44 protein-coding genes and 2 pseudogenes (1 of these 46 running past the window's edge) are annotated in these 57,671 nt (G+C 49.1%); 16 read left to right on the top strand and 30 right to left on the bottom strand.

Annotated features, from left to right (window positions below; genetic code table 11):
• The 3 genes and pseudogenes from ACYVIC_RS04475 to ACYVIC_RS04465 form a co-directional block, all read left to right on the top strand.
• Nucleotides 1-1,175, top strand: partial view of an Lnb N-terminal periplasmic domain-containing protein gene (locus ACYVIC_RS04475; protein ID WP_460857656.1) — the 3' portion only. The gene continues 673 nt to the left of window position 1, outside the view; only the last 1,175 of its 1,848 coding nucleotides appear in the window; its start codon lies beyond the left edge, outside the window; it ends in the stop codon at nt 1,173-1,175.
• A gap of 19 nt (nt 1,176-1,194) precedes the next feature.
• Entirely contained in the window at nt 1,195-1,821 is a 627-nt protein-coding gene (locus ACYVIC_RS04470) for an START domain-containing protein (RefSeq protein WP_460857654.1), read from the top strand.
• A gap of 81 nt (nt 1,822-1,902) precedes the next feature.
• Nucleotides 1,903-2,124 (top strand): annotated as a pseudogene (locus tag ACYVIC_RS04465) (GlsB/YeaQ/YmgE family stress response membrane protein); the annotation flags it as partial.
• Between the two features lie 25 nt (nt 2,125-2,149).
• Here ACYVIC_RS04465 and ACYVIC_RS04460 read toward each other — a convergent pair.
• Nucleotides 2,150-2,392: a DUF1289 domain-containing protein gene (locus ACYVIC_RS04460; RefSeq protein WP_460857653.1), complete on the bottom strand. Its 243-nt coding sequence runs from the start codon at nt 2,390-2,392 to the stop codon at nt 2,150-2,152.
• Between the two features lie 540 nt (nt 2,393-2,932).
• Here ACYVIC_RS04460 and ilvG point away from each other — a divergent pair.
• The 6 genes from ilvG to ACYVIC_RS04430 all read left to right on the top strand — a co-directional run bounded on the left by ilvG (nt 2,933) and on the right by ACYVIC_RS04430 (nt 8,993).
• Nucleotides 2,933-4,588 carry an acetolactate synthase 2 catalytic subunit gene (ilvG, locus tag ACYVIC_RS04455; protein ID WP_460857652.1) on the top strand — a complete coding sequence of 552 codons (1,656 nt, stop codon included), beginning with the start codon at nt 2,933-2,935 and terminating at the stop codon, nt 4,586-4,588.
• A complete protein-coding gene (gene ilvM / locus ACYVIC_RS04450) occupies nt 4,585-4,839 on the top strand; it encodes an acetolactate synthase 2 small subunit (protein WP_460857650.1) in 255 nt (84 codons plus the stop codon). The genes ilvG and ilvM overlap by 4 nt, the downstream gene beginning before the upstream one ends.
• Before the next feature lie 50 nt (nt 4,840-4,889).
• Nucleotides 4,890-6,740, top strand: a complete 1,851-nt coding sequence (gene ilvD, locus ACYVIC_RS04445; protein WP_460857648.1) for a dihydroxy-acid dehydratase — start codon at nt 4,890-4,892, stop codon at nt 6,738-6,740.
• Entirely contained in the window at nt 6,740-8,308 is a 1,569-nt protein-coding gene (gene ilvA / locus ACYVIC_RS04440) for a threonine ammonia-lyase, biosynthetic (protein WP_460857646.1), read from the top strand. The genes ilvD and ilvA overlap by 1 nt, the downstream gene beginning before the upstream one ends.
• Before the next feature lie 79 nt (nt 8,309-8,387).
• Nucleotides 8,388-8,573: a ribosome alternative rescue factor ArfA gene (locus ACYVIC_RS04435; RefSeq protein WP_460857644.1), complete on the top strand. Its 186-nt coding sequence runs from the start codon at nt 8,388-8,390 to the stop codon at nt 8,571-8,573.
• A 78-nt stretch (nt 8,574-8,651) separates the two neighbouring features.
• Nucleotides 8,652-8,993, top strand: coding sequence for an FKBP-type peptidyl-prolyl cis-trans isomerase (locus tag ACYVIC_RS04430; protein WP_460857643.1), 342 nt, complete (start codon nt 8,652-8,654; stop codon nt 8,991-8,993).
• A 44-nt stretch (nt 8,994-9,037) separates the two neighbouring features.
• Here the strand turns inward: ACYVIC_RS04430 and ACYVIC_RS04425 are convergent, their stop codons facing one another.
• The 11 genes and pseudogenes from ACYVIC_RS04425 to ACYVIC_RS04375 all read right to left on the bottom strand — a co-directional run bounded on the left by ACYVIC_RS04425 (nt 9,038) and on the right by ACYVIC_RS04375 (nt 25,554).
• A complete protein-coding gene (locus ACYVIC_RS04425) occupies nt 9,038-9,799 on the bottom strand; it encodes a type 1 glutamine amidotransferase domain-containing protein (RefSeq protein ID WP_460857641.1) in 762 nt (253 codons plus the stop codon).
• A 169-nt stretch (nt 9,800-9,968) separates the two neighbouring features.
• Entirely contained in the window at nt 9,969-10,823 is an 855-nt protein-coding gene (locus ACYVIC_RS04420) for a nucleotidyl transferase AbiEii/AbiGii toxin family protein (protein WP_460857639.1), read from the bottom strand.
• The gene (locus ACYVIC_RS04415; protein WP_460857637.1) at nt 10,807-11,826 is read right to left on the bottom strand and encodes a type IV toxin-antitoxin system AbiEi family antitoxin; all 1,020 of its coding nucleotides are present in this window, start codon (nt 11,824-11,826) and stop codon (nt 10,807-10,809) included. The genes ACYVIC_RS04420 and ACYVIC_RS04415 overlap by 17 nt, the downstream gene beginning before the upstream one ends.
• Before the next feature lie 456 nt (nt 11,827-12,282).
• A pseudogene (locus ACYVIC_RS04410) lies at nt 12,283-12,453 on the bottom strand (transposase); the annotation flags it as partial.
• A gap of 172 nt (nt 12,454-12,625) precedes the next feature.
• Nucleotides 12,626-14,455, bottom strand: a complete 1,830-nt coding sequence (glmS, locus tag ACYVIC_RS04405; RefSeq protein ID WP_460857635.1) for a glutamine--fructose-6-phosphate transaminase (isomerizing) — start codon at nt 14,453-14,455, stop codon at nt 12,626-12,628.
• A 55-nt stretch (nt 14,456-14,510) separates the two neighbouring features.
• The gene (locus ACYVIC_RS04400) at nt 14,511-15,278 is read right to left on the bottom strand and encodes a DeoR/GlpR family DNA-binding transcription regulator (protein ID WP_460857633.1); all 768 of its coding nucleotides are present in this window, start codon (nt 15,276-15,278) and stop codon (nt 14,511-14,513) included.
• Between the two features lie 59 nt (nt 15,279-15,337).
• On the bottom strand, nt 15,338-18,655 hold the full coding sequence (locus ACYVIC_RS04395) for a sensor histidine kinase (protein WP_460857631.1): 3,318 nt from the start codon (nt 18,653-18,655) through the stop codon (nt 15,338-15,340).
• A gap of 100 nt (nt 18,656-18,755) precedes the next feature.
• Nucleotides 18,756-19,598 carry a DUF4434 domain-containing protein gene (locus ACYVIC_RS04390; protein ID WP_460857629.1) on the bottom strand — a complete coding sequence of 281 codons (843 nt, stop codon included), beginning with the start codon at nt 19,596-19,598 and terminating at the stop codon, nt 18,756-18,758.
• Complete coding sequence (locus ACYVIC_RS04385) at nt 19,592-22,522, bottom strand: NfrA family protein (RefSeq protein ID WP_460857627.1); 2,931 nt, start codon at nt 22,520-22,522, stop codon at nt 19,592-19,594. Before ACYVIC_RS04385 ends, ACYVIC_RS04390 begins: the two co-directional genes overlap by 7 nt.
• A 2-nt stretch (nt 22,523-22,524) precedes the next feature.
• Nucleotides 22,525-24,744: a glycosyl transferase family protein gene (locus ACYVIC_RS04380; protein WP_460857625.1), complete on the bottom strand. Its 2,220-nt coding sequence runs from the start codon at nt 24,742-24,744 to the stop codon at nt 22,525-22,527.
• A gap of 78 nt (nt 24,745-24,822) precedes the next feature.
• Nucleotides 24,823-25,554: a hypothetical protein gene (locus tag ACYVIC_RS04375; protein WP_460857623.1), complete on the bottom strand. Its 732-nt coding sequence runs from the start codon at nt 25,552-25,554 to the stop codon at nt 24,823-24,825.
• A 287-nt stretch (nt 25,555-25,841) separates the two neighbouring features.
• Here ACYVIC_RS04375 and ACYVIC_RS04370 point away from each other — a divergent pair, with 287 nt between their 5' ends.
• Nucleotides 25,842-27,629 carry a sulfite reductase subunit alpha gene (locus tag ACYVIC_RS04370; RefSeq protein WP_460857622.1) on the top strand — a complete coding sequence of 596 codons (1,788 nt, stop codon included), beginning with the start codon at nt 25,842-25,844 and terminating at the stop codon, nt 27,627-27,629.
• Here the strand turns inward: ACYVIC_RS04370 and ACYVIC_RS04365 are convergent.
• On the bottom strand, nt 27,626-28,186 hold the full coding sequence (locus tag ACYVIC_RS04365; RefSeq protein ID WP_460857620.1) for a DUF1439 domain-containing protein: 561 nt from the start codon (nt 28,184-28,186) through the stop codon (nt 27,626-27,628). The two genes, ACYVIC_RS04370 and ACYVIC_RS04365, sit on opposite strands and share 4 nt — an antisense overlap.
• Nucleotides 28,187-28,409: 223 nt before the next feature.
• Here ACYVIC_RS04365 and ACYVIC_RS04360 point away from each other — a divergent pair, with 223 nt between their 5' ends.
• The 6 genes from ACYVIC_RS04360 to ACYVIC_RS04335 all read left to right on the top strand — a co-directional run bounded on the left by ACYVIC_RS04360 (nt 28,410) and on the right by ACYVIC_RS04335 (nt 36,690).
• On the top strand, nt 28,410-29,549 hold the full coding sequence (locus ACYVIC_RS04360; protein ID WP_460857619.1) for a dicarboxylate/amino acid:cation symporter: 1,140 nt from the start codon (nt 28,410-28,412) through the stop codon (nt 29,547-29,549).
• A gap of 147 nt (nt 29,550-29,696) precedes the next feature.
• Entirely contained in the window at nt 29,697-30,932 is a 1,236-nt protein-coding gene (locus ACYVIC_RS04355; RefSeq protein ID WP_460857617.1) for an efflux RND transporter periplasmic adaptor subunit, read from the top strand.
• Between the two features lie 17 nt (nt 30,933-30,949).
• Nucleotides 30,950-31,651: an ABC transporter ATP-binding protein gene (locus ACYVIC_RS04350; RefSeq protein WP_460857615.1), complete on the top strand. Its 702-nt coding sequence runs from the start codon at nt 30,950-30,952 to the stop codon at nt 31,649-31,651.
• Nucleotides 31,651-34,080 (top strand): FtsX-like permease family protein, encoded by a 2,430-nt coding sequence (locus ACYVIC_RS04345; RefSeq protein ID WP_460857613.1) that lies wholly within the window; start codon nt 31,651-31,653, stop codon nt 34,078-34,080. The genes ACYVIC_RS04350 and ACYVIC_RS04345 overlap by 1 nt, the downstream gene beginning before the upstream one ends.
• Nucleotides 34,081-34,108: 28 nt before the next feature.
• Nucleotides 34,109-35,452 (top strand): sigma-54-dependent transcriptional regulator, encoded by a 1,344-nt coding sequence (locus ACYVIC_RS04340; protein WP_460857611.1) that lies wholly within the window; start codon nt 34,109-34,111, stop codon nt 35,450-35,452.
• The gene (locus tag ACYVIC_RS04335) at nt 35,452-36,690 is read left to right on the top strand and encodes a sensor histidine kinase (protein ID WP_460857609.1); all 1,239 of its coding nucleotides are present in this window, start codon (nt 35,452-35,454) and stop codon (nt 36,688-36,690) included. Before ACYVIC_RS04340 ends, ACYVIC_RS04335 begins: the two co-directional genes overlap by 1 nt.
• A gap of 62 nt (nt 36,691-36,752) precedes the next feature.
• Here the strand turns inward: ACYVIC_RS04335 and ACYVIC_RS04330 are convergent, their stop codons facing one another.
• The 17 genes from ACYVIC_RS04330 to ACYVIC_RS04250 all read right to left on the bottom strand — a co-directional run.
• Nucleotides 36,753-37,319 (bottom strand): cysteine peptidase family C39 domain-containing protein, encoded by a 567-nt coding sequence (locus ACYVIC_RS04330; RefSeq protein ID WP_460857607.1) that lies wholly within the window; start codon nt 37,317-37,319, stop codon nt 36,753-36,755.
• The gene (locus ACYVIC_RS04325) at nt 37,319-38,026 is read right to left on the bottom strand and encodes a hypothetical protein (protein ID WP_460857605.1); all 708 of its coding nucleotides are present in this window, start codon (nt 38,024-38,026) and stop codon (nt 37,319-37,321) included. Before ACYVIC_RS04325 ends, ACYVIC_RS04330 begins: the two co-directional genes overlap by 1 nt.
• A 107-nt stretch (nt 38,027-38,133) precedes the next feature.
• The gene (locus tag ACYVIC_RS04320; protein WP_460857603.1) at nt 38,134-38,295 is read right to left on the bottom strand and encodes a hypothetical protein; all 162 of its coding nucleotides are present in this window, start codon (nt 38,293-38,295) and stop codon (nt 38,134-38,136) included.
• 111 nt (nt 38,296-38,406) lie between these two features.
• A complete protein-coding gene (locus ACYVIC_RS04315) occupies nt 38,407-39,045 on the bottom strand; it encodes a helix-turn-helix transcriptional regulator (protein ID WP_460857601.1) in 639 nt (212 codons plus the stop codon).
• A 4-nt stretch (nt 39,046-39,049) separates the two neighbouring features.
• Nucleotides 39,050-39,208: a hypothetical protein gene (locus ACYVIC_RS04310; protein WP_460857599.1), complete on the bottom strand. Its 159-nt coding sequence runs from the start codon at nt 39,206-39,208 to the stop codon at nt 39,050-39,052.
• A gap of 383 nt (nt 39,209-39,591) precedes the next feature.
• Nucleotides 39,592-41,727, bottom strand: coding sequence for a winged helix-turn-helix domain-containing protein (locus ACYVIC_RS04305; RefSeq protein WP_460857597.1), 2,136 nt, complete (start codon nt 41,725-41,727; stop codon nt 39,592-39,594).
• Between the two features lie 196 nt (nt 41,728-41,923).
• Nucleotides 41,924-42,724 carry a thioesterase II family protein gene (locus ACYVIC_RS04300; protein ID WP_460857595.1) on the bottom strand — a complete coding sequence of 267 codons (801 nt, stop codon included), beginning with the start codon at nt 42,722-42,724 and terminating at the stop codon, nt 41,924-41,926.
• The gene (locus ACYVIC_RS04295; protein ID WP_460857593.1) at nt 42,724-43,962 is read right to left on the bottom strand and encodes an ABC transporter permease; all 1,239 of its coding nucleotides are present in this window, start codon (nt 43,960-43,962) and stop codon (nt 42,724-42,726) included. The genes ACYVIC_RS04300 and ACYVIC_RS04295 overlap by 1 nt, the downstream gene beginning before the upstream one ends.
• Nucleotides 43,955-44,674, bottom strand: a complete 720-nt coding sequence (locus tag ACYVIC_RS04290) for an ABC transporter ATP-binding protein (protein ID WP_460857591.1) — start codon at nt 44,672-44,674, stop codon at nt 43,955-43,957. Before ACYVIC_RS04290 ends, ACYVIC_RS04295 begins: the two co-directional genes overlap by 8 nt.
• A gap of 2 nt (nt 44,675-44,676) precedes the next feature.
• Nucleotides 44,677-45,843 (bottom strand): efflux RND transporter periplasmic adaptor subunit, encoded by a 1,167-nt coding sequence (locus ACYVIC_RS04285; RefSeq protein ID WP_460857590.1) that lies wholly within the window; start codon nt 45,841-45,843, stop codon nt 44,677-44,679.
• 2 nt (nt 45,844-45,845) lie between these two features.
• Complete coding sequence (locus ACYVIC_RS04280) at nt 45,846-46,532, bottom strand: YIP1 family protein (RefSeq protein ID WP_460857588.1); 687 nt, start codon at nt 46,530-46,532, stop codon at nt 45,846-45,848.
• 23 nt (nt 46,533-46,555) lie between these two features.
• Nucleotides 46,556-46,813 (bottom strand): superinfection immunity protein, encoded by a 258-nt coding sequence (locus ACYVIC_RS04275; protein ID WP_460857587.1) that lies wholly within the window; start codon nt 46,811-46,813, stop codon nt 46,556-46,558.
• Nucleotides 46,814-46,858: 45 nt separating this feature from the next.
• Entirely contained in the window at nt 46,859-51,658 is a 4,800-nt protein-coding gene (locus ACYVIC_RS04270; protein WP_460857585.1) for an FkbM family methyltransferase, read from the bottom strand.
• A 17-nt stretch (nt 51,659-51,675) separates the two neighbouring features.
• Nucleotides 51,676-52,449 (bottom strand): hypothetical protein, encoded by a 774-nt coding sequence (locus ACYVIC_RS04265; protein WP_460857584.1) that lies wholly within the window; start codon nt 52,447-52,449, stop codon nt 51,676-51,678.
• Nucleotides 52,443-53,342: an ABC transporter ATP-binding protein gene (locus ACYVIC_RS04260; protein WP_460857582.1), complete on the bottom strand. Its 900-nt coding sequence runs from the start codon at nt 53,340-53,342 to the stop codon at nt 52,443-52,445. Before ACYVIC_RS04260 ends, ACYVIC_RS04265 begins: the two co-directional genes overlap by 7 nt.
• 2 nt (nt 53,343-53,344) lie before the next feature.
• Nucleotides 53,345-54,955: an MBL fold metallo-hydrolase gene (locus tag ACYVIC_RS04255; protein WP_460857580.1), complete on the bottom strand. Its 1,611-nt coding sequence runs from the start codon at nt 54,953-54,955 to the stop codon at nt 53,345-53,347.
• Nucleotides 54,952-57,671, bottom strand: a 2,720-nt coding sequence (locus tag ACYVIC_RS04250; RefSeq protein ID WP_460857578.1) for a non-ribosomal peptide synthetase, incomplete at its 5' end; no start/stop codon positions are given. The genes ACYVIC_RS04255 and ACYVIC_RS04250, both read right to left, overlap by 4 nt.

Raw genomic sequence — 57,671 nt, 5'->3', positions numbered from 1 at the left:
TAACACCTGAGCAGGTGCAGCAGTTGGTTTTTCATGCCTGGGAATTAATTGGCCGTCACTATCAATACTTTTTTTTGCAGCAAAACTGCGCCTATCGTATGGCAGAGCTGCTCGAACTGGTCATTGATGCCGAGCTGATTAGTAAGCAGCAGCCCTGGGCTATGCCAATAGCAGTGTTTCAGCGTTTGGCTGACGCAAGGCAGGATGGTGATGCAGTGGTTGAACAGGTGATCCATCACCCGTCGCGCCAGCAACGTTTTCAGCAACGTTACAATGAACTTAATGCCGTACAACGACTGGCTGTTCAGGCGATGATTCAGGCTGATTTTTCTGTGCAGCCAGATAGCTATAACAAACTCAACACAGCACAACAAAGCGCCGTACTAGAGATGCTATTCGACTATCTTGAGTTTTTGCGGATTAACAAACAGCCTTTGTTTTCTCCGCAGGCAAAAAACCGCATGCTACAAGCCAGATTAAAGCTGCCCGCCACGCTAAACAGCACAGCGGAAACGGCGCACTTTACACCACCACACCAGGCCACCCGACCATCGATGCTGCAGCTAAGCGCTGTGCAGGCGCAGGACAATGCTGGCCAATTGCGCTTCAGAGCAACCTATTATGACTTGCTAACAGCTGGCACCGGTGGCGCCCCCTACAGTGCCTTATCGATGCTTGATTTAACATTGCGATATGACGATAAACTCAAGTTGCAACGTTTTGATTTGCTAAATATTGAAAATATGAACCTGAGCAGCACCGGACTGCCGGGTGATGGTGACTACGCCTGGAAACTTAACCTGGCTTATGCGCCGCTGCATCTGGCCTGTGATAGTTGTAAGACGCTGCAACTCAATAGCGGTATTGGTAAAGCAGCTTTGTGGTCAAACCGTGTACTGACTTATGCATTATTGGATGGCAGCTTGCACAGCAACACGGCAGGTAGTGGCATTGCCTCATTGCAGCCAAGGTTGGGACTCGTGACAGACATTACACCCTGGTGGCGTATGCAATTGGAAACAGGCAGGCGTTATTATATTGACAGCAGCAGTAACGATTTCAATTGGTACCAATGGCAACACCGTTTCGGGGCGCAACCAAACTGGGATATTCGTTTTGGTGTACGGCGGCAAAAAGCGACAGAGTTAACCTTGGCGTATAGTTACTACTGGTAAAACCAGCATAAGGCAGATAATGCGGGTATATTTCATCATTCTGTGCTGTTTGTTGCCCCGGCAAGTAGGGGCTGAAGATTGGCACCTATATCAATCAAATGACTTCACTGTTGTTAGCTACCACTACAATAACGCAAAGCTGCTACAGATCCGCGCTGTAACCGACGTTAATTCCCAACCCGGTGCATTTCTGCACTTGTTGGAAGATTTAAACAATATATCCAGCTGGGCTGCCAACACAGAAAAAGCTGAATTAATCCACCAGCCGGATGCAAACACCCACATAGTGCATACCTATTTTTCGGCCATGTGGCCAGTATCAAAACGCGATATGGTAACACTATCTGTTTGGCAGCAAGATGTTGTCAGTGGTGAAGTGACTTTGCGGGTTAGCGATGTGGGACAAAACTATCCAACGGTAAAGGGCTATGTGCGGATGCAAAGTGTGCAGGGAGTGTGGACCTTAACGCCAATACCTGATGGGGTATTGCGGATCGAATATCAAGGACAGGCCGATCCTGGCGGCAAGTTGCCACAGTTTATTGCCGACAAGGTCGCATTAAAGGCAATCTTTTCTACTTTTAACCGCTTATCGCAGGTATTAACGCAATATCAGCAGCCCTATCCCGGCATATTAACACCTTGACTGGCAGTTTTCGCTGTAAACGCTAGGCTTTAGTTGGTCTGCAAATTTGGGTATACAACAAAAAAACGACGGGGAATTGCGATGAATTTTATTCTGTTTTTAATCATTGGTGCCATTGCTGGCTGGCTGGCCGGTAAAATAATGAAAGGCCGAGGTTTTGGCTTGTTGGGTAATATGGTAGTGGGCATCGTCGGTGCTTTCGTTGGTGGCTTGTTGTTCCGGGCAATTGGTTTAGCATCCTATGGCTTTATCGGTTCTTTAGTTACGGCTACCGTAGGCGCGGTGGTGCTGTTGTTTTTAATCGGCTTGGTTAAAAGCCTAGTTTGGCTTAAAACAACTCCAGCGACTCGCCGCTTTGCGGTGCGTCGTTTTCTTTTTTTGCTTTGGCGTTTAACCTGGCACGGCGCTGGGTTAGCAGTTTTAAAATATGCGCGCGTTCGGCAACGGGTTTGGCATGCCAGTTAAAGCGCTCATCACGCGAGCGCAAACAGCCAATGCAGTAGCCGCGGCTGTTGCTCTGGCACACACCGATGCAGGGATTAGGCAGTTCAAACAGCTCTAACTGATCCACGCTGCTACCACGCTGGTTGATGAATAACTTAAGTGTACGTTGTGAACACTATGTCGCGCAAATGGCCCTCTTCACCGGCTTTACAGCGTAAACCGGCTTGCCCTAAGACAACCGTTGCAGGCCTGGATGGCCGAATCGAGCCTACATGGACGTATTTACGGCGTGTTGTCGTGGGCAATCCGGTTTTAAGCCTACACTGATGGTCGCTTGACTGACTATTTTTTAGCAAATCACAAAAATCTGTTGACTTCAGACTGGTAGACGGCTATTTCTAATAGCAATTCAGTCTGCTTTGCAGGCTATATAACTAAAATAGTTTTTAACCAAGTTAATAAGTAAGAATCATATTATGCGTTTAGCTGCTGTTCTGAACATTATTGTCCTCGTGGTCGTGGTGATTATTAATCTCCGCGGGGGCGGTGTTTTGGAAAAAAAGTAGCGTAAAAAGCGAATTCCAACAAAACCCCCGCTCCGCAAGGACCGGGGGTTTTGTTGTTTCCGGGCCTGGCAAAAAGCGGTTTAGCATACAGAGGATACAACATGAAAGGCGCAGAATTGGTGCTTAAGGTGCTGCAACAACACGGGGTCGATACCATTTTCGGCTACCCCGGTGGCGCTATTATGCCGATTTACGATGCACTGTATCAAAGTGACATAAAACACTACCTGTGCCGTCATGAGCAAGGTGGCGCTTTCTCGGCCATCGGCTATGCCCGCGCCTCCGGCAAGGTTGGTGTTTGTATGGCCACCTCTGGCCCGGGTGCAACTAACCTGATCACCTCGCTGGCCGATGCGATGCTGGATTCAGTGCCGGTAGTGGCCATTACCGGGCAGGTATCACAAGCGGTAATGGGCACCGATGCGTTTCAGGAGATAGATGTGCTAGGGTTAAGCTTGGCGGTAACCAAACACAGCTTTATGGTGCGCAGCGTGGAAGAGCTGGCAGCAACACTACACCAGGCCTTTGCTATTGCAAAAAGTGGCCGGCCCGGCCCGGTACTGGTCGATATCCCTAAAGATGTGCAACTGGCAGAAATTGTTTATCACAGCGAGTCTTTTACTACTGAAAAGGCAGCACCAATCTATACCTCACTGGCCAATGCCGGCAAGGCGCGCTCGTTAATAGAAGCAGCGAAAAAGCCGATGGCTTATATCGGTGGCGGCGTACATATGGCTGGCGCCATGGCGCAGCTACAACAGTTTTTAGCTGCCAACCCTATGCCGTCGGTTACCACCTTAAAAGCGATGGGCTCGGTAGCCAAAGACAACGTGCACTATTTGGGCATGCTGGGCATGCATGGTACCCAAGCGGCGAATTTGGCGGTTCAGCAGTGTGATTTGCTAATTTGTTTAGGCGCCCGCTTTGATGACCGGGTAACCGGCAACCTGCAAAAGTTTGCGCCGCATGCCAAGGTAATCCATGTCGATATCGACCCTGCTGAAATTAACAAGGTGCGCTTTGCCAACGTAGCGTTGCTGGGCGATATGCAGCAAATATTACCGGCAATATCAGCCAGCACCGACTGCGCAGAGTGGCTTAGCCACTGTGCGCAGTTAAAGCAACAACATGGCTGGCGTTATGATCACCCGGGCGAGCGTATTTATGCGCCGTTGATGTTAAAGCAGTTAAGCGAGCGCATGCCGGATAACAGCGTAGTGTGCTGTGATGTCGGTCAGCACCAGATGTGGGTAGCGCAGCATATGCGCTTTAGCAGCCCGCGTAATCATTTATCCAGCGGTGGTCTGGGCACTATGGGTTTTGGTTTGCCGGCGGCAATAGGCGCTAAGTTAGCGCGGCCGCAGGATACGGTAATTACGGTATCAGGTGACGGCTCTTTTATGATGAACGTACAAGAGCTGACCACCATTAAGCGTTTTAGGTTGCCGGTAAAAATTGTCATAGTCGACAATCAGAGGCTGGGCATGGTGAAACAGTGGCAGCAGCTATTTTTTAACGAGCGCTACAGCGAAACCGATTTATCCGACAACCCGGATTTTGTTGCGCTGGCAGCAGCCTTTGCTATACCAGGCCACTGTATTACGCGTAAAGACGAGGTAGAAAGCGCACTGGAAGCCATGTTTACCTGGCCCGGGCCTTATTTACTGCATGTATGTATTGACGATAAAGACAACGTCTGGCCATTAGTACCGCCGGGTGCTGCTAATGAAGAGATGATCACGGAGCTAAAGGCATGAACCACGTACTGAATATCACCGCCACTAACACCCCGGCTGTAGTAGAGCGCTTGTTGCAGGTTACCCGCTATCGCGGCTATGAATTAGCCGGCTTACAGCTGACACCGCGCAGCGACGCCAAAATCCTTAATATTACACTGACCGTTAGTAGTGATAAGCCAATTCAATTATTAACCAGCCAGTTGCATAAGCTGTATGACGTGCAGCAACTGGAACTGGTATCAGCCGACCTGGCTGTACTAAGCGCATAACATTAAATTAAACCTATACTTTTTATTTACCGAATTTACGGAGTACAGCAATGCCAAAGTTAAGATCTGCCACCGTTACCGAAGGCCGCAATATGGCAGGTGCTCGCGCCCTGTGGCGAGCTACCGGCGTAAAAGACACCGATTTTGGTAAGCCGATTATTGCGGTAGTAAACTCATTTTGTGAGTTTGTACCCGGCCATGTGCACCTGCGCGATTTAGGCAAGCTGGTAGCAAAAAGCATTGAAGATGCCGGCGGTATTGCTAAAGAATTTAATACCATAGCGGTGGACGATGGTATTGCCATGGGCCATGGCGGCATGTTGTACAGCCTGCCGTCGCGCGAGCTGATCGCCGACTCGGTAGAATATATGGTCAATGCCCACTGTGCCGATGCCATGGTGTGTATTTCTAACTGCGACAAAATTACCCCCGGCATGTTAATGGCGGCGATGCGCTTAAACGTACCAGCCATTTTTGTCTCTGGCGGGCCAATGGAAGCGGGTAAAACCAAATTATCTGATCAGATCATCAAGCTGGATTTAGTCGATGCCATGGTATCGGCGGCCGATCCCAACGTAAGCGACAGCGACAGCGAGCAAATTGAGCGCAGCGCCTGCCCGACCTGCGGTAGCTGCTCTGGCATGTTTACCGCTAACTCAATGAACTGTTTGGTTGAAGCCTTAGGCTTAGGCCAGCCCGGTAACGGCTCGTTGCTGGCCACTCATGCGGATCGTAAAGAGTTATTTGTGCAGGCCGGTTTCAGAATAATGGAGCTGTGCAACCGCTGGTATAAACATGATGATGCCAGCGCCCTGCCGCGCAATATCGCCAACAAAACCGCCTTTGAAAACGCCATGATGCTGGATATCGCCATGGGCGGCTCGACCAATACCGTATTGCATTTACTGGCTGCGGCGATTGAAGCTGAAGTTGATTTTGGCATGGCCGATATCGACCGGTTATCGCGGATAGTGCCGCATTTGTGCAAAGTAGCGCCCTCAACACAGAAGTACCATATGGAAGATGTACACCGCGCCGGCGGCGTTATCGGCATTTTGGCCGAGCTAAACCGCGCCGGTTTATTAAACCCGAATGTGCCGCATGTGGCAGGCAGCAGCTTAGCCGAGGTGCTGGAGCAATGGGATATTAAAACCAGCGGCAATGAAGAGGCAAAACAAATGTACCTGGCCGGCCCGGCGGGTATTCGGACCACGCAGGCCTTTTCGCAAAATTGCCGTTACCCAAGCCTGGACGACGACCGGATAGAAGGCTGCATTCGCAGCAAAGAGCATGCTTATTCACAAGATGGTGGCTTAGCGGTGTTGTTTGGCAATCTGGCGCCGCAGGGTTGTATTGTTAAAACCGCCGGCGTAGAGCCGGAAAACTTAGTATTTACCGGCCGCGCCCGTATTTTTGAAAGCCAGGACGATGCGGTAGACGCCATTTTAAAAGGCAAGGTAGTGGCCGGTGATGCGGTAATTATCCGCTATGAAGGTCCCAAAGGTGGGCCGGGTATGCAGGAAATGCTGTACCCGACCAGTTACTTAAAGTCGATGGGCTTAGGTAAAGCCTGTGCCTTGATCACCGATGGTCGCTTTTCCGGCGGTACCTCGGGTTTGTCGATTGGCCATGTGTCACCTGAAGCCGCCAGTGGCGGTGCTATCGCCCTGGTGCAGGAAGGCGACACCATAGAAATTGATATTCCGCAGCGCAAAATTGGCATTGCTATCAGCGATGACGAGCTGGCGCAGCGCCGTGCCGCAATGGATGCCAAAGGCAAGCAAGGCTGGAAGCCAGAGAACCGCCAAAGGGTGGTGAGTGCCGCGTTGAAAGCCTATGCGCTGCTGGCCAGCAGTGCGGATAAAGGTGCAGTAAGAGATTTGTCGAAGTTGGAGGAGTAATGAGTAACCTGGCAACAGTACAACAAGCGCAGACAGATACCGATTTGATGCAGCAGTATCTGCGCGAAATTCTGCTGTCGCCGGTATATCAGGCTGCGGTAGAAACCCCGCTGGATGCCATGGCTAAACTCAGCCAACGGTTGGGCCATAATGTGCTGCTAAAGCGCGAAGACAAGCAGCCGGTGTACTCATTTAAACTGCGCGGCGCTTTTCATAAACTGCATAAAGTAAAACAGCACAGCCCCGACGCCAGTGTGGTGTGCGCCTCTGCCGGTAACCATGCCCAGGGCGTGGCGTTATCGGCCAGTAAACTGGGCATTAAAGCCACTATCGTGATGCCGATCACCACGCCGGAAATCAAAGTTGCGGCAGTAAAAGCACTGGGCGGCAATGTGGTGTTGCATGGCACAGCGTTTGACGAAGCCAACAGCTACGCCATTAACCTGGCCAACACCGAAGGCGCGCTGTATATCCCACCGTTTGACGACAGCGACGTTATTGCCGGCCAGGGCACGGTGGCCAAAGAGCTGTTAAGCCAGCATAACCAGTTAAATGCGGTGTTTATTCCGGTTGGTGGTGGTGGCTTGCTGGCCGGTATGGCGGTATATATCAAGGCAATTCAGCCAAATGTCAAAGTAATAGGCGTAGAGCCGGAAGACGCCGCCTGTTTAAAAGCAGCGATGGCCGCCGGTACGCCGGTAACGCTGGACCGGGTGGGCTTATTTGCCGATGGTGTTGCGGTAAAGCGCATCGGCACAGAGAACTTCAATCTGGCCAAACGTTTTTGTGATGAGGTGGTTACCGTCACTAGCGATGAGATATGCGCGGCAATAAAAGATATTTTTGATGACTTACGCGCCGTAGCAGAGCCGGCCGGTGCTTTAGCGCTGGCGGGGTTAAAAAAGTACAGCCAGCAGCTGAAAAACAGCATCTTAAGCAAGCCGCAGCAGTTTGCTGCCGTGTTAAGCGGCGCCAATTTAAACTTTGATACGCTGCGTTATGTCTCCGAGCGCTGCGAGCTGGGTGAGAAAAAAGAAGCGGTGTTTGCAGTCACCATACCGGAAGAAAAAGGCAGCTTCCGCCGCTTTTGCCAAACCCTGGGCGGGCGGGCGATTACCGAGTTCAATTACCGCTACGCCAGCGATAATAAAGCGCATATCTTTGTTGGTATTAAACTGCGCCATGGTCAGCAAGAATTAAATACCGTCACCAAGCTACTGAGCGATGCCGGTTATGACTTTCAGGACTTGTCTGACGACGAGCTGGCCAAATTGCATGTACGGCATATGGTCGGCGGTATGCCGCCACGGCAGTTACAGGAGCAGGTATATCAGTTTAACTTTCCGGAATACCCCGGTGCGTTAATGAATTTCTTAAACACCCTGGGCGAGCACTGGAATATCACCCTGTTTCACTATCGTAACCACGGCGCCGCCACCGGTGATGTACTGGCCGGTTTTGAAGCGGCCAGCCACAACGATATTGCGGCTTATCTGGATAAGCTGGGCTACCAGTATCAGCAAGTTAGCCATAACCGCAGCTACCAGACATTTTTAACGGCAGGATAGGTGTCACGGAACTTATTGCCGTTGCTCAGGCCAAAGCATGCGGTTACACTGTGCACGTTTTTTAAACAGGAGTAAAAACATGAACAAACCAGCGGCATCAGAGCATGGCCGCGGCGAGATCCGCGATAATGCGATTAAGGCCTTAGTCACCAGTAAGTTGTTTCAAACCAAGGTGGTAAATGCGAAAAAGGGCAAAGGCTCATACAACCGAAAAGGGCGTAATTCAAAAGATTACGCCCTTGTTGTTTCTGCCACAGTACACTGATAATACCCACTTTTTTACTAACAAACCGCCCTACCTACACGTTATACTGCGGCAAAACAAATAAACGTCGTAAGCATTATGACTGCTGAAGTAAAAATTGAAGATATCATCGAAGGCACCGGCAAAGCGGCCGAGCGCGGCGCGCTGATTACGGCCCATTACCGCGGCTGGTTAGAAGACGGCACCGAGTTTGATTCCTCTTACAAACGCGGCCAGCCGTTTCAAATAGTGCTAAGCAACAACCGCGTCATTCAAGGCTGGATTTTAGGCCTAAAAGGCATGAAAACCGGCGGTAAGCGCAAACTCTGGGTACCGGCAGAACTGGCCTATGGCGAGCGACAGATTGGCAGCGTGATCCCGCCTAACAGTAACCTTATTTTTGAAATTGAACTGCTGGAAGTATTAACGCGGGATGACTAACAGCGCCCACAGGCGCCGTTTTCGTCAATGGTATAGCCAAAAAGCTAGTTGGCCTGCTGGTGCAAAATAATCATTTCTTTAGCTACCAGTGCCGCCGACGGTAAAAACATCGTTGATACTATACGCCGATCAATTACCACATCGTGCTTATCGGCCAGTGTCTCTTTGTTCTGTGCAATAGCGCCATTGTCCCGTAACCTGGTTTCAATCAAAAAAGGTAGCAAGGTACCGTTTTTGGCCCAGGGTTTGTCCAATTCCGTCGAATTGGGAAAACCCGCCACCTTTTTGCCTTGCACTAAATGCTCACCGCCAGACAGCTTAACATTGGCGATACTGGCCGCACCGTGGCCGCCAACACCCACAATGCCACCCGCTTGGTATATGTTGGCAATAATGGCCTGAATGTCGGTGTTTTGTGCTACATCAAACATCACGCCATAGCCACCACCGCTAAAAACGGCCCAATACTGCTCCGGTTTCACCTCTGCGGGTGACAGCGTGTTGTTCGCTTTATCCAAAAAGTTTTCGTACTTGATGGTATAGCTGGCAATGCCCAAAGGTTCACGCATAAAGGGCACTGCGCCGCCTTGTGGCGAGACAAAATCAACCTCATAGCCATGGCTTACAAACACATGGTACGGCGGGGCAAATTCAAACAAATCGTTACGTGCCTCATGCCGTTCAGCATCGCCCATATCGACCCTGTTCGACGCTACAATCAGCACCTTTTTAACCGGCGCTGCCGCAGCTGCTGAATGAGCAGAGAAAACCAACAGTAAGCACAAAAACGCAGTGAACAATCGCATAACCTTTCCCTAGTAAGTAACAACACAACCAGGTTTGTCGCGGTTAAGGTGCAAAAGGTTTAAAAGCTAAGACGACTTTTTCCATCACCATGCAAGCAGTGCCGGTAATTTTGTGGCTGGCAGTGTCGAAGCAAGTGCTTTAGTGAGGCTGGCTCGCCTTGCGCTAGTTTTAAAGTTTCGACAAACCTTCGCAAACAATTTTTATCAAAGAGTCAGCATATTCGTACTCAATGCGAGAGTACTTTGCGATATCTGCTACTAACCTTTCACGTTTTACGGCATCGTCTAAAAGCTTAATGCGAAGGTACCCGAGTGTTAAGGGATGAGTCATAGCTCGCACCTCATCAGCTAGCTTCATGGCACTGGCTTTTATATCTTCGTAATCCTGAGCAGCCATATAACCTTCGTCATGCAACAAGTCATAAACCGATGGGATTTTGCTGTAATGTCTGATTAAGTAATAAATATCTGACGCATCTTTGCCTTGAAACTCCTGCCCACGTTCAGTCCAGGCAATTAATTTGAGTAATAAGATCCCTGCTGGCGAAGCAACCTTTACTCCAAAGCGCGGATCTCCAGTCAGCATGATGTTCCATCCGGTTGCATAAGCCTCAGCGAAACCAAGCACCGTCATCGCAATATCATTAGCAGGAGGCCATAATATTTGCCCTTTCGGGTTACTCACGTTGCCAAATGGAATCAAGTCTACTTCCCAGGGCATACCTGCACTATCATGAGTGCTAAAGCGATGTGCTTTTTGTGGATCTGCGGCAAACCCCGCTTGTTGCAGCGCCTGTTGCAATGTCTGATAGTGCTGCCAGCTTTGTACTTCAATACCAAAGTCAATGTCTCGGGTACCGCGTTCAATGGCGGCACCAAATCCATGCACAAGAATAATATCTCGCGCCGTTGCACCAACAATTAAAATGGGAATATCTAATGCCACCGCTATCTGGTTTATCTGGCTATATACCTCAACGAGCCCAGCAGGGAGTTTATTGGTTAAATCAAGAGAGATAGTCATGATATAGCCTTTGTGCTGTCTCAAGATTGCGTGGATCATTGCTAGCTAATAACTCTGCGTAAACCAGTAACGGGTTTACCATGCCAGGCTTTATGCCACTTAGTTTCTCAATAGCAATAGGAGGTTCCACCATTTCTATGGCGTTGTCCTCACTCTCATTCGGCCTTAACCTTCTTAACCTGAAAGCTTTTAACAAGGCTTTCTGCGCAATCTGGTCGGCATAGAGCAAGTGTTTTTTGGGTTTTAGATAGTGGGTATATGCCTCTGCGGCTACTTCCCCTCCCCACAGCGCATTGTACTGCGCTAAATTGCTGTTTCTGATTAGGCTTAGGTCATCAGCGGTATACAATGCATGCTTTAGCTTAGCTGCCAGATTATGTGGATAAGCGTCCAGCCAACGCGTGAGCATTAGCTCTGTTTCTGCCAACACTTTTCCGCCTTTGCCTTTATCGACGATAAAACCGAGCAGTTTAAGATCATCAAGCACTTGCTTCACAGTGCCCAAGGCTATCTCGGCTTGATTGGCTATAGCCCGCATCGGTTCATTAACCAATTCAGGCTTTAACAAAAGCAACATAACCAACTTCGCACCTTTTGGCTGAAACGCCTTGCCTGTTGACTGGCGGTTTAGTTGTACCTGGTGTTCTGGCATAGGCTTGCGGCCACGAATATCGATATATAATGGTGGGCGGCAAAGATAAACATTACCGGCAAGATCGGCAAAGCTTAGCTGCTTTTCCCGACACAGTTCCGCAAGGTTTTCATTGATGTAAGGTGCAACTAGTACACTTTCACCATTTCCCAGTATTTGGTCTTGAAAAATCAGCTTTGCCAGCACTGGCCGGGTTAGCCGATTTTTAGCCTCCACTTGCCAGCTATATTTGTATTCAGCGCAGTGAACTGTTAGCCAACCATCAACGTCATCACGCCCGAGATTGGCTTCAACCTTCAAATGCGTGTTTCTCTGTAAAAGATCGGCTACCTGAAGCAGTAAATCGTCCATTTGTTCATTTTTACTAGGGGTTCAATAATAATGAACAATAGAACAAATTGAACACGCCAGCAAGCTTAGCGTTCATTTATCTTAATTGTTCATGAAAAATGAACACTGCAAAAAATTGAACGAAAATCAAACAAAAAAGCCTAGAATCGCCGCTGCCAACACAGCACCAGCAGGCACTGGTGCAGTTTTACCATAAAGGCTTTACCAATCTGGTACTTGTTCCACTACCAGCAACCATGCTAGTAATTATGTGGTTGGCAGTGTGGAAACAAACGCTTTGGTAATTTGGAACTGAACTACCCCATACATTTGTTGATTTTTTCAGCGTGAAATTTGGAGACTTAAAAACATGATTAACTGGGCCTATTTCCCTCAATCTAATCAGATTCCGCCACCTCTTAGAACAGTTGTTGACGCCTTTATCGCACATTCACAGGATATCGACTCAGATTTATGCACATTAAGCTCTACTACTGTGCAACGCTTCATCGAACAGTACACATAAATACTTCGGTACAGCTCTTTGCCAAGATTTCCTGTCAGAATCTTGTATCTGTACTTCGGCGTCCAAACGATGTGATACTGGCACCGATAGAAGACGTGTGATGCGGATTCATATCTACTCATGTTATTTACTTCCTCATTTGCTGGTTACAAACGAGCGAAGTATCTAACATGGGGACTCTACGGGCATAGCCCCGACTGAACGATCACCACCTCCATAGGAGGTGGTTTAAGACTGACAATAAAAAAGGCCATCACAGTAAGCTGTTGATGACCTTATTATTTTTAACCTAAATTATTCCACAGTAACACTCTTCGCCAAATTACGTGGCTGGTCTACGTCGGTGCCTTTGATAATGGCGACGTAGTAGCTGAGTAACTGCAGTGGCAGGGTGTAGACGATGGGTGCCAGGATGTCGGCGACGTGCGGTACGTTGATTACCCGCATGGTGGCGTCGGACTGGAAGCGGGCGTCGGCGTCGGCGAATACGTATAGAATACCGCCACGGGCGCGCACTTCTTCGACGTTCGATTGCAGCTTTTCTAACAGCTCGTTATTCGGCGCTACTACAATAATCGGCATTTCAGCGTCAATCAGCGCCAGCGGGCCGTGTTTTAACTCGCCGGCGGCGTAGGCTTCAGCGTGAATGTACGAAATTTCTTTTAGCTTTAACGCACCTTCCATGGCAATCGGGTACTGATCGCCACGGCCTAAAAACAGCGCGTGGTGTTTGTCGGCAAATTCTTCTGCCAGCGCTTCAATTTGTGGCGCCAGCGCCAGGGTTTGCTCTAATTTCGCTGGCAGGCTCTTTAATGCGTCGGTCAGTTCGCGCTGCTGCGCGGCAGTTAAACCGTTGTACTTACCAATGGCCATGGTTAGCATCGCCAAACCAACTAATTGGGTGGTAAAGGCTTTAGTTGACGCCACACCAATTTCGGCGCCGGCGCGGGTCATAAAGGCTAAGTCTGATTCACGCACCAATGACGAGCCGGCCACGTTACAAATGGTTAAGCTGCCTAAGTAGCCGGCGTCTTTCGCCAGACGCAGTGCGGCTAAGGTGTCGGCCGTTTCGCCGGATTGGGAAATACTCACCAGCAGGCTGTTTGGCTGCACAAAGGATTTGCGGTAACGGAACTCGGAGGCAATTTCAACGTTACAGGAAATGCCGCCTAACGACTCTAACCAGTAGCGCGCCACCATGCCGGAGTGGTAGCTGGTGCCACAGGCAACAATTTGCACATGTTTTACTTGTTTGAACAGCTCGGCGGCGCCGTTACCGAAGGTTTCATCCAGCACAGAATCACTGCTTAAACGGCCTTCCAGCGTGTTGTTGATCGCGTGCGGCTGCTCGTAAATTTCTTTCAGCATAAAATGGCGATACTGGCCTTTGTCACCGGCGTCGTAGCTGACGTTAGACTCATGCACTTCGCGTTCAATCGCCACGCCATCTTTATCAAAAATGCTCACGCTGTGGCGGGTAATTTCAGCGACATCGCCTTCTTCTAAGAAGATAAAGCGGCGGGTTACCGGCAATAGCGCCAGCTGATCAGAGGCAATAAAGTTTTCACCAATGCCTAAACCGATTACCAGCGGGCTGCCTGAACGGGCTACCACCACGCGGCTGCTGTCGGTTTTATCCATTAATACCGTACCGTAAGCGCCATGCAGTTGCTTTACGGTTTTTTGTACTGCGGCCAGCAATGAACCAGCGCTTTTCAGTTCTTCTTCGACTAAGTGGGCGATAACTTCGGTGTCGGTGTCAGAGGTGAACACATAGCCTTTAGCTTTTAACGCGTCACGCAGTGGGCTGTGGTTTTCAATAATGCCGTTGTGCACCACGGTAATATTGCTGGATACGTGTGGGTGAGCGTTGCGCTCGCTCGGCTCGCCGTGGGTAGCCCAGCGGGTGTGAGCGATACCGGTGCCGCCAACTACCGGCTGTTCTGCTACTGCATCGCTGAGCTCTTTGACTTTGCCTAAGCGGCGCAAACGCGTCAGTTCGCCGGCTTCGGTTACCACTGCCACACCGGCCGAGTCATAACCGCGGTATTCTAACCGGCGCAGGCCTTCTACCAGAATGTCTACTACATCACGCTGCGCTACTGCGCCAACTATGCCACACATAAGCTCTCTCCAAATAATCCGTTATCAGTATGTATTCATGTCAAAGGCGACCAGGTTATCCGGCAACGCGGATCACCTGCACACCCTGTTGTTCAATTTGTGCCGCATCGGCGGCGGCTAAACCTTCATCGGTAATCAGTACCTTGACCATAGACCAGGGCAGCTCAAGGTTGTGAATTTTGCGCCCGAGCTTGTCAGACTCCAGCATTACGATAACTTCGCGCGCTACTTCCGCCATTACCCGGCTTAAGCTGTATAACTCATTGTAGGTGGTGGTGCCGCGGGCTAAGTCGATGCCGTCGGCACCAATAAACAATTGGTCAAAATCGTAATTGCGTAGCATCTGCTCGGCTAACTGGCCCTGAAATGCTTCGGATTGTGGGTCCCAGGTGCCGCCGGTCATCAGCAGCGTTGGCTCGTTCTCCAGCTCGCGCAGGGTATTGGCAATCGCCAGCGAGTTCGTCATCACCACCAGGCCACGTTTACCAGCCAGCTCAGGCAGTAGCGCCGCAGTGGTGCGGCCGCTGTCGATAATAATGCGGTAATGGTCTTTAATCAGGCCGGCGGCGGCTTTAGCAATCGCCAGCTTTCGCTGTGAAACTTTTTCTAAACTGCTGTCACTGACAAAGTCTTGCGGTACCGGTACGGCACCGCCGTAGCGGCGCAATAACAACCCGGCTTGTTCTAAAACCGTTAAATCTTTACGAATGGTTACTTCCGAGGTATTAAACTGCGCGGCCAACTGCTCCACCGACAGTTCACCTTGTTGCTGCAGCTGGCTGACAATTAAATGCCGGCGTTGTTGAGTATTTCGTTTATTCATAACTTTCGATTAAGTTTCAAAACGAAAGTTATTTTAGCGCTTTTTATTTCTTTTGCAAGTTAAGTGCTACTGTCCGGATAAATATTTAGTGGCAAACAAATAAAGTACTGCAGCCCTAAACCGGGCGGGCTGCTAACTGTAATTTGGCCTTTTAACCGCGCCGTTACCAGATTATAAACTATGTGGCTACCCAGCCCGGTGCCGCCTTGATGTCGTTTAGTGGTAAAAAACGGATCAAACAGCCGCGCCAGATCAGCATCGTTCATGCCACAGCCGTTGTCATAAAACTGCAGTTGCAGTTGCTCTTGGCTTTGGTGCAGCATAATAAAAATTTGCGGCTGCTCTGCCGTATGCAGGCCATGGTGCAGGCTGTTCATAACCAGGTTGGTAATAATTTGCGCTATGGCTCCGGCGTCGGTATGCATAACCAATTTGTCTGGTGTATCCAGTTGCACTTCGCAGCCGAGCTTGCGCAACTGTGGCTGTAATGACAGCAGTACATCACGCAAGTACGCCACCAGCTCTACGTCGCGCACACTGTCACTGGACTGGTCTACCGACACTTGTTTAAAGCTGTTTACCAGATCTGCTGCACGGCGGGTATTACTGTGCAAAATGCGTAAACCGTCAGAAAATTGCTGCAAAAAACGTTCAAACTGGCTTCTCTGGATGCCGCCTTGCTGATAATTATTGTGCAATACCTCAAGTTCGGCGTCCAAATGGCTGGTTGCCGTGACACAAATACCCAGCGGAGTATTAATTTCATGCGCTACACCGGCGACCAGCGCACCCAGTGAGGCCATTTTCTCCTGTGTTACCAATTGCTGCTGTGCCGTTTTCAGCTCAGCATACGAATCCTGTAACGCCTGATGCTGCAGCGCAATTTCTTCGGTGCGAGCCTCCACTTCACGCTCTAACTGCTGGCGATGACAACGCTCATTGTAAAAACGCCAAAAGATCGCGCCGCCCAGTGCAGCTAATGTCAATAGGCCGGACAAACTTAGAAACCACCAGCTACGCCACCAGGGTGGCAAAATGGTGATCAACAAACTTAGCGGTTCCTGCCAGGTGCCGCCCAGATAACGTGCACTAAGTTGAAACTGATAACTTCCGGCTGGAAGCCGGGTATAGGTAGCAACTCGGTTATTGGCGCTAATGCCCAGCCAGTCACGGTCAAAGCCTTGCAAGCGATAGCGGTATTGCAGTTGCTGGGGCTGCAAAAAGTCCGGCGCAGAAAAATGCAGGCTAAACATATCCTGCAGGTGGTTGAAGGTAAGTTGCCTGGTTTGCCCCAAAGGTTGCGGTAACAATTTATCGCTGCCAGGCAGTACCGGCTGATTAAACATACTTAGTTGATATAGCATTAATGCCGGTAGCGGCAGTTCACGAGCAGCCAGTTGCAGCGGATAAATATCGAGCCCCTGACGCCCACCGCGGTATACATTGCCAAATGCCACTGCACTGGAGCCAATCCAGGTTGCTTCTTGCACACCATGACCGGCAGACAGTTGAATAAAGCCCTGATTAGCCTCAGACCAAACAAAACGATACATCAGATTAAACGCTGTGGCCCGTTGCAACTCCGTATCGCTGTCATCAGCATTGCGGTAGGCTTTAAACCCCAGGATACGCTGTGGCTGTGTCGGGTGGCGTAAAACCCGATGATTTACGTTGCCTGCGCGGACAAACAACTGGCCATTTTCTTCCAGCAATGCCTGCACGCCATTGTAAACCGGGCCCAGACCTTCCGGCATAGCCTGATGCCAGTGCTTAATATCGTCTAACCCGGCAGCGATACGCGCTAACCCCTTATCAACTGATCCTAGCCAGATATCACCAAACTGGTCCTCATACAATACGGTTACGACATGAAAAGGCAGAGGATAAGCCGGGTTTTCCGGGTGGAAATGCGCCAGTAATTGCCAGCGGCTGTCCATAACAAAAACACCATCAGTGCGGCTGGCCAGCCAAATGCGTTGACGCGAATCACGAAAAATGGCGCTAATATGTGGTTGGCGCGACACAGGTAGAATAAATGGCTGCCATTGTTGGTCAGACATCAGTCGAAACAGGCCCTGGTCGGTACCAAGCCAAACATCATCGTCCAGTTGCTTTACGACCCGGGCAAGCGACGGTGCTGCGCCCGTTGCAGGCTGAGGCAGCGGCCACTTTAACAGTTCACCGTTTTGCGGGTTGTAACGCGCGACACCAGACTCACGGTTAGCTAACCAAATGCGATCCGGTGCCACAGCGTCAATGCCAAATACATCATTGCTGCCGAGCAAACCATCTCTATCCGCTGCAGCTGGCAACACCTGTACCTGACGGGCAAAGCCGCTTAGCTGGCTAAACCCCGTTTGGCTGACAAACCACATACTGTCGGCTTTATCCTGATACATGGCCAAAATAGCATTTGTTTGTAAGCCAAAGCGAAGTAAAGGCTCATGGCTAAAATGACGCCAAGTCTGCTTTGCGCTCTGATAATGCCAGACGCCGTTGTCATAGGTGCTTAACCATAAATCACCCTGCTTATCAGACAAAATATCCGTTAGCTGGCTATGCTGCAGCAGTGTCGGCATGTCGAAGCTTTGCACACTGCCATCGGCTTGCAACAACCAAAGGCCGGCACCAAAGCTGGCAACAGCTAACTGCCCCGATGGCAACCAACGCAAACGGGTAATATGGTCCAGTGTTAGTGCCGAGTTATGTGTATGCCAGTGCGTTAGCTGCCCGCTATCAAGCTGTACTTTAACTAAACCAGCAATATCATTGCCAGGCCGGCGCTGAGGCGCCTCACCCAGAGCCAGATAAAGGCTGTCGTCATGCACCAACAAATGATTAATATAGCGAAACTCTGCCAGTTGCTCTGGCATAAAAGAAGTAAGTTGTCTGGCGTCTGCGGCTAACGTGGCCACGCCCGCACCATAGCCGGAGACCCAAAGCTGGCCATTGTTGTCCAATGCCAACGCCGTAATTTCACTACTGCCACGTCCCTCAGGCCACGGGTAGCGACGAAACTGTTCAGTAGCCGGGTCAAGCCGGTTTAAACCGCCATAACGGGTGCCAACCCACAGCATACCGCGGTTATCTATTAACAGGCTGGTGATCCAATCGGAGGATAATCGGTTTGGGTTGGTACTGTCTGCCGGATAATGTTGCAGTGTTACACCATCAAAGCGATATAAGCCGTGGTGGGTGCCCAGCCATAAAAACCCCTGATTGTCCTGCACCATGCTGGTAGCAAAAGGCGAGATGGGCTGGCTTTCGGCCAGATGGTTAAAACGGGCGTAGCCGGTTGTTGCCTGCCCGGCACTAACGGGAAAACAGACGTGCAGAATGATAGAAATACAGGCAAAAAACGCCTTCAGGTAATTCATGCACAGTAGCCATACTCAAAATTATTGGTTAAGTATGGCGGCTTTGTTAACAACTGCAAATCATACTACTTATTTAATCCCAGCAGATCTGGTCTGAAAGCTAATCCTGCAATGGCAGTAAAGTGGGATTCTGCAGCAAATACCGCAAGGAGAAATAGGCTCGCTGATGGCAGGGTTTTATGCCGGCAAGCGCCTGAGTAATCTCATGCTGCTTTGCCGCAACCGCGCTGAAGCTGCCGCCATAATCTGGCTGGCGAAAAGACTCAACAATTATGCCAATGCTGCAGCTAAGTTGACCAAGTAACGCCAACCTGCGCTCTGCACTCATTAAACCGGCTCCGCTACCGTCTTGTAACCACAGCACTAGTCCTTGCTGCTGCAGGCTACCCAGCCGTGCTGCAAAGGTTTGGGCATCCAGATTACCGTTGCTAAATGCACTGATGGCAACAGGCTTTTTGCTTGAGCTAGCAAAAGTCAGCAATTGCGCTTTTAACCAGTTTGTATCAGCTTCGGTTTGAAAATCAATATCGTGCAACTCCAGCGGCAAATACCACCCTAACAGCCTGTCTTCCGATATTGGTAAGGACAAAGCAAGTTGTTGCTGCAGCATCTTGCTTCGCGCAAGTTGATGCATCACAAATTGCCGGCGATCTTCGCCCTGCCGAACATAACTAAATTCGTCTTGTGCAGCAAACAAACCCAGCCAGACGGGTTGGGCTGTAGGTACGCCTGCTTGTAAAAATTGAAGCAACGGCGAGTCAGTCGACATAAAGTCATTAGTGCCATATTGGCTCCATTGCACAATAATTGACGACAAACCTCGTTGCAAAAGCTGCTGCTGTACCTGCTGCCATTGCAAAGAGTTTAATTGTGCATCACGCTGTAAAGGCTGATAAAACACGCTGGCAGCACGCTCGTTTTCAGTAGATTGACAGGCTACCAAAACAGATAAAATTGCAGCAACAATGCATGCTCTCGCCGATTTAAATCGCCGGCTAACTGATACTGCCATTCCAGGCTCACCTCAAGACGCTCTCGTTGCAACAATACCGGTACTTCACCTGGCCAAAAACGCCACTGCAAGCCCATACCTGCGGCCAGCTGCTTACCACTTGCCAACACTCCGGCAGATGTTTTCTGTAAACGGTGGTCGTATTGCAGCAAACCATACCACTTAATTGTTTGCGCAGTTGACTCAGTCAATTTCCAGACCCGCCCCTGATCAAAACGAACCTGCGCTAGTTTATTGCCGGTTTCTGGCCACCAAACAGCGTCAAGATAGAGTTTTCGCTCCCACCAGCCAGGTTCCACCGGTCGCCATTCTGCTTGCAACGGCTCAGCATTAAGCGCATCTGCCGTTAAGCGTAAAATACTATGCCATTCTCCCTGTGCCAATGGATACTGCTGCAGCCCCGCACTTAGCCACAAATTTATACTGTCCAGCGGTTTATAACTCACACCAAATTGTTGGCCCCAGGTTTGCCATGGCGAATCATTGCCATTGCTGGCTACAACAGCATACAACGACAAATCCTGCTGTAAAGGGTCAACAAAGTACTCTGCTTTAACGGCAAAACCGTGGCGGCTAAGAGTGGTATCATCTGTAGACAGACGCTCACCGGTAATGGCACCACTGGTAAAAGTCGAACCACCACTGAATTGCCAATGTGATGCCAGTTGCTGCTCTAATCTGATTAAGCTGAATTGCGTAGTGAGGTCGGCGTTGGTTAGGTTTTGTTTTGTTTTGTACAATGCCAGCGCTTCTGCTGTCCATTGCCGGGTTTGCGAAAGCTCAGATAATTGCTGGTTTAAGTAGGCAAGTTGTGCGGCCTGAGTTGCGTTAAATTGATAACCTTCCTCGTGCAGCTTTGTCATAATATCCCGGGCTTTTTCAGGCTCGGTTGCAACTAACGCATAGGCATACTCAAGCTGATAACCCACTTGTTTTGGTTGCCGCTCTGCCGCTTTTTGCAGATTGATAAGCATAAGTGCTGTTTGGTTTTGTTGACGATAAACCGCAGCCTGGATCGCGTATTGCCTTGCCATTTCTGCATCCGTTGTCGACTTCACCTGTTGCAGATAATGGCTGGCCGCTTGCTCCTGCCCCTGTTGCAGCGCCAGTTCAGCCATTGTCAGGACATCGCCGGCCAATAACTGCTCAAATGGTATATTCTGCCATTGCGACAATGCCAGCGAGGGTTGCTGTAATACCTGATACTGGTAAGCAATGTGCTTTAAATAAATGAGATCAGGCTGTAGCTGATGCGCTTGCTGCCAATACTGAATAGCGGAGCCAGGATCAGCATCATTTGCACACAAGGCCAAAGTTTTCCAGCCATTTACATTTCCCGGTACCGGGTTCAGTAACTGGCGCGCCCGCTCACAATCGCCAGCCAGTCGCCACAGCTCAGCTTGGGTTTCAGGAAAAACAGACCAATCATCAAGCCTCTCAAGCACCTTAGGTAAGCTTGTTACGGGCTGCTGTTGTAGTAGGTTTAATAACCGTTCCGGCAATGTTTTTTGTTTGATAGCGGCTGCAGAAAAGGGTAGCGCCTGAACAAGCAGTCGTAAGGCGCGCTCTGGTTGTTGAAGCTCAATATACAGATAACTAAGCCGGTCTAGCAGATATGTATCAGGCATATCCTGATATAACGCCAGCAAGTAGGGTAATTGTAGAGCAGCATCTGGCAAGGCATTTATGCTATTTACCAGCAGACTGTAGTCTTCGGACCGCAATGGTTGGGCAAACTTACGCTGTAAAATGGCTTCGTAGTCTTTTTCAGCTATACGTTTTTGTAACACGATTGCTAATTTTTGCTTTGTTAAAGTCGAGTCATTAAAGCTAACCGCGTCTAATGCATCGGCCGACAGCCAGCGCTCTGCATAAACCAACCACTGTGGTGATGGCTGTATCGGGCAGCGAGAAAACGCCGCTTTAGCATCCTCTGTTGAACCCACCTGCAGATACAAACCCACTTTGTCTTGGCAGTCCAGCGTTAGCTTGTCAATTAGCGCGCTGGCTAAGCTTATATTGCTGCTGTTGATAGCAGCCTGATAGCGCTGTTTTTGCTCTGCCTCTGTCAGCGTCGTGCGCTCGGTTAACCAAAGAAAGCTTTGTTCCGCACCCGTCCAGTCAGACTCTGCCAGTTGCATCTGCACCCGCTGGCGGTAAAGCGCAGCACTCCAGGCTGAATCACTATATTGATTTGCAATCGCAGCCGCCTGTTGGTATTTCTTCTGGCTAAGCAATGCCATGCTGTATCGCTGCCAGTCCCGCTCAGTTAGCTGTTCTTTTGGCACGGCTTCAGTGTCTTTAATAACTTGCTGTGGCAATAAAAGCTGCTGCGCCAGCTCAGCTCGTTGTAACAATAACCCGGAATTTATTTCTACCTGACCAGCGAGTAACTCGAACGCTTTTTGCAGTTGCTGCTCAGCAATAAAGTGTTGTGACAGCGCCAACAGTATCTGCTGCCGCTCTGCTGCTGGTACACTTGGCAGCAGAGATGAAATTGTTTCAAATGGCAGTGGTAGCTGGCTATCTAACTGCGTCTGTACAATGCGCCTTAACTTATCGGGTTTCAGAGCAGAAGGTAGACGCTGGTAGGTGAGCAGGGCCGCTGCGGTATCAGGTATAGCAAGCTGAAAATCTAACAATAGCACAACCAGTGGAGCATGCTCTGGAGCAAACCTCAACGCTTTTTCAAGTTCGGCCACAGCTTGAACATATTGTTGCTGCCGATTTAGGGTAAATGCTTTATCAACAAACGGATAAGTTCGAAACTGCTGCAATTCAGTCAACCCGCTCCGCCAATCTTCTGCAGTTGCTGCCAGACTGAAAACTATCGACATAATAACCAGTAGCCGCATAACTAGGATGCCCCGGCTACTAGCGTTTGCCGATGTTTATGCTCGACGTATAACTGCAGCAATGATTTCTGCCGTTCCTTTTGCAGGGCAAGCGTTTGCGCTAATACCTCTTCCGAAATAAGCTGCTCTTGTACCAAATAGCTACCCAACTTGATATTGCTGTCGTAATCAAAACCAATCATTACCTGGTTGATGACCGCAGGCTCCAGCAATGACGCTTGCAGTAAGGCTTCGCCTAGTAGTAACTGATGTGAGAAATACTGCTGGCGAACAATTGTAGCTTCGGCAGCTGTCAGCTCTCCATCGCTAACCCATTGCTCTAATTGCCGGTCTGGGTTGCATGCCAAATCATACTTATACCAATAACGTAACCCCAGTGTTACCGCGCCAGCCTGACAAATCACATAACGTATCTTATGCTGCAGCGCTCGCTCAATCGCGCCATGAGCCACAGGCGACAAAGCACTTTCTTTTGCCAAAATCAGCACGTTACCTTCAACACCAATGGGTAATACCGCGTACTTAAATGCTAAGCGCTCGGGGAACTGAATAATATATTTTGATTCAAGAGCAAAGGGGTCAATTAAACAGCACTCCACAGAAGCTTGAAGTGCCAAAGCCTCTGCCAATTGCTTCGGTGAAATATAATTTAGTCGTAGCATAGCCTGCCCCAAACGCTCACCACGTCCCCTAAGTTCCAGGGCTGAGCTTAACTGTTCCTCGCTTATAACGGCGTGTTGTTGCAGAATAAAACCTAATGAAGAACCTAAACTACGGTCACTAACTGTTGGATATTGATGTTGTGTTTTGTCCCACGCGACCCGGCGCGGATCACCATGGGCAAGAACTTGACGAATCGCTCTCACGTTCGCAAAGAAATTAATTACATTACCCCACAATTGCCGCGGCACGGATAGTAAAGCCTGTGTGATTCCGTAATAGCGCCGGACAAAAATCATGCGCTGAATCATCCTGTTAAGAAAAAAAACTAAATTAGTTGTTAGCAAGGTGATGATCAGCGGCTCGTTGGAAAACACACTGATAAAATTATAAGAACTGTGGACTACTGCCTGATATAGCCATAGCAGCAACAACTGGATAAATATAATGCTAGCCAAAAAACTAACGAAATAGCTGATAACGCCTTTTCGATCCCGCCAGAGAAAATAATTCAGTTTCCAGTCCGGGCTCCATTTATGTACTTTAAAGCCCTGAAACACGATACCAATTATCCAGCGACTTTTTTGTCGGACAGCAGTATTAAAGGTTTCAGGGAAATATTCTCTGACACAAACTACATTTCCGCCTGTTTTACTGCGACTGCTGTTCTGTTCGGCGAAGGCTGCCAACTTGTTGTTAGTAACAGAAAAACGAACAAAGATTTCTTCCATTCCCCATTGCTTAAGACGAAAGCCAATATCATAGTCTTCTGTTAGCGATTGGACATCAAAAGGAAGTCCATCACCTTCTTCTGACAATTTTAGGATAGCCCGCCGACTAAAACAGGTGCCAACACCGGCGCTGGGTACCTGGCCGACAATGGCTTCGCGCACAACAACATCTTTACCGTGCATTTCTGAAAACTCGTCGAGATAATGACCAGAGGTAAAGTTAAATGCACCGGTAGCAAAAGGGTAAACAGGCAACTGAATCAAATCTTTTCGAGGCAATAAATAATTGAATAACCTTAACTCCATTGCTGAAATAACGTCTTCTGCATCATGTAGAACAAACCCTGCAAACTTCACGTTGGAGCGCTGTTCAAATTCAAGAATAGACGTAATCACATTGTTTAAACAATCAGCTTTGCTGGTTGGCCCGGGTCTGGCGCAGATCACTTTGTGAATATTAGGAAAGCGCTGGCAAACTTCATCAACATCGTGCTGTGTCCCAGGGTCGTTAGGATAGGTACCGACGAAAATCTGGTAGTTTTCATAATCCAGCTCGGAAGCAGCGAGCTCAGCCATCTTGCCAACCACACCTACCTCCTGCCAAGCAGGGATCATTATGGCAAGAGGTTGTTCTTTATAAATGTACAGTTGTTTCTCGTCAAACAACGAGCGTTTACGATATATTGTTAAACCTCGCCACAAATGGCGCAGCCAATAGTAGACATCAATAAAAGCGTCATCTATCGCAAAAAACAATAGCATTACCAGCAATATCAGTGAGATATTTTTCAGTACAAACAGATACACCGCAGTGATATCAATCAGGCTCATGCTAAAAACACACTTATAAAATAAAACAAAAACTGACAATCTGTTACCAGATTGCCAGTTTGCTAAAAAATGCTGTTGTTATTGGCGGATGTTTCGACGACGCAATATCAGTGCAATACCTAAAGCCATCAACCAGGCTGTTGGCGGAACCGGCACAGATGACGCCGTATTAGATGGGGAAGAAATGTGATCACGTACTAATAGAGATGTAACGTTTAACTCACTCATTTGTAATATGTTTTCTGCAAGCCACAATGGTGAGTTTGCATCAGTAAAATATCCGCTTTGGCACAGTAACGAGTAACTTGCGCATGCTACTCCTGGGATATCCCACGCAAAATCAGACATCCAAACATATTGCATACCAGTGGGTGACTTAGTGCCAAACTGCCAGTACGTATAACCTTCAAAATCATAGCCTTTTTGCTCAGTATATGCTTGCCCAGTACCATTTAACAAAAAGAATAATGCTGAACCAGTTTTTTGAGCTGTCGACCAGCCATCTGCCATGGGGTCTGAATCAAACCAGTTATGAATTGCAAAAAATTCATCTACTGTTGCCCAGCGCCAACCATCTGAATTGTTGTCGATAAATGCATTTACATCAGCCAGGCTTGTCTGTTTTGACGAACCGAGGGTATCACTCCAGGACAAACGTGCAATATCCAAATTCATATCAAGCAAGGACCAATAAATACTGTTTTGCTCGTCATCCAAATAGTTTTTGCCATGAATAAGAGCAGCCTGAGCCGGTTGAGTGGCAATTAGGCTGAATAAAACAAACAAAAAAAGAATTCCATTCTTAAACATAACAACTCCGTCACAAGATAAACAACAATTAAACATTTCAATGTAAATCAATACTTTAGCTATATAATACCCGTTCGATGAACAAAAAAGAATCAGCACCATCGAATTAGTTTGCAGTTTTTTACAACAGGAGCATTGCAATTGAGAACCATTCGCATTATATTCTAAACCAATGCGATGGAGCGCATGTCGTTACGGCCCCGGATGGGCTTCTCTGGTCGTTGTTTTACTTGTCTTGCACATTAAGGGGTGGGTTTTGCCACCCCTTCTTTTTATTGGATGGTACTATGTTATCTCGCTGGCAAAGTGTGCTGGAGCAGCTTTATGTGCTGCTGTTGTTGCTCTGTCCGATATACAGTTTTTATCAGTTTCCTGCCGATCTCAACGACACAATACTACTTTATAGCGTGCTGCTGTTTTGCACTATTGCCAGCATACGGTTAAAACCTGCCTGCCCCACAGTTGCCGCATTGCATGGCGGCGCCTGGCTTGAGCAATATATGGCGCTGGCTCTGTTATTAACGCTACTGTGCTGGTTTTATTTACCGCTTGCACCTTACGCACATACGGCAACGGCGCTGCTGTGGCTGACATGCCAGCTGGCGCTACCCGGCCTGCTACTGCGCATGCTGCTGGTTTGGCGCCATCAGCACAATAACGCCAACCCGACAGCAGCGCAGCACTGGCTTATTGGCTACGCCAGCCAGTCGGGTATGGCACTGCAATTGGCCAATCATAGCGCATTACAGCTAAAACAAGCGGGCATCCGCGTAACACTGGCCGAGCTAAACCAGTTAACCCAGCAACAACTACAGCAGTATCAAAAAGCGTTATTTGTTGTTAGCACCTATGGCGAGGGCGAGCCACCAGACAATGCCAATCAGTTTTATCAACTGGCGCAACAATGGCAGCACAATTTGCAACAACTAGAATATGCGGTCCTGGCGCTGGGTGATCGCAGTTATCAACAGTTTTGTGCCTTTGGCCACTGGCTACATGGCTGGCTGGCGCACAACCAGGCTAAAGCAATACAACCGCTGCTGGAGCTGGACAGTGCCCAACGGCAAAGCCCGGCGCTTAGCCACTGGCAACAATTATTAGCACAGATCAGTGCTGATAATAGCCTCGCCGCTGCCATGCCGGTTACCAGCCCCCCATGGCAGCACGTGCAGTTACTCAGCCGCTATGTGGCTAACCCCGGCAGCAGCGGTGCCGCTTGCTATATCGTAAAATTACAACCGCCAGAACACGGCTTCTGGCAGGCGGGCGATCTGGTAGATATTCAGCCGGAGAACAGCAAATGTAATGTCGCACTGTGGCTGACAAAGCAGCAGATTAATGGTTGTCAAAGTGTTAGTTACCGTAACCGGCATGTACCACTATGCTGGGCACTGGCAGAACTACAGCTGGATAAAATACACCCACCCGCTACCGGTGAAGCATTGGCTGACTGGCTCACACGACAGCCGTTATTGCCAGTGCGCACCTACTCTATTGCCTCAATACCAGAAGAGGGCCAACTGATGTTGTTGGTACGTCAGGTACAACAGCCTAACGGCAGCCTGGGTGTTGGTTCTGGCTGGCTTACTGCGTGGGCGAACGAGCAACAGCCTGTGCAGCTGCGTTTACGTAGCCACAGCAGTTTTCAGCTGCCGGATGATGACCGGCCGGTTATTTTTATTGCTAACGGCACTGGCATTGCAGGCATCCGCGCCTTACTGGCGCAGCGGGTAAAACGTGGCCATGACCGTAACTGGCTGCTATTTGGTGAGCGTAAGCAGCAGTTTGACAGTTTTTTTGCCCGCGATCTGCAGCTTTGGCAGCAACAGGGCTTTATTCGCCATTGCGATTTAGCATTTTCGCAAGATCAGCCAGAAAAGCGCTATGTACAACACCTACTGGCAGAGCAACAAGCCCGCTTACTAGAGTGGCTAGCGCAAGGTGCAGCAATTTATGTCTGTGGCAGCCTGCACGGTATGGGCGATAGCGTACACAAGGTGTTGCTGCAGGCTGTAGGTGCAGCCGGTTTAGATCAGCTGCAACAACAAGGCCGTTACCGCCGCGACCTATATTAATTTTTGCCCGGCATAAAACTGATACGGCCGTTTTGCACCGCCATGTTTAATGGCACTGCGGTTAGCAGTTTTATGGTCGGATTAGTGGTGTCCAGTTTGTACACCGGATTACTCGCAAGGTAACCATTAATAAGCTGTAATAACTCATTGTTAACCGCCGCCAAGTTGCCACGATAACCAGCAGCTTCAATGCTGGAGTTGAGCAGCTTAACTGAGCGCAGGTAAATCGCTTTTTGCTCACCGTCATAGTACGGCACGCCTTCAACCTGCAGTTGCAAACTTGCAGGGTAACTTAAGCCAAACAGCGACAAAGCAGCGCTGGCGGCGGTATTTAGCCGCACAACGTCAGAGTTATCCGGGCCAATTTGCACTTGCATCGTTTCAACCTGCATTTTTAGCGGTATACCGGCGACATTGGCCTGTCGCGTTAGCTTGGGGATTTGCTGGCGCAGTAGTTGCTCAACATCGGTTTCGCTTACACTGTAGGCCGACATTTGCTGCAACTGGCTGCAGGCGGCAACAAGTACTGCAAACACTAACACAATGATCTTTTGCATATTTTTTATACCTTTAGGAAATATTGTTGCCTGCCGCTGTGGCAAATTATGCGGTGATTTACGTTAACATCACACTCTAGCTGCGGCCAACTGACTTTTTGCTGAACCAAATGTGCTCCACGTGAAACAACGCAGACCAGCCAAGCGCAGCCAGTTTAACCAAGTTATGATATGCTCAGCCGCGTTTATCCGGGGTTTAACTATATATAACAAGAGAAATATTATGGCTTTAATTATTAAACTTATCGCCGGCATTGTGCTGGGCATGTTGTGCGGCCTGTACGCACCACATTGGCTGACTCAACTATTGTTAACTTTTAAAGCGCTGTTTGGTCAGCTGCTGTTTTTTATTATTCCTCTGCTTATTTTATTTTTTATCACTAGTGGTATCGCGGCTTTACCGCGTAACTCAGGTAAGTTACTGGGCCGCACCCTAAGCATCGCGTATCTATCGACTATTGCTGCCGGCGTGCTGGCTTTCATTATTGCCAGTATCGTAGTACCCATGCTAACCACCGCTTCCGCAGCAAGTGCAACAGCCAGCGGCGTTAATCTTACGCCTTTTGTCGAAATGAATATCCCGCCGGTGTTTAGTGTTATGACAGCCCTGACGCTGGCCTTTGTGTTTGGCTTAGGCATTGCGGCTACGCAGGCGCAGCAGCTAAAACAGCTTTCAGATCAAGGCCGAGATATTATTCAACTAGTGCTGAGTAAAGTGATTATCCCCCTGTTGCCAGTTTATATCGCTGGGGTATTCGCCCAAATGGCGGCTGCAGGTACTGTGTTTGGCACGTTAAAAACCTTTGGTGTGGTGCTGATCCTGGCCATAGCGCTGCATTGGAGCTGGATAATCACGCTGTATGTTATTGCCGGTATTAAAGCCGGTCGCTCACCCTTTGCATTAATTAAAAACATGCTGCCCGCTTATTTTACCGCACTGGGTACCATGTCGAGCGCCGCTACCATTCCGGTATCGCTGCAGGCCACCAAAGCCAATGGTGTAAAACCGCATGTCGCCGATTTTACCGTGCCACTGTGCGCTACCATTCATTTATCCGGCTCTACCATTACTATCGTTAGCTGCGCAGTGGCGGTAATGGCGATGCAAAATGGTCTGGAAATTCCGTCGTTGCTTACTATGTTGCCATTTATTTTAATGCTGGGCGTAGTAATGCTGGCCGCCCCCGGCGTACCAGGCGGTGCAGTAATGTCAGCGGTTGGCCTGTTAGGCTCAATGCTGGGTTTTGGCGAGGCTGCGGTAGCGCTAATGATAGCGCTGTATATGGCACAAGATAGCTTTGGTACCGCCTGTAATGTGACAGGTGATGGTGCTATTGCCGTGTTGGTAGACAAAGCGGAATAAGCTGAGCTGGCGAGTAGAAAGTCGCGCGCTGCGCGCGATTTCGCGCATAACCGGCAAGCATAAAACTATAACTTATTGTTTTAATTAAAAATAAAGTATGGCACGATATTTCCATAACAGAATTCAATTACACTTACGGATACTGTTATGGACATTAGCTTACCGCAACAAAAACCTTACCTGCGCTACCTGCTATTCGCGGCCGGCTTTGCTCTGCTAAGTGGAATAATTTATCAATTATCACGACCTCTAGTACCCGCCATATCGCTGGCGCAATACCCGCTAACCGCAGTACAGCAAGGCGAGTTGACTTTATACAGCGATGCGCTGGGCGAACTGATTGCCCGCCATCAACGCTTACTCACCGCGCCGGCAGCCGGTGTCGTCACTGAAATTTTTTATCACCCAGGCAGTGAAGTGCAAGCTGACACGGTTATTTTGCGGCTGGAAAACCCAGAGTTAGATTTAAAAGTGATCGCCGCAGACAACGCGCAGCAAAAAATGCAAGCCGAGCTAACCGCGTTCGATTCGCAGCAGATCAGCCAACTACTGGAGCAACAAAGCCGGCTGGCAGAAATGGAAAACCAGTTACAGCAAGCTGAGCTCGAGCTGAAGGTCAATCAGGAATTAGCCGCCAATGGCATTGCAGCTCGTATTGAGCTGCAACGTGCTGAATTAAAAGTAACGCAGCAACGACAAAAACTGCAATTTGAACAACAGCGCTATGCCCAGTTTGCCCGCCAGCAGCAGGCAGAAAAAGCGCATAAAAACCTGCAATTGGCCCAACTGCAAAACGAATATAAGCTGTTGTTACAGCAGCAAAACAATATGCAACTGACAGCAGGCTTTAATGGCTATATTCAGCAGTTAGAGGTAGAGCTGGGCCAGAGCATTAGCAGTGGCCAGGCACTGGCACGGGTGGGTAGCCAGCATCAGCTTAGCGCACGCATTTTACTAAACCAGCGCCATACCGAGCTGATCCAGATTGGCAGCCCGGTTGTTATAAACACCCGTAACGGCCAGATAGAGGGCCAAATAAGCCGGATAGAAGCGCTGGTACAAAATGGTACTGTCGCTGCCGAAGTTGCCTTACCAGATCAGTTACCGCCCGGCAGCCGGCCCGCCCAGCACATTAGTGCCAAAGTATTGCTACAACAGCAGCGCAACGCCCTATATATACAACAAACACCCGGGCTTAGGCCCAATAGCACGCAAACGCTGTTTGTCCAGACTGGCGCTGGTAAAGCAGAGCCACGGCTAGTGCAATTTGGCGAGTTGTCTGACCGCCAGCTACTCATTGAATCTGGCGTACAAGCCAATGACCAGTTACTGGCTTATGACAAGCCAGACTGGCAACAACACCCTTATCTGACCCTGCAATAAGCCTATCAGGAGCTAACATGACATCAGCACTTATTACCCTGCACAATATCAGTAAATCGTTTCGCCATGCCAATATTGCCACCCTAGCGTTACAGAACATTAGCCTGAGCATCTACCCTGGCGAATTCGTCGCTATTACCGGGCCGTCCGGTTGCGGTAAATCTACCCTGCTGAATATCCTCGGCCTAATGGATACCGCCGATCAAGGTGACTACATGCTGGCAGATATTAATACCAGTAAACTGAGCACCAACCAGCGCACCGCTATTCGCAACCAGCACCTTGGTTTTGTCTTTCAATCGTTTAACCTGATTGATGCTATGACGGTGTTTGATAACGTTGCCTTACCCTTACAGCATCGCGGCGTAAAACGCGCAGAGCTGACACAGTGCGTCAACGCCTGTTTATCGCAAGTGGATATGAGCCACCGCGCCAGCTTTTATCCGAACCAGCTGTCTGGCGGCCAGCAACAGCGTATTGCCATTGCCCGCGCGCTGGCATGCTCACCGCAGCTGCTGTTGGTAGATGAACCTACCGGAAACCTGGACAGTAAAAACGGCGATGCGGTAATGCAGTTGCTGCAACAGTTGAACCAGCAGGGCACCACTATCGTGATGGTAACGCACGATTTTCGCTACAGCCGTCTTGCCACCCGCCAGCTCCAACTGCTTGATGGCCATATCGTCGCCGAACAACAGCAAAATAAGGATGTTGCCTGATGCTCTACTTGCACGCTTTAACCTTTGGCTTAAAACGTTTGTATTTGCAACCCCGGCTGTGCCTGCCGGTTATTGTCAGCCTGGGGCTGTCACTGGCGGCCATGCTGGTGGTGTTGACACTGTGTTATACCATACTGATCCAGCCTCTGCCGCAGGTGCGACAGGCTGAGCAACTGACGGTGCAAAAGATTAACCTGCAGTTTGGCCGAGTTGAAATTGGCTTAATTGATCAACACCGCTTTGTTAGCCTGCAACGGCAGTTTGCCAGCTATGGCGACTGGGGCTATTTGACCAGCAGCACAAAAGATAACATTGAAGCCAACGCACAACACTTTAGCGCGACGGTGTTTTTTAGCAGCAATAACACGCCGCAATTACTGGGTATTGCCTTAATTAATGGCCATGCCCCCACTCAGGCTAATGCGGACCAGGCGGTGTGGATATCAGAAAGTTTGTGGAAAAACCGCTTTAATCGCAGCGCCGACGTTATTGGCAAGTCTCTAACTTTGCAGGATAAGGCTTACAGCATAGCCGGCGTAATGCCCGATTTTTATGCCGCAGCAGATAATCACCAGTTTAGCGCAGAGCAGGTGTGGCAAGTGTTTGATCCGGCTACTACAGCGCCGTTTTCTGAATCGACCCGGTTTGGCAGCAATGCCAGCATTATTTTACGCAGCGACGGCGCACTACCCTCAGAGGCAGAACTGGCGCACTGGCTGGAAAACGAGAAACAACAAGCGCCTAAAGCACTGGCGCCCATATTTCAGGATGCCAGCTTCAATACCAGCCAACAAGGTTACCGTCAGTATTTGCTGGCTGACAGCCAGAAACTGCTATGGTTGCTGCTGGCCGTTACCGCTGGTTTATTCAGTATAGCGGCACTGAACCTGACCAATGTGCTGCTGGCGCATTACCAGAGCCGGCAACATGAATTTGCCGTGCAAACCGTCAGTGGTTGTCGCAAAGCCACCTTACGGCTGCTGATTGCACTGGAAAATATCAGCTTAATATTACCGGCGATACTGTTAGCGCTGTTGGCAGCCCAATGGTTGTTCCGGTTAATACCTACCCTGGCGGGCGATGCCATTCCACTGGCGCAAAGTGTGGAGCTAAACGGCATCACGCTGATAAGTGCCGCAGCACTGGGCGCAATACTGCTGTGGCTGTTCAGCCTGCCGGTACATAGCAACGAAAACAGCCTGACAACAAAACTAAATCAAAGCGGCAAGGGTAGTAGTAAACAGCAAAAAGCGGTGTTGATAAAATGCTTACTACTACTGCAGCTGGCTATAGCGTCAGTATTGATCACCAGCACCGCCGCGCTGGCCTGGCATAGCTACAAAGAAATTTTTACCGGCTGGGGGTTTAATATGGTTAACAGCTATCAAATACGGCTGCAAAAAGAGCAGCAGTTTAGCGTATTAACCGGCAACAGCGATAACAGCACAGCCGAGCAAAAGGCAAGCAGCTACCGGCAGCAAAGGTTGCAGCTGCAACAGGCTTTACAACAACACTGGCCCCAGGCAACGGTACTAGACAGCAACAACCAACCAATATCAGACGCACTTACGATAGGTATGCTTAAATCTGCCGCCGACGCGCCCAATATCGAACACACAATTGCAGTGGTAGAGCCGCGCCATTTCGCCACCTTTGGCATACCCTTGCTGCACGGCAGAAGCTTTAGTGCCGATGAAGCCCTGCGCACCATTATTGTTGACCTGAATTTTGCCCGCTTGCTGCAGCCGGCCGATCCGGCGCAGGCTGTCGGGCAAACGTTATACGCCAATAATGACGCCTACCAGATTATTGGCGTGGTCGCTAACGTTAAAACCAACAGAAAGCCGCTACCGCACCGCTATTCACCCACCAATGCCAGTAACCCGGTTATCGACTGGCAGCAGCTGGTGTTGGTGCTGCCGGAACAGCTGCCCATTACTGAGGCCGATGTCAGCCTGGCGTTGGCGGAACTGGCTACCGGTTATACCGTTAAATTGTTTCCGCTGCAGCAATTGTGGCAAGATCTGACCCGACAAAGCCGGATCTATTTTTATCTGATCTGCCTTTTTAGCGCTACTACCCTGTTACTGGCACTGCTTGGCACCGCAGGTGTCAGTCAAATGCGGGCTCAGCAACGGCGTTACGAGCTGGCAGTGCGGATGGCCACCGGCGCCAGCCAGCAGAACCTGCTCTGGCTGCTGGGCCGGGAAAGTGGCATATTAGTGCTAAGTGGTCTGGCACTGGGTGCCTTAGTTACCACCCTGGCCTACCAGCAACTGCAACGCAGCTTCAGCACTTTACCTGAGTTCAACAGTACGGTATTTATTAGTCTGAACCTGTTGCTGCTTACGGTAGCACTGGCCACCTTGTTATGGCCCGGCTGGCAGGTAATTCGGCAGGACCCGATGAAAACCCTGCGCTCGCTGTAGTACACAAAGTACAACATAAGGACACAACGTGGCTGTAACCATTCTGATCGCTGACGATGATGCCGATATCCGGCTGGCACTGGAACTGTTGTTAAGTGCCGCGGGCTACCGGGTACTTAGCGCCAGCAATGCGGATGCGGTTATAGCTGCGCTCGCGCACAAACCGGCGCTGATCCTGCTGGACATGAACTTTCGCCAGGACACCACCTCAGGTCAGGAAGGCCTGACACTGTTGGCTGAACTGAAAAGCAGCGGCATCCCCATTATTATGATGACCGCCTGGGGCAGCGTTGAGCTGGCGGTTAGCGCCATGCAGCAGGGCGCGGCCTTTTTTATCCAAAAACCCTGGAATAATCAGGCTCTGCTGCAGCAAATTAAACAACAACTCACCCTTAGTGCGCTGCAAACTGAAAACCAGCAATTACGCGAGCTTACCCAGGCCAACAACGACAACTGGGTGGCCGCCAGCCCAGCGATGCAGCAGCTGGAGCAAATGGTACACACCGTAGCCGGCACCGAGGCGAATGTGTTAATTCTCGGCGAGAACGGCACCGGCAAGTCCGCGCTGGCACAACGTATTCACCAGTTATCAGCGCGCAATAAGCAAGCCTTTATCAGCGTGAATATGGCCGCCATTCCGGAGAGCTTGTTTGAGGCCGAACTGTTTGGCCATGAGAAAGGCGCCTTTACCGACGCCAGAAAACAGCGACACGGCCGCTTTGCGCTGGCAGATCAGGGTAGCCTGTTTCTCGATGAGATAGGTTGCCTGCCACTGCACTTACAACCGAAGTTATTGCGAGTGCTGGAAAGTGGCGAATTTGAAGCGCTGGGTTCCAGCGCAAGCCAGCGCAGCGACGCCCGTATTATCAGTGCAACCAATGCCGACTTAACGACTCTGGTGCAACAAGGTCAGTTCCGCCAGGATCTACTGTACCGGTTAAATACTCTGGTATTAACCTTACCGCCGTTACGCCAGCGGCAAGCTGATATTCCACTGTTAACGGCACAAATTTGCCAGCGCTTGTGCCACAAATACCGCAAAGCACCGGTGCAATTTACCGCTGCAGCACAGCACGCTTTGCAAAAATACCATTGGCCGGGTAATGTGCGCGAATTGCACCATGTGCTGGAGCGCGCTGTACTACTAAGCCAAACCGCGCTACTGGATGTTGAGCAGCTACAGCTGCCAGGCACTCCGGCTAATACGCCTGGCAACTACCCATTGGATTTAGCGGCCATGGAACAGCAATTAATTCAGCAGGCACTGACACAAAGTGGCCAACAGTTAACTCAGGCCGCTGAGCTACTTGGGATTTCGCGGCATGCACTTGCCAGACGGTTGGAAAAATATCAGATGCCGTTGCCTGAATAATGACAGGCCTTTACCTGCCACTCTATCTGACCATATTGTTAAGCCTGTTGCTCACACTGGTCACTACGCTGTATCTGCACGCTTTGGGCTACAATAGCCTGACCCTGCTGACCGGCCTGTTTGTCATCAGCTGGCCACTGGGCGCCTTGTGGTTCGGGTTGTACCTTAAAATTAAATTACCACTACAACAGAGCCTGATTTATTGCCAGAGCCTGAACGAAGACAGCCACAATATGTTGCCAGACACCAGTGCTTTGCCTGCAGAGTTTCAGCAACTGCTTAGTGAAATGCGTCAGTTAAAAACAGCCACGCCAGCCAGCGACGACGCCTTACTGTTAACCATAGTGGCGCAGCAGCTACCCTATCCATTGCTGGTGTTTAATGCCAGCCTACAGCTGGTGTTTGCCAACACTGCCGCCAGCGACAGCCTGCAACGGCCGCTTATTTTACACAGTACTGCCACGGCCCTGGGTTTTACCACAGAGCCCGTGTTAAGCCACCCGGCACTGCAGCAAGGCTGGCAGCAACACTGTCTGCACTATCAGCATGCACCACATCACTACCATATTTACTATGCGCTGGACTTACGTCACCCGTTATATCAGCAACAAAAACACAGCCAGCAGCAATTGATCCGGGTACTAAGCCATGAGCTGCGTAACTCATTAACACCGATGGCTTCTATGACAGATACCTTGCTGCAACAAAATGCTCTGCCAGAACAAGCCACCCGCGAAGTGCTGCAACGCATCAATGCCCGCAGCACCAAGCTACTAAGCTTTATCGACAACTACATCACGCTGAGAGAAGTACCACAAGCGCAGTTACACTGGTTCAGTATGGAATCGTTACTGCAAGAGGTGCGGCTGTTAAGCCAGATTAGCTTTGACATAGTGGCCGATCCACGCTGTTATGGTGATCAGGTATTACTAAGCCAACTGTTGCTGAATTTACTGAAAAATGCCGCTGAAGCGGCGCAACAGTTAGGCCAGCCAGCGCAGATCAGCCTGCGGTTTTACTATCAACAATACCAACAAATTCTGGAACTCAGTGACAACGGGCCCGGCTTTAGTAACCCGGACAACCTGTTTGTGCCATTTTACACCACTAAAGCCGGTGGCTCCGGTATTGGTTTGTCACTGTGTAATGAAATAATGCAGCGCCATAATGGTACGCTCACTGCCAGCAACTTGCCAGACGGAGGTGCTGTGCTCACAGCAAGTTGGCCCTTGCATTGATGGGTGGACAGCCCCAGCGGGTAAAGTTAAATAAGCCTCTATTTACCGCTGGTTGTAGCAGTCTAATTTAAAGAAATATAAATCAGCCCTTTTAGCACTAAGGCTATGAGCAGAAGTTTACTCAAAGATGGCCAAAAGCTAAAAGCGTAGTCAGTTGAACGCCGTTGTGGTACCGGCTGAAACAGCCCTTTGCGTTCATAGTTTGCCGCTGGAAACAACTCAATGGCTATACCGCTAAAAGACTCCGCCACCTGTTGCCAGTCCAGACTACGCCGACCTTTCGCCGGATCGTGAATAACAACACCTTTGTTGCTGACTTTGGCCAGCGTAATAAAGTGATTTAAATTCCAATGTAAAATAACCGGACTTTTTACCTGTGTTAACTGACGCAATTCTAGTTTAAGCACCCGGGCAGACATGCCTAGTTCAGCAGCAATCTGCACCATTTGCTTCACTGTCAAGCCATTGCTGCCCACCGGATACTTTTGCCGCAGTGCCGGCATATTAATTTTAAAGCCGTGAAAGCGCGCTAACATAGCGATACAGGTAATGCCGCATTCGGCTAGTTCGCTTTGTAAGTACAACGGTAAACGCTGACTTTTCAGTTGGATATAGTCGGAAAGGGCCATTAACTTTCCTCGCCTGACAAAAAACTGGCGTTGCTACGTTTTTGCGTTAACTTCATACGTACGCTGGCTAACGGATGTAGCACTGCAACATCGTAGGGATACTCAAATTGGATGCCAATATTGGAACCACCCTGTTGCATGGCGCGAATAACAGAATGGACCTTACCCCGAGCTTTATCCTGGCCCACTTCAATTTCAACAAACTGACCAGCTTTAAACATCTGTGCGTGGTGTTCTGCGACGGTAAAAAAATACAGATGATCGTCGTTTATACGCAATACCTTCGCAATAGGCTGCAACTCCTGAGCGGGTGTTCCGGCATTAATCATTGAAAAATATATACCTGACGTCTCACTGCTAAGCTGTTGCAGTGCTTCAGCGTAGTTTTTTTCATCAACTGCACGAACCTGAACTATCGCCTGATGCTTGCTAATACTGCTGCCATCAGGATACAAGTGCTGAATAACCTCAAGCTGCAGCGGTGATACCAGATGGTGGTAGTTGCCGATATGAGGCTCGGCTTTTATCCAGCCATTGTCGGCAAAGTTGTTTAACAGCAACATGCTTGCCAACAAGCAAACCGTCAAAGCCATACCTATCCAAGCTTTTATTGAGCGTTTGGAGCTAATCATTACAGTGTTGTCCAATCCCAGCAGGTTATTTTTCTGCCATGTTGTTACGTTGGTTAAAAGTTTCAGATATGACATAGGTGCCATCCCTGTTTCAAATACAAGGTTTGATTTTGGGCACAACCGCGCTTTTTTGCACCTGCCAAAAATTACAGGTTGCCTCCGGCTGCGTCGCCATACCGATGTTAAGACCCGGCCGGTGTTTCGTTTAAAATCAGGCTCAATTCGTCTGAGTTAAGGAAACCGCCGACAATTTTATCCAATTCATCCAGAGCGGTAATTTCGATAAAGCCTTCCGGGGTTGTACTGGTGAATAACGATTCGTCTAAATTAAGAAAGTCTTTCATGTTGTTCCTCACTTACCTAAGCCGTATTGACACAATTGGGCTGCGTATCTCACTGGAGAGCACGGAGCATCTGCTTTAATTTTTATAACCAAAGTATAACCAAATTAATAACTACATATAATTCATACTGTTACGAACAAGCTGTTGCCTGTTAATACTGCCGGTTTTTTGCATACTATTCGTCAGATGAAAATTAACAGTACGCTCTGTAATGCCCAGGATCCGGCTGATCTCCCAGGACGTTTTGCCCTGCACCGCCCAATGAGTACACTCAATCTCGCGTGGCGTGAGCTGGATCTCAACCGTCTCATGGCTGGCACTTAAGCGCCGGTATGCATCGTAAATATAAGTAGCGATGATCTGCCAACACCAACCCAGCTTCTCCACGATCAGCGGCTGAGACACCGGGCTGTTAAAGCCCAGTGTTAGCCAGGCGCAATCAGGTCTCAGCGCAGGAATTGGAATAAGCAAGCTATTGTTCGGTACAGACAAATTGTTCGTTAAACTGTCTGAGCCTGCCCAAACTGGCTTATAACAACGGGTATGTATCCGTTTAAGGTTTGGCAAGGTCAACGTTTGCTTTACCTCATCAGGGGCTGCACCTATATAAGCCAGATCACAACTCTGGACGATCAGACAACACCATTGCACATGCGGCAGCAGGGCAGAGAGCTGAGTCAAGTAGCTCTCCAAACTTGGTATGGTGTCAATCTGATTCAGATCAGTTACTGCATGTTCCAGGAAGCCCATGGTATTACCCCTTTAAGTCCGGGTCACATACACGCAATACTTCACACAGAGACATTGGAGAAGCGCCTTTGTCTTTTCCACTGTCATTATCGTTATTGTCTTTAGCGTTAACGTCTGCAGTGAATGCCAGTAAAACTAAAAGTGTGGTAGCTAATTTTTTCATTTGAGTTCACCTCGTTGTTTGTGGTCGAGGTTATTTTTGACAGGTAGGGGCAGAAATGACATAACGGCGGCGTTGCTTTAAGGTTTGTAATCTATCACTATTTTATAAGTTACTTTTTTACCAGAGAAAAGGCGGCTTCTGATACAGCCGCAATGCTTTATTGCGCCATTGTACGCAGGCCACCAACGGATACTAAACCCTTTTGTAGCAAGGCTTTTACGCCAGACACCGCTGATGTGTGTTGCAGATTTACAGCTGAGCTGAAGGAAGAATATCGGTTTTAGCCTGTTGCTAAATAACGGCCGTCATACCGCATTGTTGCCGTTCGAAATCGGCAAAGTGATAAAACGGCAATGAAAAGTAACGCTGTTTTCTGACTATAACTATTGCGGCAGGCTCAGGTTGGCCAGTTCAATGACACTTAGATTACTAATCCGGGTACCTTGGCTATAAAAAATGGCCCGGTTGCCCTCATGATTTACAGCAAAACGGGGGCGCATTTTTTCAAATGGAAAACTTACTTGCTTAAATTCCTCGCTTTTTAAGTCCAACTGTTTAAGCCAGGTTGTGGCAAAATCAAAATCAGTCCATATCACGCGCTGCCCTCTAACGTACCAACGACCGATAAACTCAGTATTAATACTATGGCTAAGCTGTTTCACCAGATTAAAGCCGGCATCTAAAACAAATAGCTGGCCTTTTACATTGGCAGCGACATAACCATCCGCCGTTTGTCTTAATGAACGATAACCCGATACCACCCGCTTACTTAGCTGTGTACTGCGGTCAAACTGATGCAGTTCCCATGCTCCGGCAACTAACTGGCCAAAGAACACTCTCTTACCATCCTGCGAAAAGGCGGCGTGAGCATCAAGATAACTCTGCGACGATGACACCACCTCTACTGAGCCAGTTTGCACACTAACTACCACCAATTGCTGCCCTACCTGCAGCAGTAAGGCATCCTTTTCTGGATGATGCTCAAGCAACTCGAGTCTTTGATCTGTACTGAAAAGCGTTTTCTTACTACCGTTTGCCTGATCGTACTTCACTAACAAGCGCTGTTCCTGCTGCTTTACCGTAGCGAAAAATACGTGATCCTGACCAGTATAATTTATTGAACGCATACCGCTGAAGGTATTAATAATACGGCCTGTTGGTTGGCTAGTGGCCAGTTCAATTTCGCTAAACTCTTCTTCTGTGCTGTAGGCATTGCGCAAGACGAACAGCTGCTTTCTATCCTTAGAGATCGAGAAATCGGTAATCTTTTCCTCGCTATCCTCTGACAGCAACTGCTGACTGACAGACGACAGCTGAATGAAATTCAACCCCTTTACTCCCAATTCAATCAGAGCCCCTTCGTCCAGCCAATCTAATTTATCAACCAAACCATCAGTGGGCTTGGAGTAGATAACACGTTTTGACTGCACATCCTGGATCTCAAGCCAGTGCTCAAGGCCATTTAACACCACACTTGCCAGCAGGGTTTTCGCTGGTGAGTATACCGACAGATAAATGTGATCAACCGCACTGTTCCGGGCCTGGATACGTTGTAGTATATTCGCGCTGGCATTCCAAGAATACAACATAACCGTGCTGTGCCCCTCTTCAACAGCATTAATCAGCCAATCATCACCTTGCTGACCAGGACTCATATGGGCAATCATTGGAAAACTTAATACCGGCTCAGTAGCAGGCTGGGGGCTACTATCGAGCGTCAACCGATAAATTGAAGAATTGCCCAACTTTTGATTAATAACGAAAAGTGCGTGGTTACCGTCAAAAAAAAGCTTAGATGGCTGTGATATAGCCACAGGTATTGATCTAAGCTCACGGGTGTGGCGCTGCATCAGATAAATTTGCCAGGGCTCGCTTAGGTTTTTACGACCGATAAACGCCAAATGCGCACCATCAGGCGACAGCGCCAAGCTACGCTTTTCTCCCCCTACAGTAGGTATGACTTCTGCAATCTGCGGGGTATTATCGAAAACTTCTGCCACAGAAACTTTTTGCTGCCACAGCAGGCCAAGGCCAGCCAATGTCGCGCCACACAACAATGCTATAGTCAGGACAGACAGGCGAAACGAGCGGGCAGGTGCCTTGACAGGCTGAACTATAACATCGGCATAACCACCGGTCAGATCCCAAATGCCAGATTCTGGCTCAGCCGGGTTATGAGTACTGCCTGTTGCAACCCCGGGCATCAGTGCGCTAACACTACAAATTAGCTTATAACCGCGCTTTGATTGCGACTTAATGTATTCAGGCTCGGTAATGTCGCTATCATCAAGTAAAGTCCGGAGTTTTTTAATCGTCCCCCTGACAGCAGTATCGCTAACTACCCGCCCTACCCACACTTTTTCGTGTAACTCTTGCAAACTAATATACCGATCACGGTGTGAGTGCAGATAAGCCAAAACTTCCAGAACTTTAGGCTCTGCTTCCAGCTCTTTTTCACCTTGATACAAAACATGGCTGCTGGTATCAAAAATAAACTTACCCAGGTTAACCTTGGACATAAGCTCAGAATAGTTATTCGAATTTAAAGGCATTATGTCCTGTAAAATATTACAGAACAAGGGGTATATTAAATAACTGTAAATTACGCCAAGCCAACCCTCCCTATAATTATTTCCCAAATTAACCACAAAAAATATATTATTAACAAATAATGACGTTATAGGGAATTAAAATAACGTTGTCTTTGTCATGATGTCAGCTTGCGGTTTTAAATCCAGGGCTAAGTTGATATTGAAATTCATCACAGTAATTTTCAAGCGCTATCGCTATTTCTTTTGTAATAGGACCTGATTGTTGTAAAACAAAGAGATGTTCTCCTGGCAACATTTTCATGTTAAAGGCTTTATTGGTTCTCTGTTGCCAGGCGAGCAAAGAATTTTTAGTGACGCTGGTATCAACATCTCCATAAAAAACAGTAATTGGCGACGGAATAGGGCTTACACTTTCATCTTGCCAATCAGCGCAAAGTTGCACATCTGCCCGAAAGATAGGCAAAAACAACTTGCGCAGGGCGTCATTGTTTAATACTTGTTCAGTTTGGCTACTCATACCTAATATCGATTCAAGATATTTTTCAAAGCCCTGCGCTTTCACTTTTGACCGCATAAACTCTGCCGATATATAGCCTCTGCCAGAAACAAACAGATGCTGTGGCGCGGCAAAGCCTTTTTGAATCAGTTTACAAGTTAACAAGTAGCTGATCAGCGCCCCCATACTGTGGCCGAACAATGCATAAGGCTGTCCGGTAAAAGGCGCAATCTGTTCGACCAACTCATCTATTAACGCCATCATGTCACTACGCAAAGGCTCACGAATACGCCGCTCTCTTCCGGGCAGAAAAACCGGGCAAACTTGCACCTTGGGTTCAAGTAAGCTGTGCCATTTTGCATAGAACTGACTTCCACCTCCGGCATAAGGAAAACAAAATAACAATACTTTACCTTTCTCAGGTTTAAAATTGGCTCCCAGCCAGTTCGCTGTGCTATCTGTTTTCATTACTCATACCTCAATGCATCTATAGGGTCTAAACGGGAGGCCTTGACTGCCGGGGCTAAACCAAAAAATATACCAATCGAAGATGTAAATACGATCGACAACCAAATAGCCCATACCGGAACCAGCTCTTCCAGCGGCACGGGCAAAAACGCCGAGAACAATTCTGCAAACATTGCACCTATGGCTAATCCCACTACACCGCCAACCAAAGACAGTAGAACTGATTCGCACAAAAACTGGATCATAATGCAGCGAGGTGTAGCCCCTAACGATTTCAAGATCCCTATCTCTTTGGTTCTTTCAGTAACAGATACCAGCATAATGTTCATTACGCCAATGCCACCAACGATAAGACTAACCCCCACTAATCCACCAGTGACGGCAAATACGACAGACAAAATACTGTCAAACTGCGATTTCAGTTTTTCAGCCGTGATAAATTCAAAGCTATTCGCTTCTTCGGCTTTAAGGTTCAGTCTGGCCCTTAATAAGCTGGTCAGTTCCTGAGTGACGGCATCAATATGCACGCCGGCTTTAGGCCGGAACAACACCGAAATATTATTGGTAATGTCAGCACCAAACATCGAGCGCATCGTGCTTACCGGTATCAGAATGTAGTTGTCCTGATCTATGCCGAACATAGAACCTCTGGGCTCACCTACGCCTATTACTTTGAACCAGTCAGAGTTAATTTGCAGATATTCACCTACCGGGTCGTCTACCATCGCCAGGTTTTTTGCCACAGTGCGGCCGATAAATACCACACGCCGGCGTTGCTGATCATCACTTGGGTTAATAAAGCGGCCATACTGCGGGTACACATTGACAACGCTTTGATACAGGCTGGTCGCACCGATAAGGCTCGATGTGGCAGTGTTACGCCGATACAACATCCGGGGCGTTGATTCCATCAGCATCACTGATGGTGACATGTCCTGCACCAGCTGGCTGCGGCTTTCTAAATACAGATAGTCGTCGTATGACAGCTGGCTATTGATGCCCAGCTGCTTTTTATCTTCCGGTGTTTTGGCTTGCAAGGTCACCATATCACTGGCAAAGTCTTTTAATTGCGCGTTAATTACTTCTCCGAGCGCATGAGTAACCGAAATTACTATGATGACAGACGCAATACCGATCACTATTCCCAATATAGTTAGCAGACTGCGTAGCTTGTGACACAGCACCGACTTTACCGCCGCTTTTGCCGATTGCACTATTTCATTGATCAATTCACGCATTTACTGCTGCTCCAATTGACGGGATAGCGACGGAAATATCAGAATCAATTGCACCGTCAACTATGCAAATGCGGCGCTGGCAATGGGCGGCAATATCGCTTTCATGCGTCACCAGTACTATGGTGTTACCTTCTGCATGTAATTCATCAAATAACGCCATAATTTCCCAGGTCGTTACGCTATCCAGATTACCGGTAGGCTCGTCGCCCAGCAGTATCGCAGGTGCCGTCACCAAAGCCCGGGCAACAGCCACCCGCTGTCTTTGACCGCCTGATAACTGGTTTGGTACAGATTTCGCTTTATGTGCCAGGCCAACACGTTGCAACTGATGCATTGCCATTTCTACCCGTTGCCGCTGTGACATAACCCTGTACTTCAAAGGCTGCATCACATTGTCCAAAACACTGGCGCGTGGCAGCAAATTGTAATTCTGAAATACAAAGCCGACCTCCCGATTGCGAACCATCGACAACTGCGTTTCCGACATTTGCGTCACATTCTGTCCGTTTAGCAGATATTCGCCGCCGCTGGGTCTGTCCAGACACCCCAGAATATTCATCAAGGTCGACTTGCCCGAACCAGACGGCCCGGTAATGGCGTTGTAGCTGTTTTTGTAGATAGTCAAATTTAACTGCTTTAACGCTACATGCTCGCCATCTTCAAACTTATACACTTTGCGCACGTCGGTTAATTGTAAGACGGCACTTTGCATGATTAACTCCCCCCGCTTGTGGTTTGCATGCTTTGCACCGCAGTGCCTTCCCGCAGCAAGGATGTTGTCCTGCTTGGCCCGGTAATAACCTGCTGCCCCGCGCTCACGCCTGCCAATATCTGTTGTTCAGTATCCGTTGCCAGACCCAGCTCAACTAATTGACGCCTGGCTTTACCCTGTTCAATCACCCACAGAAAAGGCTGCTGCTCGCTCTGAGTAGCTATGGCTGAAACCGGTACAACAACGGCAGTGTCAATCTGCTGTTCAACAATTTCAGCACGACAACTCATGCCCGAGCGCAGATGTTGTATATCGCCGGCCAGGTCGACCTTAATCATGACAACCAAACCCGCATTTGAAGTGGTATTTGCAGCAGCTGCGCGCACACCGATTTTTGACACTGTACCTGAGATCCGTTGCTCTTGATCTGCTGCTGCGTAGATGTTAACTCGCTGACCTAGCTCAACATTTGCAATATCTGCTTCGTCTACCCGTAGGCTGGCTTTCATTGACGCCGGATCGGCCACCGTCATCAGTTCTGAACCAATAATATTAGTAGTACCGGCAACAACCGTTTCACCTACTTTGATACTGACATTCACGACCAGGCCGTCCATCGGTGCAACAAATACGCTTTTGGCCAGCTCCTGCCGGGCTTCCTGCAACAGTGCCTCACCGCCAACAAGCGACGCCTCTGTAGATTCGATACTCAGCTTGGCAATATTTAACTCTTTCTGCAGCTCCTCCAAGGCATCTTGTGACACTAAGCCCCGACTTTTTAGTTGCTTCTGTCGATTCAGCTGCTGCTCAGCTCTTTCAAACTCTTCTTGAGCCTTGCGCAATTCTATTTCCTGCAGATTGAGATCCGCGGTCATCCGCTCCAGCCGGGCAACAAAGGAGCTGTCATCTAACTTGGCCAATACATCGCCCTGGCGCACACTATCCCCTTCTTCAACCAACACTTCAGACACTCTGCCAGTTACTTCAGATCGAATACTGACTTCACGATCATAAATCACGTTACCGGACGCCAGGATTGAGCTCTCTATATTGCGAGCAGATACAACAGCGGTATTCACCTCAAGCGCTGAGGCAGATCCGGCTTTTTGAAAGCCTACACTTACACCGACTGTTACAACCAAAATTAAGAATATGATTATCTTTTTCATATCTAGGCCATCATTATTTTCGCCACAACATAGACAGCATAAGGTGTTACTGCGATGAGTGCGGCTTTAGTGAAAGTAGTGTCTGTCCATATTTTGATACCGACAGTCGCAAGAAAGATGTTCCACAAATAAAAAATATTTAAAGAGTTACCAAGCGAATACCAATAATGTTGCTCAGAGGGAATACTGAGTAATTGGCTCAAAGAGGCATAATGTATTAATTCTGGCCTAAAATCCTGTGCCGGAATAGTAAACAACATAATTAGAAATATTAGCGTCGAAATAATGACAGGGGTCTGCGTCCACAAGGTGAACGTAAACCACTGTTCATAACTTTTCTTCTCTGTGGACTGATCCATGTACATGTAATAAAAGCTCAGTACAGACACCGCCAACAACATGAATATCAACGACATAGCGCTAGCAACATAGCCGGCATAGCCAGAAAGATTGCGGAATATCTGGCCGAATTCTTCTCTCTGACTGGCTGGCAGGTCTTGTATTTCTGCCAGTTGCCTTTGTACCAACCATTCACTATCCACCGTGCTGTAGAAACTGCAATACAACGTAAATATCGCCAGCGCAAGGATGGCAAAAATCCAGCCACCCCACCTTTCGCCATATTTAATCCGTCCAAACAGAGATGTTGGCGATACAAAAACATCAAATAATGAATGTAGTAAGCTCATGTCAGCGCTCCTAATAGACATATCTATTGCTTGATATCATTATCAGCAACTTTTATTTGTTCAGCGGCTTTGCTGGTAAGCCTTCCGGTTGCCGCCCAGCCCAGCAGGCCAAACCATACAATCCAGGAAATAACTGCCGGCACATTCGCTACAAAAATCACTTTCAGGTTGCGTCTGTTTAAAAACAAAGCAACCACGGTTGGAAAAAACCAAACAAATAAAAAGAACAAAGTAAATGCCACCGCCTGAATCAGATTCATACTAGCAAGCTGCGACATCAAAAAATCAAACTGTTGTGTTATGTCCATCGTCAATCCCTCAAATAATTATTTAAAAATAAAATTAATAAAGCCCTGTAAAAATACTTTGGCATAGTCGGCTGAAAGCAAATGGCTATCAAACTTCACATTGATGCCAAACCGGCCATTGCAGCGGAGCATTTCCACAGCAATATCTGTCTGACCACATTGCTGTATTTGCCCATGCAGTGTGACAGGCTGTCCCTGCCAGTGAAGCCTGTCTGTACAACCCGCACCGAACCAGGCCGAAGCCGCAGGCACCAGCAAGGGTTCATGATATGCAAAGGTGGTTTGGGTTAACGCCGCACGTCCGGTGTCTGTTTTCACAGCGGAATCTTTAACCATGCGGCGGTAGGGATAGGCTTTAAATTCCAGCGCGTTCAGCAAAGCTTTCTCTGTCGCTTTAACCCAACTGTCCTGCTGCGAGGTAGCACTCACCCGGATCGGCAACAGGTTTACAAAGTTGCCTATCTGATGTTGCTGTGCACTGTCTCGCAGACAAACCGGCACGCCAACGGCGAAATCCTGCTCTTGGGTTACATGTTGCAGGTAACGGTAATAACAACCGAACAGGTAAACAAAACTGCTTGCTCCACTGGCATTAATTTGTTGCTCCAGAGCATTGCTCTGCGCCTGATCCAGCAACAATGTCAGCCCATCTCCGCGTAATTGCTGATGGGCGTTGTTAACCGTAACGGGTAATGCCAGCGGCTTAACCGCCTGCAATTGCTGCGCCCAGAACGATTTGGCGGCCGCGCTGAAATCTTCATTCACGGCTGACAACGCTGTTGTCGTTGCTACAGTGTGCGCTTTGCCATTGAGTGTGCCGAGGAAGCTTTCCAGGAAAATCTCCATACTTGCTAAGTCGCAGTACAAATGATGCAACACAAACAACAGCGTATAGCCTTGCTCTGTTTCCAATATGTGCAGCTTAACCACTGGCCCAATTAACTTTATAGGCTGGTCGGCCAGCTTTTTCAGCTGTTCGGCACGGCTGGTATCATCCAGGTGCGGCAGTTTTGTATGCTGAATATCCAGCCAATGCTCCAACTCAACAATATCGGTCTGCCGACCTTGTTGACGATAACCGCGACGTAAAACCGGATGCCGGATACCAAGCTCCAGCGCTGCCGCAGCAATGTCGGCGACACTGACAAACTTAGTGATCTCCAAACTCAAAGGTACGTTGTATGCCGTGGTCGCTGGATTTAGTAGTTGCGAAAAGTAAATACCCAGCTGGTTTTCACTCAGCTGCCGGGATGCCGGCGCAGACACTGCGGCATCTACATTGTCATCTGTCTCGGCAAAAGCTATTTTTGCGCGGATAAAAGCCGCCTGCTGTCTGACGGTACGCTTGTGTTCAAAGGCGTCAGACAAACTGAGCCGGACACCGAACTCTGAATAAATGATCCCCAGCACACGAACCAGACGTAACGAGTTTCCACCCTGAATAAAAAAGTCATGGTCAAGGCCGTCGACGGGTTTGCCCAACACTTTAAACCAAATCTTCGCAATTTTAAGTTCAAGTGCATCGGCATCTGCAAGCTGCATTGCCGTTACATCATGCTCAGGCCATACTTGCTGAACAAGCTTTGTGATATCGGCCACTTTTGCATAGCAATTATCAATATACTTCAGACCCAGGCCGGCACTTGCGGCACTGTTTACAGCTGCCACAGCTTGAGACGGCTCTGGCGAATAGGTCAATTGGCTAAGTTCAGCGGTATTTATTTCTGCCTGAAACAGACCATCACTTATAGATACCTTGTCGGCCAATTTGGCATAAAAATTTCTTAGTGGTAAGTTACGCGGTAATTCGCGCCATTGCAGCACAACACTCGATTTGCCGTGGCCGAGACCCCATTGTGCTACAGATGCCAGGAATCGGTGCTCAATACCTTTGCCCAACGCACGGCAACTAAGCAGCAAATTATCCACCACAAGCTGATCGGCGTCTAAGGTGCACACAGCAGCGCCCACCAGGCCATAGTCGCCATATTTATCTTTCACCTGCAAGGTCAGACACTGCCTGGCTGGATCAACCAGCATCGCAGCTAAACCTTGTTCGGTAATAAGCTGTTTGGTGGCATTAAATTGGTTGGTGCGCTCTGTTAACTGCGCAACCCTGGCAAGCTGTGGCTCTTGCAATAAGCTAATTTCAAGCTCTAATTGCAAGCTGGCCAGAAACGCCTCATAAGACTGGCATTGTTGTAGTTCTGCATCACGCTGCTGGTTTGCCAGATACCGTTTTGAACGCTGCAGATCTTCTTCAGTAGCCTTGCCTGTGGTAAATGCCCAGTGATTCATCATCGTCGCCAGTTGCTGTTCTTGCTCTGTGAATTGAAGCACAAGAACCTGAGGCAACGTACCTGTAACTTCTGCCAGCTCGGCAGGGTTGTCGTCGATAAAAATGACTGTATCCAGCCCGATAGAAAGCTGGCTGGCAAGTTTATAAATATTGGCCGATTTCGCCTGCCAATTAGCGCTGATAGCAATAAAATGCTCTGGTTTCAGCAGCATATCTGGCCGGTCCTGAAAAACCTGCATCACATCACTGGCAATATTTTTGCTGCATAACGCCAGCAGTACGCCTTTTTGATACTGCTCGAGCAGGAATTTTTGAAAATTCAGATACTGTGACGACAACGTAATACCCTGAGTACCCTGCTCAGCTACCACGCCGCCCCACAATGTATTATCGGCGTCTACGACGATAAGTTTGTGCGGTGTTTTATCAATGCACAGTAGCTGATGAAACACTCCTCTGCCCAGTAAGCCATACCAAAGCGCACTATATGGAATATCAGCCTCATCCGGCAGCGTTTCGCTAAACAACGCAGCAGTGCTTACAGTCTGGTCGGCCAGTGCCAAAAGCCGCACAGTTGGCAGTTGGTGTAACCAGCCGGGTAATTCAGCCTGTATAGCTGTAGTGATAGAGTGATAACTGGGATCGGCTGACGGGGCCATTACCAGATGCAACTGTTGCCGGCTTTGACTGTTATATTGCAACAAAGCCTGGCGCAAGCCCCCGATATCCAGCTGCATGCCATAATGTTCATAGGTTAACGGGATAGCGGCAACTGCCTGATGCCGTTTCGCTGTTACCGTATACAGACCGGTATTGGACAGTGCAGTTTCCTCTTCGTACTCGACATTAAAACCATGACACGCCAGTATCGCCAAGGCTTCTTCTAACTTGTCACCGACTGGGTCATGCACTTCGAGACAAATTTGTCTGACGCGGGAAAAGTCTTCTGCACTGAGGCTGCGTAAAATACCAAGCTCAGCTTTCTCAGCATCTATTTTTAGTAATCCCACTGTGTTGATGGCATGCGTGCGCATAAACTCAGATAGATTAATTAATGGGCAGGCGATTTCTTCCTGCTGCAACCTGTCCTGCAGCATTGACTCGGTTAAACCATGTAATAACGCCGGATCATCACTTTGCGTCATTTTGCGCACCTGGTTGGCGATGACTTCCCGCAAGGTTTTAAGATCGTCGTCTGCAGCACTAAAGAAGCTGGAGAATACTGACGTTTTGGGATAAAACGAGAAAATCGCTTCGCCGCTGTGCTCTGCAACGCCAGCACAGAATACTTCGACGTCACCGCGCCCCACCGTATTAGCACGCAGACAATCAGCCACCCTGGGCGATGGTTCAAATGCAAAAACCTTTACATTGTTAGCCTGTTGCAGCGCATATAACGAGAACATGCCAATATTGGCACCAACGTCAATAACAACATCATTGTCATTAATCACAATGCCATGGCGGCCGTAGCATCTGTCGACAAAGATTTCCCGATACAGATAATCCGTTTCATACTGATTAACTTGTGCCAGCTGCATGCCATTGGGTAAGTAACTGGTATCCATAGACGCAGCCAATGCCAAAGCCAATGGTTGAGGCTTGATCAGGTCTTGCGGTCGTACTATTAGCACGCGACTATCATAAACCGCGGTCTCAGCAGCTGGCCGGGCCAGAGCATGTCGCCAGTCAATGTAGCTCTCAACCTCCACCTCATAAGGTGAATTAAATGCTGTTCCCAGATAAGTGCTAATTTCTTCTAACGGTGCCAGAGTAAAATTACCCTGCACCAAGGCAGAACGACGCACACCTTGTGACAACGGACAAAACTGTACGCCTTTGGCGAGAAACACCACCTTGCCGGCGGTGTCAATCGCCCGCACATCAGCTTTTATCAGGCTGGCGCTTTGTTGTAACAGCTCCACCTGTACCTGTAAGTTGGTCGTTAGCTTGCCATTAAGCTGACATTTTTCAATCCGCATCAATACCTGAGCCGTATTCGCTTGCTCTGCGCTTGCCAGTAGAACGCTATGCAAACAGGCATCCAGAATATGTAGCGGCAAACGCTGCTGTCCGTTAAGATGAAACTGGGCGGACAAACCATCCTTGCGCATATCAGTTAACAATTTGTAGTGACCCGCAAACTGGTTACCAAGCTGCCACAGAGCATCATAAGCCTGTGCTGCAGTGTGCTTGCCTGGCGTTAACTGCCAGCAGCTTGCTGCTAGCGCTTCGGCCGGAGCCCCCAATCTGTAACTGGCGACAACCTGTTGTTTGTGCGTTATCTGCTGCTGTCTGGTAACAGGATCATGTACAAGCTGTATTGCTGCTGTCGCATCCAGTTCAGACTGAAATAACGGCAGCAAAAATTCAATTTGTTCCAGTGTCTGGGCAGCTCCAGTTTTATTGCCAAAAGCTTGCTGCAGGTAATATGCCCCGGGGACAACAACTTTTTCGTTAACAGCGTGCCCGCTAAAAAGCTGATCACCAACTGTCTGAGTAAATGTTTCGTAAGCCATAACCGATACTCCTTATCCTAATATTGCGCCAGATTGCCCAGCCGACGGGCGCGTAACACCGATGAGCTAAACATTAAATAACCAACAACCAAATACATCAGAGCGCTAAGCATGGAGTAAAGATGAGGTATACCCAGTGAAGTCACGCTGCCCACCATCATTACCTTTAGCTGTGCAGCAGAAGAGGTTATCGGTAACAAATAACCCAGCGCCTGACCTGTTTCAGACCAGGTATCAAAAGGCAGCACCATAACAACGATAAGAAGCAGCTGCAGTATTGCAATAAAGCCCATCGCTTTTTTAGCAAGCAAGGTTATCGACGCGGTCATCAAGCCTAATCCGATACCTGTCAGCACTGATGCCATGATCGGCACGATAGCAATAAGCGGATAGTTCAACTTAACCCCCGACACCACTACCACTATTGCCAGCGTTAACATCGTGATTAAAAAATTAACGCCAAGATTGGCAAAAGCGCGAATCATCACCAGGTTAGGCATCTTTAAGCGGGCCATAAAGAGTTGCTCTAATGTGCCGGTATCAGCCTCCCGCTGTATTTCGCCGCTTAAACCCGCGAAAACACCGATCACCAGGATCCAGTTGACATACATCACGACTGTCGTATCCAGCCGGTCACCAAACTGGCTCTTACCGTTGGCAAGATATTCAGCGCCATAAAACAAACCACAAAACAAGAACAGCAACATAAAAATCGCTGCCAAAGCATCCATTGGATAACGCTTAAATAGTTTCCATGCACGGATAAACTCAATCCAGAATAAGCTCAACATGTTGTGCTCCTTGCGTGTTTCAAAAACACTTGCTCAAAAGAAGGTTGTTGTTTGGTCAGGCTAACGATATTGGCTGGATTAATTGCCGCCAGTAGTTCCGGCAGGACACGTTGATCAATAGCACTGAAGCAATTATCGGCAATAGGCAACTCATGCCGCTGCGCGACGCTTTGTAACTGCGGGCATTTGCTATCTTCAACAACCAACTGATACTGATGTGAGGCTTCTTGCTGTAGCGACTTCGGATTGATATCGTCAGCGACAATTTTGCCATCACGTATAATGGCTACCCGATCGGCCAATCGCTCCGCTATAGCCAGCTCGTGCGTAGTAAATAAAATCGCCACGCCCTCGGCTTTCAGTTTCTGTAGCGACGAAATCAAGAGTTGAGTATTGTCGTAATCTATACCCAGTGTCGGTTCATCAAGCAGCAACAACTTAGGTTCCTGCATCATGGCCACCGATACGGCTAGCCGCTGTTGCATACCCCGGGACAGTTTCTGTGCAAAAACTTCCGCCTTGTCTGCCAAGCCAAAGAATGTCAGTAGCTCTTCGGCGCGGCTTTTGGCTTTTTTGATAGATAAACCACGCAGCACACCGAAATATTCCAGATTTTCTCTGGCGGTCATACGGGAGTATAGATTGCGATGACCATCAAGCAGAGCGCTGACATGCAGAACGCCGGCCTGCTGCCCCTGTGCGGTTTCAATACTGCCGGAGTCCGCTTCTACCAAACCGGCAATAATTTTGATGGCGGTGGTTTTTCCTGCACCGTTTAACCCCAGAAAAGCGAGAATTTCGCCGGGACGAATGTCAAAACTGACATCGTCCACCGCTTTTACAGTGTCGCTACCACGCACATAGTGTTTAACAATATTTTTGATATGAAACACGGTTAGCACTCCTTCTGCACGTCAATAATCACTTCGCGGCAACCATTTAGGCGCTCAGCCTGAATACCCCGGCTATGACAAAACTGAATAAAGTTATTAGATTCGACGATGGGGCCAGAATGTTCATCGTAAGAAATGCTGGAGATGTAGGTTAACCAGGGCTCCATGCCCATGGCATACAGAAAAACCTGCTTGGGAGAAAACTGCTCGATAATACCCCGCGCCCGCTCACTGTCAGAGCCGTTCAGACGTCGCGACTGATCCATTTTCCGGTCTAGCGGTTTCGGATAAAGCGGGCCATACAACCAGGACATTGGAGCACCCGACGATTCCATGCCGATGAAGATATAATCAATATCGCCAACCATTCGGTGTAAATGCTGGTACATCTTAGGTTCAATGTTGTTTGAATCTGCAGCACACAGTATTGTCTTACCAAAAAATTCAAAGAAGAACGCCAGCTTTGAACGGATATGTAAGTCGCCGTGCTCACCAAAGAACGGCAGACCTACCATACGGCCATTTGGCAGTGACAACTCATCCATTTCATCCATTTCGATGACGTTGTCAAAACCAGCAGCTTTTAACACAAAGCGTAGCGAGGGGTCTTGCAGGGTACCGCCGTTGTTTTTTGGCACCACGATAGTGCCTATTTTGTGACGGATCTGCAGCAAGGTTTCAAACATCACGTGGTCCTGATGGCTGTGCGTAAGCACCACGTAATCAAGGCGCTCCGGCAAGTCCATATAGTCGTAACGCTCTGACGCATTTGGGAATTTATAGCTGATAAGCGGATCGGTCATAATCGTCACGTCCGGCGTCTCCAGCAACACTGTTGCATGGCCAAAATAGCGGATGCGTACGCCTTGTTCCGGCAGTGCAGCCGGTTTTGCCGGTGCCTGGGTAGTAAAGAATGAATACAGCAATTCGGTTTGGTTACTGTCCAGTTTGAAACGTTGAGCGATTTCATCACAAATACTTAGCGCACCTGCCTCGTATTTCATGCGGAATAAACGGTCCACCAAAGGGTCATTAAACGGCAGCGGCAGGTTCAGCTCGTCGTCGTTCGGAAATCGGGGAGTGCTGAGTACAAAAGAGCGGTCATCTCCATGAATAAAAGATAACTGAACAGACTGCAACTCAGGTTTGTAATATTCACTGGCATAAAGTAATGGCTCTATCAAACGGATAGAAGGGTTGTTGTTAAGGTCATAGCCCAACTCAACATAGCCTTTTAGCCGTTCTGGTATACGCTGATACAATTCCGCCATCGAATAACCTTGCGCTTCTTCGGTGAGCAACGTATTTAACTCGGTAAGAGCGGCCGATATTTCGATCAGGTCAGCTACTTTACTGCGGGTAAAATTAACCAGATTGGTCACTTTTTCGATACCACCTGAGTAATCCATAAAAGGCCCACCACGCATGGCCGGGTTTTTCAACGCCGCTTTATGAATGTGTGGCGCCTGTAAATAAGAGTCGAGTATGCGCAAATGCAGTTTCGCGGTGATACAGCCGGCTGTGACTGGTTGCAGCAATAGCGGCCAGGCATACCATTGGTTCCATAGAGGTTCAACTTTGACATTTGCACGAAGATAGACTTGTTGGTTCATTTGATTTCTCCTTGTATTTCCATTTCGCCAACCGACCGAAGCTCTAGCTTAGTTTTTGGTCCGGTTTGCAGTTCTTTTGGTTGTTGCATCGCCCGGCGGATCCAGGCGTTAATGATGGATGTATTAGGTTGATGTACTATGTTGTGATGGGTTGCGTTGAGTTCGATAACCTGGCAATGCCCGGAAATCTGACGTAAATGGCTAAGACATGCAGCCTTATCATTATCGGTACCGCCTTGCCCGGCGGCCGAAAAATATTGGATCTTGCTAACATGCGATGCCGTATTGGCTTGATAGTGGCTTAAGTTATAAACACCCGACCAGACCACTGTCCGTTGTTGTTCCAAACTAAGCCCGGTAGCCTGACACAGCTCGGCAAGCTGATGTTCTTCATCAAACAGCTGCCAGTCAGCCGGCGTGAATAAGTCAGGCGTCCAATCTTGCAGTAGCGACTGAGTTACCTGATCTGGCTGTGGCCAGTAGCTGTCCAATAGCCCCAGATATGCCACGGCAGCATCATCGCGGTGCAGTTGCGAAGCGATCTCCAACGCGATAACGCCTCCCAATGACCACCCCAGAATGTGATAGGGTCCTTCGGCTTGCACTGCCCGGATCTGTTGCAGGTATAAACTGGCCAGTGTTTTCAGGTCACCATCAGCCACAGTAAACTCACTGCCGGCAACCAGAGGATGGCAAATACCGAACACGGCATTGGGTAAAGACCAATCCTGCATTAGCTGCTGATAGCACAGTGTATCGCCACCCACAGGGTGAACAATAAACACCGGCTTTTTTGCATCACCATCTTTAAGCAGATGACAAATCTGTTGCTGTGCCAGCACACCTGACTTGAGTAAAAATGCCTGCTGGGTCAACAGCGGATTAGCAAATAATTGCTGCACCGTGACATCCTGCTGCCAGCGCTGTTTGATCGCTTGACGCAATCGTATTATCAGTAATGAATGGCCACCGAGCATAAAGAAGTTGGCATGCCGGCTGATTTGCCCGACACCCAGCAGTTGCTGCCACAACTGCGCCAGGGCCTGCTCGGTTTCGCCCTGCGGCGCCTCGTACTCTCCCGCCTGCGCCTCTACCGGCGGCAACGCCTTGCGGTCTACCTTGCCATTGGCCGTCAGCGGAAACACCTCCAACGCCATCCAGTACGCCGGGACCATATACTCCGGTAACCGCTCTGACAGCCGCTGACGCAACACATCCGCACTCACGCTCTGCTCTGCACGGTAGTACGCCACCAACTGCTTGCCCGCCGCCGTGTCCTGCGCCAGAACCAAGGCTTCGGCTATCCCGTCCTGCGATTGCAGCGCACTTTCTATCTCGCCAAGCTCTATGCGGTAGCCACGCACCTTCACCTGGAAGTCATTGCGGCCCAGATATTCCAGCTGGCCGTCTTCACGCCAGCGCACCATATCGCCCGTGCGGTATAGCCGTGCACTGCTGCCAGCCTCACCCGCCACATAATACGGGTTGGCTATAAAGCGCTCTGCCGTCAACTCCCCTTTATTCAGATAACCCCGCGCTAAACCCGCGCCACCTACATACAGCTCACCACTGACTCCCACCGGCACTCGCTGCTGTTGGCTGTCCAGCACATAGGCGTAGCTATTACTCACCGGCTTACCTATAGCATGGCTTTTTGCCTGCAAATCAACACGCCCCGAGGTGGCAACTACCGTGCATTCTGTCGGACCATAGTTATTTATGACGGCAAAGGGTAACGCCGGTATATCCAGCATCGGCAGAACATCCCCCCCAACCAGCAGGTATTGCAACCGCCCTGAGACAACGTCTCTGTGCTGCATAAATTGCACCGCCAGCGGTGTCACCAGGAAACAATGCGTTACGTCCTGCTCTGTCAGGCAACGCCACAGCGCTTGCGTATCCAGCACCTCTGCGCTGGTCAGCTGCACTATCCGGCCTCCGGCTAACAAGTAGGGCCACACTTCCCAAACTGACGCATCAAAGGCAATATTGGCGGTTTGCGTGGCGACAGAGTCCTTATCAACACTAAACGCTGCTATATGCCAGTGGCACAACGCCACCACATTACGATGCTCTACCATCACGCCTTTGGGCGTACCGGTTGAACCTGAGGTGTATATCACATACGCCAGTTGCTCTGGCTGACACACCAGGCTCAGGTTGTCATCAGCATAACCTGCCAGGCTGGCCTGCACCGCCACACTGTCCAGTTCAACACGGCTGTGCAGTGGCAACCAATCAGCCGCCTGATTTTGTAGCGTTAACACTGTGCCAAGCTCAGCATCGGCCTGCATCAACGCCAGACGCTCCTGCGGATACTCCGGGTCCAGCGGCACATAGGCACCGCCTGCCTTGAGCACCGCCAGTATCGCCACTATCTGCTGCGGGCTGCGCGGCATACAAATACCCACCAGCGTTTCACTGTGTACCTGGCGATCTGCGCGCAGATAACGCGCCAAACGGTTGGCTTGCGCATTTAACTGCGCATAACTGAGCTGCGTATCACCTTGCACCAGTGCCACTGCCGACGGGCTCGCCTGTGCCTGCTGCTCCACCAACTCATGTAAGCACCCCTGCGGGTACGCCGCTGTCGTACCCTGCCACGCCGCCAACTGCGCCTGCTCCTGGGCGCTGAGTAACGGCGCCTGCCCCAGCGGCAACGCCGGAGACTGCACAAGCGCTTGCGCAAACACCGCAAACTGCTCTGCCATCCGCG

The organism is Rheinheimera gaetbuli (genome assembly GCF_054781935.1).
Note: the sequence above shows the minus strand (reverse complement) of the source record. Positions and strands in the feature narration are given on the sequence as shown.

Coding starts and splice junctions, on each gene's coding strand:
- ACYVIC_RS04470 (WP_460857654.1), top strand. CDS start 1,195: ATGCGGGTATATTTCATCATTCTGTGCTGTTTGTTGCCCCGGCAAGTA.
- ilvG (WP_460857652.1), top strand. CDS start 2,933: ATGAAAGGCGCAGAATTGGTGCTTAAGGTGCTGCAACAACACGGGGTC.
- ilvM (WP_460857650.1), top strand. CDS start 4,585: ATGAACCACGTACTGAATATCACCGCCACTAACACCCCGGCTGTAGTA.
- ilvD (WP_460857648.1), top strand. CDS start 4,890: ATGCCAAAGTTAAGATCTGCCACCGTTACCGAAGGCCGCAATATGGCA.
- ilvA (WP_460857646.1), top strand. CDS start 6,740: ATGAGTAACCTGGCAACAGTACAACAAGCGCAGACAGATACCGATTTG.
- ACYVIC_RS04435 (WP_460857644.1), top strand. CDS start 8,388: ATGAACAAACCAGCGGCATCAGAGCATGGCCGCGGCGAGATCCGCGAT.
- ACYVIC_RS04430 (WP_460857643.1), top strand. CDS start 8,652: ATGACTGCTGAAGTAAAAATTGAAGATATCATCGAAGGCACCGGCAAA.
- ACYVIC_RS04425 (WP_460857641.1), bottom strand. CDS start 9,799: ATGCGATTGTTCACTGCGTTTTTGTGCTTACTGTTGGTTTTCTCTGCT.
- ACYVIC_RS04420 (WP_460857639.1), bottom strand. CDS start 10,823: ATGACTATCTCTCTTGATTTAACCAATAAACTCCCTGCTGGGCTCGTT.
- ACYVIC_RS04415 (WP_460857637.1), bottom strand. CDS start 11,826: ATGGACGATTTACTGCTTCAGGTAGCCGATCTTTTACAGAGAAACACG.
- glmS (WP_460857635.1), bottom strand. CDS start 14,455: ATGTGTGGCATAGTTGGCGCAGTAGCGCAGCGTGATGTAGTAGACATT.
- ACYVIC_RS04400 (WP_460857633.1), bottom strand. CDS start 15,278: ATGAATAAACGAAATACTCAACAACGCCGGCATTTAATTGTCAGCCAG.
- ACYVIC_RS04395 (WP_460857631.1), bottom strand. CDS start 18,655: ATGAATTACCTGAAGGCGTTTTTTGCCTGTATTTCTATCATTCTGCAC.
- ACYVIC_RS04385 (WP_460857627.1), bottom strand. CDS start 22,522: ATGCGGCTACTGGTTATTATGTCGATAGTTTTCAGTCTGGCAGCAACT.
- ACYVIC_RS04380 (WP_460857625.1), bottom strand. CDS start 24,744: ATGAGCCTGATTGATATCACTGCGGTGTATCTGTTTGTACTGAAAAAT.
- ACYVIC_RS04375 (WP_460857623.1), bottom strand. CDS start 25,554: ATGTTTAAGAATGGAATTCTTTTTTTGTTTGTTTTATTCAGCCTAATT.
- ACYVIC_RS04370 (WP_460857622.1), top strand. CDS start 25,842: ATGTTATCTCGCTGGCAAAGTGTGCTGGAGCAGCTTTATGTGCTGCTG.
- ACYVIC_RS04365 (WP_460857620.1), bottom strand. CDS start 28,186: ATGCAAAAGATCATTGTGTTAGTGTTTGCAGTACTTGTTGCCGCCTGC.
- ACYVIC_RS04360 (WP_460857619.1), top strand. CDS start 28,410: ATGGCTTTAATTATTAAACTTATCGCCGGCATTGTGCTGGGCATGTTG.
- ACYVIC_RS04355 (WP_460857617.1), top strand. CDS start 29,697: ATGGACATTAGCTTACCGCAACAAAAACCTTACCTGCGCTACCTGCTA.
- ACYVIC_RS04350 (WP_460857615.1), top strand. CDS start 30,950: ATGACATCAGCACTTATTACCCTGCACAATATCAGTAAATCGTTTCGC.
- ACYVIC_RS04345 (WP_460857613.1), top strand. CDS start 31,651: ATGCTCTACTTGCACGCTTTAACCTTTGGCTTAAAACGTTTGTATTTG.
- ACYVIC_RS04335 (WP_460857609.1), top strand. CDS start 35,452: ATGACAGGCCTTTACCTGCCACTCTATCTGACCATATTGTTAAGCCTG.
- ACYVIC_RS04330 (WP_460857607.1), bottom strand. CDS start 37,319: ATGGCCCTTTCCGACTATATCCAACTGAAAAGTCAGCGTTTACCGTTG.
- ACYVIC_RS04325 (WP_460857605.1), bottom strand. CDS start 38,026: ATGTCATATCTGAAACTTTTAACCAACGTAACAACATGGCAGAAAAAT.
- ACYVIC_RS04320 (WP_460857603.1), bottom strand. CDS start 38,295: ATGAAAGACTTTCTTAATTTAGACGAATCGTTATTCACCAGTACAACC.
- ACYVIC_RS04315 (WP_460857601.1), bottom strand. CDS start 39,045: ATGGGCTTCCTGGAACATGCAGTAACTGATCTGAATCAGATTGACACC.
- ACYVIC_RS04310 (WP_460857599.1), bottom strand. CDS start 39,208: ATGAAAAAATTAGCTACCACACTTTTAGTTTTACTGGCATTCACTGCA.
- ACYVIC_RS04305 (WP_460857597.1), bottom strand. CDS start 41,727: ATGTCCAAGGTTAACCTGGGTAAGTTTATTTTTGATACCAGCAGCCAT.
- ACYVIC_RS04300 (WP_460857595.1), bottom strand. CDS start 42,724: ATGAAAACAGATAGCACAGCGAACTGGCTGGGAGCCAATTTTAAACCT.
- ACYVIC_RS04295 (WP_460857593.1), bottom strand. CDS start 43,962: ATGCGTGAATTGATCAATGAAATAGTGCAATCGGCAAAAGCGGCGGTA.
- ACYVIC_RS04290 (WP_460857591.1), bottom strand. CDS start 44,674: ATGCAAAGTGCCGTCTTACAATTAACCGACGTGCGCAAAGTGTATAAG.
- ACYVIC_RS04285 (WP_460857590.1), bottom strand. CDS start 45,843: ATGAAAAAGATAATCATATTCTTAATTTTGGTTGTAACAGTCGGTGTA.
- ACYVIC_RS04280 (WP_460857588.1), bottom strand. CDS start 46,532: ATGAGCTTACTACATTCATTATTTGATGTTTTTGTATCGCCAACATCT.
- ACYVIC_RS04270 (WP_460857585.1), bottom strand. CDS start 51,658: ATGGCTTACGAAACATTTACTCAGACAGTTGGTGATCAGCTTTTTAGC.
- ACYVIC_RS04265 (WP_460857584.1), bottom strand. CDS start 52,449: ATGTTGAGCTTATTCTGGATTGAGTTTATCCGTGCATGGAAACTATTT.
- ACYVIC_RS04255 (WP_460857580.1), bottom strand. CDS start 54,955: ATGAACCAACAAGTCTATCTTCGTGCAAATGTCAAAGTTGAACCTCTA.